The organism is Streptomyces sp. NPDC002669, assembly GCF_042889165.1.
GTDB lineage: Bacteria > Actinomycetota > Actinomycetes > Streptomycetales > Streptomycetaceae > Streptomyces.
The window spans coordinates 1-56,009 of the sequence record NZ_JBIAQQ010000001.1; the positions used below are offsets into that span (position 1 = coordinate 1).

General features: G+C 73.0%; 49 protein-coding genes. 29 read left to right on the top strand and 20 right to left on the bottom strand.

Annotated elements, in window-relative coordinates; translation table 11 throughout:
* The first annotated feature begins 346 nt into the window (after window positions 1-346).
* Complete coding sequence (locus tag ACFYW1_RS00005; protein ID WP_388984995.1) at window positions 347-1,342, top strand: hypothetical protein; 996 nt, start codon at window positions 347-349, stop codon at window positions 1,340-1,342.
* 30 nt (window positions 1,343-1,372) lie between these two features.
* On the opposite strand, the gene ACFYW1_RS00010 is transcribed toward ACFYW1_RS00005, so the two are convergent.
* Together ACFYW1_RS00010 and ACFYW1_RS00015 are read right to left on the bottom strand one after the other, a co-directional pair.
* Complete coding sequence (locus tag ACFYW1_RS00010; protein ID WP_388984997.1) at window positions 1,373-2,248, bottom strand: universal stress protein; 876 nt, start codon at window positions 2,246-2,248, stop codon at window positions 1,373-1,375.
* A gap of 260 nt (window positions 2,249-2,508) precedes the next feature.
* Window positions 2,509-3,042, bottom strand: a complete 534-nt coding sequence (locus tag ACFYW1_RS00015; RefSeq protein WP_388984999.1) for a hypothetical protein — start codon at window positions 3,040-3,042, stop codon at window positions 2,509-2,511.
* Window positions 3,043-3,510: 468 nt separating this feature from the next.
* Between ACFYW1_RS00015 and ACFYW1_RS00020 the strand changes: the two genes are divergently transcribed.
* Window positions 3,511-3,960, top strand: a complete 450-nt coding sequence (locus ACFYW1_RS00020; protein WP_388985001.1) for a peptidase inhibitor family I36 protein — start codon at window positions 3,511-3,513, stop codon at window positions 3,958-3,960.
* A gap of 404 nt (window positions 3,961-4,364) precedes the next feature.
* Entirely contained in the window at window positions 4,365-5,423 is a 1,059-nt protein-coding gene (locus tag ACFYW1_RS00025; protein WP_388985003.1) for a PucR family transcriptional regulator, read from the top strand.
* 26 nt (window positions 5,424-5,449) lie between these two features.
* Here ACFYW1_RS00025 and ACFYW1_RS00030 read toward each other — a convergent pair whose 3' ends face one another.
* From ACFYW1_RS00030 to lanL, 6 genes are all read right to left on the bottom strand, one after another.
* On the bottom strand, window positions 5,450-7,288 hold the full coding sequence (locus ACFYW1_RS00030) for an ATP-binding cassette domain-containing protein (protein WP_388985005.1): 1,839 nt from the start codon (window positions 7,286-7,288) through the stop codon (window positions 5,450-5,452).
* A complete protein-coding gene (locus tag ACFYW1_RS00035; protein WP_388985007.1) occupies window positions 7,285-9,063 on the bottom strand; it encodes an ABC transporter ATP-binding protein in 1,779 nt (592 codons plus the stop codon). The genes ACFYW1_RS00030 and ACFYW1_RS00035 overlap by 4 nt, the downstream gene beginning before the upstream one ends.
* A 96-nt stretch (window positions 9,064-9,159) precedes the next feature.
* Window positions 9,160-9,276, bottom strand: a complete 117-nt coding sequence (locus ACFYW1_RS00040) for an ALQxL family class IV lanthipeptide (protein ID WP_222872278.1) — start codon at window positions 9,274-9,276, stop codon at window positions 9,160-9,162.
* An 82-nt stretch (window positions 9,277-9,358) separates the two neighbouring features.
* Window positions 9,359-9,475 carry an ALQxL family class IV lanthipeptide gene (locus ACFYW1_RS00045; protein WP_388985009.1) on the bottom strand — a complete coding sequence of 39 codons (117 nt, stop codon included), beginning with the start codon at window positions 9,473-9,475 and terminating at the stop codon, window positions 9,359-9,361.
* A gap of 55 nt (window positions 9,476-9,530) precedes the next feature.
* Complete coding sequence (locus ACFYW1_RS00050) at window positions 9,531-11,321, bottom strand: alpha/beta hydrolase family protein (protein WP_388985011.1); 1,791 nt, start codon at window positions 11,319-11,321, stop codon at window positions 9,531-9,533.
* Window positions 11,318-14,131: a class IV lanthionine synthetase LanL gene (lanL, locus tag ACFYW1_RS00055; protein ID WP_388985013.1), complete on the bottom strand. Its 2,814-nt coding sequence runs from the start codon at window positions 14,129-14,131 to the stop codon at window positions 11,318-11,320. Before lanL ends, ACFYW1_RS00050 begins: the two co-directional genes overlap by 4 nt.
* A 385-nt stretch (window positions 14,132-14,516) precedes the next feature.
* Here lanL and ACFYW1_RS00060 point away from each other — a divergent pair, with 385 nt between their 5' ends.
* A complete protein-coding gene (locus ACFYW1_RS00060; protein ID WP_388985015.1) occupies window positions 14,517-15,638 on the top strand; it encodes a sensor histidine kinase in 1,122 nt (373 codons plus the stop codon).
* A complete protein-coding gene (locus tag ACFYW1_RS00065) occupies window positions 15,626-16,276 on the top strand; it encodes a response regulator (RefSeq protein WP_388985017.1) in 651 nt (216 codons plus the stop codon). Before ACFYW1_RS00060 ends, ACFYW1_RS00065 begins: the two co-directional genes overlap by 13 nt.
* Window positions 16,277-16,313: 37 nt before the next feature.
* Here the strand turns inward: ACFYW1_RS00065 and ACFYW1_RS00070 are convergent, their stop codons facing one another.
* From ACFYW1_RS00070 to ACFYW1_RS00095, 6 genes are all read right to left on the bottom strand, one after another.
* Window positions 16,314-16,886, bottom strand: coding sequence for a GNAT family N-acetyltransferase (locus ACFYW1_RS00070; protein ID WP_388985019.1), 573 nt, complete (start codon window positions 16,884-16,886; stop codon window positions 16,314-16,316).
* Between the two features lie 32 nt (window positions 16,887-16,918).
* Window positions 16,919-18,754, bottom strand: coding sequence for a CocE/NonD family hydrolase (locus ACFYW1_RS00075; RefSeq protein WP_388985021.1), 1,836 nt, complete (start codon window positions 18,752-18,754; stop codon window positions 16,919-16,921).
* Between the two features lie 178 nt (window positions 18,755-18,932).
* Window positions 18,933-19,877, bottom strand: a complete 945-nt coding sequence (locus tag ACFYW1_RS00080) for an LD-carboxypeptidase (RefSeq protein WP_388985023.1) — start codon at window positions 19,875-19,877, stop codon at window positions 18,933-18,935.
* Complete coding sequence (locus tag ACFYW1_RS00085; protein WP_388985025.1) at window positions 19,874-21,853, bottom strand: prolyl oligopeptidase family serine peptidase; 1,980 nt, start codon at window positions 21,851-21,853, stop codon at window positions 19,874-19,876. The genes ACFYW1_RS00080 and ACFYW1_RS00085 overlap by 4 nt, the downstream gene beginning before the upstream one ends.
* 21 nt (window positions 21,854-21,874) lie before the next feature.
* A complete protein-coding gene (locus ACFYW1_RS00090; RefSeq protein ID WP_388985027.1) occupies window positions 21,875-23,218 on the bottom strand; it encodes a M20/M25/M40 family metallo-hydrolase in 1,344 nt (447 codons plus the stop codon).
* Window positions 23,211-24,044, bottom strand: coding sequence for a M55 family metallopeptidase (locus tag ACFYW1_RS00095; protein ID WP_388985029.1), 834 nt, complete (start codon window positions 24,042-24,044; stop codon window positions 23,211-23,213). The genes ACFYW1_RS00090 and ACFYW1_RS00095 overlap by 8 nt, the downstream gene beginning before the upstream one ends.
* Before the next feature lie 215 nt (window positions 24,045-24,259).
* Between ACFYW1_RS00095 and ACFYW1_RS00100 the strand changes: the two genes are divergently transcribed.
* The 4 genes from ACFYW1_RS00100 (at window position 24,260) to ACFYW1_RS00115 (ending at window position 28,253) form a co-directional block, all read left to right on the top strand.
* Window positions 24,260-25,204: an ABC transporter ATP-binding protein gene (locus ACFYW1_RS00100; RefSeq protein ID WP_388985031.1), complete on the top strand. Its 945-nt coding sequence runs from the start codon at window positions 24,260-24,262 to the stop codon at window positions 25,202-25,204.
* Window positions 25,201-26,166 (top strand): ABC transporter permease, encoded by a 966-nt coding sequence (locus ACFYW1_RS00105; protein ID WP_388985033.1) that lies wholly within the window; start codon window positions 25,201-25,203, stop codon window positions 26,164-26,166. The genes ACFYW1_RS00100 and ACFYW1_RS00105 overlap by 4 nt, the downstream gene beginning before the upstream one ends.
* A 50-nt stretch (window positions 26,167-26,216) precedes the next feature.
* The gene (locus ACFYW1_RS00110; RefSeq protein WP_283854893.1) at window positions 26,217-26,612 is read left to right on the top strand and encodes a GntR family transcriptional regulator; all 396 of its coding nucleotides are present in this window, start codon (window positions 26,217-26,219) and stop codon (window positions 26,610-26,612) included.
* Between the two features lie 174 nt (window positions 26,613-26,786).
* Window positions 26,787-28,253, top strand: coding sequence for a hypothetical protein (locus tag ACFYW1_RS00115; RefSeq protein WP_388985035.1), 1,467 nt, complete (start codon window positions 26,787-26,789; stop codon window positions 28,251-28,253).
* 55 nt (window positions 28,254-28,308) lie between these two features.
* On the opposite strand, the gene ACFYW1_RS00120 is transcribed toward ACFYW1_RS00115, so the two are convergent.
* Together ACFYW1_RS00120 and ACFYW1_RS00125 are read right to left on the bottom strand one after the other, a co-directional pair.
* Window positions 28,309-30,813, bottom strand: coding sequence for an MFS transporter (locus tag ACFYW1_RS00120; RefSeq protein WP_388985037.1), 2,505 nt, complete (start codon window positions 30,811-30,813; stop codon window positions 28,309-28,311).
* Window positions 30,814-31,000: 187 nt separating this feature from the next.
* Window positions 31,001-31,447 (bottom strand): SRPBCC family protein, encoded by a 447-nt coding sequence (locus ACFYW1_RS00125; protein WP_388985039.1) that lies wholly within the window; start codon window positions 31,445-31,447, stop codon window positions 31,001-31,003.
* A gap of 149 nt (window positions 31,448-31,596) precedes the next feature.
* Here ACFYW1_RS00125 and ACFYW1_RS00130 point away from each other — a divergent pair, with 149 nt between their 5' ends.
* The 3 genes from ACFYW1_RS00130 (at window position 31,597) to ACFYW1_RS00140 (ending at window position 35,008) form a co-directional block, all read left to right on the top strand.
* On the top strand, window positions 31,597-32,631 hold the full coding sequence (locus ACFYW1_RS00130) for an Rv2578c family radical SAM protein (protein WP_388985041.1): 1,035 nt from the start codon (window positions 31,597-31,599) through the stop codon (window positions 32,629-32,631).
* 145 nt (window positions 32,632-32,776) lie between these two features.
* On the top strand, window positions 32,777-34,378 hold the full coding sequence (locus ACFYW1_RS00135) for an alpha/beta hydrolase (protein WP_388985043.1): 1,602 nt from the start codon (window positions 32,777-32,779) through the stop codon (window positions 34,376-34,378).
* 60 nt (window positions 34,379-34,438) lie between these two features.
* Window positions 34,439-35,008, top strand: a complete 570-nt coding sequence (locus ACFYW1_RS00140) for a GNAT family N-acetyltransferase (RefSeq protein WP_388985045.1) — start codon at window positions 34,439-34,441, stop codon at window positions 35,006-35,008.
* Between the two features lie 46 nt (window positions 35,009-35,054).
* Here the strand turns inward: ACFYW1_RS00140 and ACFYW1_RS00145 are convergent, their stop codons facing one another.
* On the bottom strand, window positions 35,055-35,636 hold the full coding sequence (locus tag ACFYW1_RS00145; protein WP_388985047.1) for a HEAT repeat domain-containing protein: 582 nt from the start codon (window positions 35,634-35,636) through the stop codon (window positions 35,055-35,057).
* A 360-nt stretch (window positions 35,637-35,996) separates the two neighbouring features.
* Between ACFYW1_RS00145 and ACFYW1_RS00150 the strand changes: the two genes are divergently transcribed.
* The 8 genes from ACFYW1_RS00150 to ACFYW1_RS00185 all read left to right on the top strand — a co-directional run bounded on the left by ACFYW1_RS00150 (window position 35,997) and on the right by ACFYW1_RS00185 (window position 46,037).
* Window positions 35,997-37,778 (top strand): 3-hydroxyacyl-CoA dehydrogenase family protein, encoded by a 1,782-nt coding sequence (locus ACFYW1_RS00150; RefSeq protein ID WP_388985049.1) that lies wholly within the window; start codon window positions 35,997-35,999, stop codon window positions 37,776-37,778.
* A gap of 91 nt (window positions 37,779-37,869) precedes the next feature.
* A complete protein-coding gene (locus tag ACFYW1_RS00155; RefSeq protein ID WP_388985051.1) occupies window positions 37,870-38,685 on the top strand; it encodes a TetR family transcriptional regulator in 816 nt (271 codons plus the stop codon).
* A 112-nt stretch (window positions 38,686-38,797) separates the two neighbouring features.
* Window positions 38,798-39,592 carry a GNAT family N-acetyltransferase gene (locus ACFYW1_RS00160; RefSeq protein WP_388985053.1) on the top strand — a complete coding sequence of 265 codons (795 nt, stop codon included), beginning with the start codon at window positions 38,798-38,800 and terminating at the stop codon, window positions 39,590-39,592.
* 369 nt (window positions 39,593-39,961) lie between these two features.
* Window positions 39,962-41,323: a crotonyl-CoA carboxylase/reductase gene (gene ccrA, locus ACFYW1_RS00165; RefSeq protein WP_388985055.1), complete on the top strand. Its 1,362-nt coding sequence runs from the start codon at window positions 39,962-39,964 to the stop codon at window positions 41,321-41,323.
* 1 nt (window position 41,324) lies between these two features.
* Window positions 41,325-43,337, top strand: coding sequence for a protein meaA (locus ACFYW1_RS00170; protein WP_388985057.1), 2,013 nt, complete (start codon window positions 41,325-41,327; stop codon window positions 43,335-43,337).
* Window positions 43,334-44,296, top strand: a complete 963-nt coding sequence (locus tag ACFYW1_RS00175) for an HpcH/HpaI aldolase/citrate lyase family protein (protein ID WP_384227788.1) — start codon at window positions 43,334-43,336, stop codon at window positions 44,294-44,296. The genes ACFYW1_RS00170 and ACFYW1_RS00175 overlap by 4 nt, the downstream gene beginning before the upstream one ends.
* Window positions 44,297-44,301: 5 nt before the next feature.
* The gene (locus tag ACFYW1_RS00180) at window positions 44,302-44,829 is read left to right on the top strand and encodes a MaoC family dehydratase (RefSeq protein ID WP_148840240.1); all 528 of its coding nucleotides are present in this window, start codon (window positions 44,302-44,304) and stop codon (window positions 44,827-44,829) included.
* Between the two features lie 2 nt (window positions 44,830-44,831).
* Complete coding sequence (locus tag ACFYW1_RS00185) at window positions 44,832-46,037, top strand: acyl-CoA dehydrogenase family protein (protein WP_388985059.1); 1,206 nt, start codon at window positions 44,832-44,834, stop codon at window positions 46,035-46,037.
* A gap of 35 nt (window positions 46,038-46,072) precedes the next feature.
* Here ACFYW1_RS00185 and ACFYW1_RS00190 read toward each other — a convergent pair whose 3' ends face one another.
* Window positions 46,073-46,216, bottom strand: a complete 144-nt coding sequence (locus tag ACFYW1_RS00190) for a hypothetical protein (RefSeq protein ID WP_388985061.1) — start codon at window positions 46,214-46,216, stop codon at window positions 46,073-46,075.
* Between the two features lie 2 nt (window positions 46,217-46,218).
* On the opposite strand from ACFYW1_RS00190, the gene ACFYW1_RS00195 reads away from it, so the two are divergent.
* From ACFYW1_RS00195 to ACFYW1_RS00220, 6 genes are all read left to right on the top strand, one after another.
* Window positions 46,219-46,866 (top strand): phosphatidylserine decarboxylase, encoded by a 648-nt coding sequence (locus ACFYW1_RS00195; protein ID WP_388985063.1) that lies wholly within the window; start codon window positions 46,219-46,221, stop codon window positions 46,864-46,866.
* Window positions 46,853-47,710: a CDP-diacylglycerol--serine O-phosphatidyltransferase gene (gene pssA / locus ACFYW1_RS00200; RefSeq protein WP_262375968.1), complete on the top strand. Its 858-nt coding sequence runs from the start codon at window positions 46,853-46,855 to the stop codon at window positions 47,708-47,710. Before ACFYW1_RS00195 ends, pssA begins: the two co-directional genes overlap by 14 nt.
* A gap of 365 nt (window positions 47,711-48,075) precedes the next feature.
* Window positions 48,076-48,474: a DUF6221 family protein gene (locus tag ACFYW1_RS00205; protein ID WP_388985066.1), complete on the top strand. Its 399-nt coding sequence runs from the start codon at window positions 48,076-48,078 to the stop codon at window positions 48,472-48,474.
* Window positions 48,475-48,633: 159 nt separating this feature from the next.
* Window positions 48,634-49,461, top strand: a complete 828-nt coding sequence (locus ACFYW1_RS00210; protein WP_388985068.1) for a PP2C family protein-serine/threonine phosphatase — start codon at window positions 48,634-48,636, stop codon at window positions 49,459-49,461.
* Window positions 49,462-49,623: 162 nt separating this feature from the next.
* Entirely contained in the window at window positions 49,624-50,553 is a 930-nt protein-coding gene (locus tag ACFYW1_RS00215) for an MASE1 domain-containing protein (RefSeq protein WP_388985070.1), read from the top strand.
* A gap of 128 nt (window positions 50,554-50,681) precedes the next feature.
* Window positions 50,682-51,245: an SRPBCC family protein gene (locus tag ACFYW1_RS00220; RefSeq protein ID WP_388985072.1), complete on the top strand. Its 564-nt coding sequence runs from the start codon at window positions 50,682-50,684 to the stop codon at window positions 51,243-51,245.
* Window positions 51,246-51,395: 150 nt separating this feature from the next.
* Here ACFYW1_RS00220 and ACFYW1_RS00225 read toward each other — a convergent pair whose 3' ends face one another.
* Window positions 51,396-52,520 carry a glycerate kinase gene (locus ACFYW1_RS00225; protein WP_388985074.1) on the bottom strand — a complete coding sequence of 375 codons (1,125 nt, stop codon included), beginning with the start codon at window positions 52,518-52,520 and terminating at the stop codon, window positions 51,396-51,398.
* A 160-nt stretch (window positions 52,521-52,680) separates the two neighbouring features.
* On the opposite strand from ACFYW1_RS00225, the gene ACFYW1_RS00230 reads away from it, so the two are divergent.
* From ACFYW1_RS00230 to ACFYW1_RS00240, 3 genes are all read left to right on the top strand, one after another.
* Window positions 52,681-53,175: an NUDIX domain-containing protein gene (locus ACFYW1_RS00230; RefSeq protein WP_388985076.1), complete on the top strand. Its 495-nt coding sequence runs from the start codon at window positions 52,681-52,683 to the stop codon at window positions 53,173-53,175.
* Between the two features lie 177 nt (window positions 53,176-53,352).
* A complete protein-coding gene (locus ACFYW1_RS00235; RefSeq protein ID WP_388985078.1) occupies window positions 53,353-54,564 on the top strand; it encodes a hypothetical protein in 1,212 nt (403 codons plus the stop codon).
* Window positions 54,565-54,651: 87 nt separating this feature from the next.
* Window positions 54,652-55,407, top strand: a complete 756-nt coding sequence (locus ACFYW1_RS00240; RefSeq protein WP_388985080.1) for an NAD-dependent deacetylase — start codon at window positions 54,652-54,654, stop codon at window positions 55,405-55,407.
* Window positions 55,408-55,419: 12 nt separating this feature from the next.
* Here the strand turns inward: ACFYW1_RS00240 and ACFYW1_RS00245 are convergent, their stop codons facing one another.
* A complete protein-coding gene (locus tag ACFYW1_RS00245) occupies window positions 55,420-55,821 on the bottom strand; it encodes a (2Fe-2S) ferredoxin domain-containing protein (protein WP_388985082.1) in 402 nt (133 codons plus the stop codon).
* Window positions 55,822-56,009: the final 188 nt, after the last annotated feature.

Below are 56,009 nucleotides of genomic sequence, written 5' to 3' on the forward strand. Positions count from 1 at the left end.
CTCACCCCCTTCATCGAACACCGCGCATCCGCCATCGCCCACGTCCTCCCCCCACCACCCCCCGGCACCCCCCTCGGCAACCAACTCCACTGACCCGCAGCGGAGTTCATCCGCCCGGTGGACGAAGGGCGGAGGGGAGCGCCGCGGCCCGGCGGGGCCGCGCCAGTTCGTCGGCGGGGCGCGTGCGCCGTATGGTGCGGCAGGAACGAACGACCTCGGTGTGCGGTGGGGCACGCCGGGGTGCCGGGGAGGGGAACATGATCGACGCACTGGTACCGGAGGGGCCCGCGGCGCGGCCGGTGTCCCGCCGCCCCCTGCCGGGGACGTCCGGCCGTACGGAGGACGCATGAGCACGGGCGGACCGTCGCTCCCCGGTCGGGCGGAAGCCGCCGACGCGGCGCTCACACCGCGACAGCGGCGGCTCGCCGGTCTCGGCCGCACGCTCATGCGCCGGATGGCGGGCGCGGACGTGCCGCTCGCCGTCACCGCGCTGCCGGAGGACGACGCGGTACTGGTCGCGCACACCGTGCGGGGCGGCGGCCGGGTGTACGTCGCCGCGGACGAGACCGTGCTGTTCGCCGGCTCGGCCGCCCCGCCGCACGAGGCGATCGAGGTCTTCCGTTCCGGGCGCCGCACACCGTTGGAGCACTTCCGGCCGGCCGGGGCCCGCACCGAACGGACGACCGCGAAGCCCGCGGCGGCACCCGGACCCGGTCCCCGGCCTCCGTACACCGTGCGGGACCGGCTGGCGGAGACCCTGGCCACGGAGCTGGCCGCGGCCCAGTCGTCGGACTGGGACCGCATCCGGTTCGCGGTGTCCGTGGTGGACGGCCGTACGCAGGCACGGTGCTCGGGCGAGCGCGGCGGAATGCCGGTGAGGGTGCGGGAGGCCGGGACACCGGCGTTCGCGGAGGCCCTCGCCGAACTGCGCGCCGTCATGCACACCCCCGGTTCGGGGACGTGGTTCGGCATGACGCTCGACTTCAGCGCCGGGGACCTCGCCGAGACCGCCTTCGACTACGACGGCGAGCCGCTCCTCCTGCCCCCTCCCGGCCCGGAGGAGTACGCGCGGGACCTGGCGCGGTTCCCCCGCGACGCCGACAGGCAGCCGGCGTGGCTGCGCGAACGGCTCTCCTGGGCCGGGCTGACGCCGCACCAACTGCGGCTGGCCGAAATCGGGCGGGCCTTCCTGGAGGGGACATCGATGCCGGGTGGTTCCCGCCCCCTGTTCCCCGTCACCGTGCTGCCCGAGGAGGACGCCGTCGTGGTCGCCTCGTCGTGGACCGGTGCCGAGGCGCACGTCGCGGCGGACGGAACGGTCCGGCTCCTCGGTCCCCGGTAGCGGCGCTCCGCACCCGTACGGCGTGTCGGGTCACTCGTGGGGGACGATCGCCACCGGGCAGCGGGCGTGGTGGATGGCGGCCTGGGCCACGGAGCCCAGGTGCGGGGCCAGGGGGCGGCGGCGCCTGCGGCGGCCGACGACCAGCAGGCCGGCGTCCTCGGCGGCCTGTACGACGGCCTTGGCGGGGCTGGTGAGCGCGAGGCTGTCGACCGCCTCCACCTGCGGGAACCTGTCGCGCCAGGGGCGGAGGGTCCGGTCGAGGAGTTCCTGTGCCTCCTTGGCGACCTCCTCCGCCACCTCGTGGTCCACGCCCCAGGGCACGTACGCGTCCACCGGCAGGCTCCGGCCGTGCACGGCCCGCAGGGGCACACCGCGCGCGGCGGCGGTCCGGAAGCCGAATTCGAGCAGGGCCTCGCAGGGGCCGTGCAGTTTGAGCGCCACCGCGACGCCGCCCGCACCGGTCCGCTCCGGCCGCGGACCGTCCCCGTCGGCCCCGGTCCGCACCAGGACCACCGGGTGCTCGGCGTGCGCCACGACGGGCATGCTGATGTCGCCGAGGAAGTAGCTCTCGACGGGCAGCAGCCCGCGCGAGCCCAGGACGACCATCTCGGACTCCGCGGCCGCCCGCATCAGGGCCTGCTCGGCGTCCTCGGCCACCAGGTCGTCGACCACGGACAGGCCCGGATGGCGCGCCCGGAGCTCCGCCCCGACCTTGTCCACGATCCGTCTCGCCCAGTAGTTCTGGTCCGCCTCGGCGGGCACCCCGGGCGGTTCGGCGGCCAGCAGGGGCCACGCGTGCAGGAGGCGCAGCGCGAACCCGCGCCGCTCCGCCTCGTCGGCGGCCCAGCGGGCGGCGGCGAGGCTCTCGGGGGACCCGTCGAGGCCGACGGTGACGACTGGCTCCATGGCGACTGCCTCCGTCTCACGAGAAGCCGGAACGACAAGACGCGCACGCGCCGTCCGCCACGCCGCTTCCGACGCTCGTGGTCGTCCCCGGCGCCCGTGTCGTTCCTCCGGCGCCCGCAGCCCGGCCCGGGGTACGGAGGGCGGCGCGCCGGGCACGGGCCCGTCTCCTTCGACAAGTACACCGGATCCCGCGGCGGCGCATGCGGAGCCGGGCCTCGTCCCCCGGGCCCGGGGCACCGGCGGTCGGGCCGCCGGGGTCGTTACCGCCGCCCCCGCCCCTGGGGAAACCGCCCCAGATGCACCGCTCCGTGGACGACCTGGGCCAGCTTCCTGGCGTCCTCGGTGAAGGTGTCGAACCCTATGCAGCGGCCGTCGTTCAACTTGATGGCGCAGCCGAAGCCCATGCCACGGGTCTCGGCCAGTATCTGTTCGCTGCCGCCGCGGGCGTCCACCTCGGCGATGTCCTCCCAGGGGATCAGCGTGACGGTACCCGCGACCCGGTGGGCCAGTCCCCGCTCGTGGATGTCGAAGCACTGCTCCCGGGTGCGGAACGCCTGGGTCAGCCGCCAGATCCCCAGGCCCCATCCCACCAGTCCCACTCCGAGCAGCAGCCCCGCCAGTTGCGGCGCGCCCTCGGTGGTGCCGATCGACGCGATCGTCACCGGAATCCCGAAGGCCAGGCCCACCGTGCCGACGACGATCACGACGGCCGCGTGCCACAGCCGCCTGCCGCCGTCGGTACGGTGTTCGCGGACGAATCCGCCCAGCTGTTTGGACACCTCGGTACGCCTCATCGGGCCCTCCCCCGTTCGACATCGTGAACATCCCGGGGACGTGCCCGGTCGGGGCGCCCGGTCCTCGCGCCGGGCCCGTCCGCAGGAACGCGACCGCCCCCGCCGCCTTCCTCGCGGCCCCGCAGGGTGTTCATCAACTTCCTTGGAGAACAAGGTAGTTGACCTTCACCTCGCATGCATCCGGCGCACTCCCCCCGGACGCCGTGCGCCGGTTTCGCACCATGACGCCACCCCCGCCGCCCGGCCGCCACCCGACCGGACGCAGCCCCCGAGACACACCCCGTTCACCTGCACACACCCTGCGTCACGAATCATCTCTCCGTGTAATCATCCGTGGTGACGGAGGCGCACTCCGCCGGAATCCCGGCGGTACCGGGGCAGCTCCACGCCGCCGATTCCGGGTTCCGTCACCCCCTCTCACGGCACCCGCCGCACAACCGGGTGCCCCGAAGCAATCAGGAGAGTTCCATGACCGCACGCCTCACGATGTCCGCGCGACTGGCCCGGGTGGCCGTCGTGGCCATGACCACGGTCGGATCGCTGCTGCCGCTGGGCGCCGGTGTGGCCCACGCCGCCCCCGAGCCCGGGATCGCGCTGCCTCCGGGCGTGGTCAAGCTCAACGACGGCGAGCCCTGCCCGCCCTTCACCCTGTGTCTGTACCGCGACTACAACAACCGGGGTCCCGCCTACGGCATCGGGGAGGGCTACAACGTGGACCTGCGGGACCTGCCCATGCCGGGCGGCGTCCACGGATCCACCGCGGCCAACGAGGTGTCCTCGTGGGTGAACAACACCCGCGGCCTCGCGACGCTCGTCGACCTCGAGGGCGAGCGGCTCCGTCCGCTGTTCCCCGGCCGGTCGCTCCAGGAGCCGGCGGAGACGAACGACACCGTCGACATCGTCCACTGGATGCACTGACCGTCCGTCCCGTGCGCAGGGGGCGCCGCCGGGACGGGCGCCGGGCGGGCGCTGACCTCCGTACCGCCTTCGCACCACCCCTCGTGGTCGGGTCCGGCACCGGGTCCGGCGACGAGGCGCGTCGCGCCCGGTCCGGCACCGGGAGGCGGCGGGGCGGGCCCTCCTCCTCGCCCGGCCGCGCGGGGCCGTGTCCGCCGGAACGGCTGCCCCTGTACGCGCGGACCGTGCGGGATAGAGTGTGCGGAACGCGCGGGAATTCGCGCTGGTGTGCCGGGAAGTCTGGTCGGCAGTCGGGGGACAAATGTCCCCGGATTCCGATCGACGTCCCGGAGGACCCCCGTGCAGGACGGCTCCCGCGAGCGTTCCGCCCTTCCCGATACCGGTTCGCGGTACGAGGCACACCGGTGAACGGCTCCGACGCGGTCGGCCACTGCTTCGACGGCTACCCGGAACTGCTCGCCGCGGCCGCTTCCGGCAACCGCCGCCTGACCCGTACCGAGCTCGACGCCCTGCGCGCGTTCGGCGAGCGGGCCGCGGGCAGCGGCGCGACGTTGCGCCAGGTCGTCGCGAAGCACCTCGAAGCGACCCGTTCGGCCTGGCCGGGCACGCTCGCGTCGAGCGACAGCGCCCTCGCCGTCATGGCCCAGGCCATCGACGCGCTGGCCGAGGGGTACGACCGGGCCCAGCACTTCGCGGTACGTCAGCAGGAGGCCGCCCGCCGCGAGTTCATCGACGACCTGCTCTACGGGCGCAGCGACCTGGGCCGTCTGGCCGAGCGTTCGGAACGCTTCGGCCTGCGGCTGTCCCGGGCCCATGCCGTGGCCGTGGCCCAGGGCCCCGATCCGTACGCCGAGGGCGACGACGTGCCCCGGCGGGTGGAACGCGCGGTGACCGGCCGGTTCGGCGAGCGGCAGATCCTCCTCACCACGAAGGAGGGGCGGCTGATCTGCATAGCCCCCGGCGACCGGCGCGACGTGCTCACCCACTTCGCCAAGCAGGTCCACGCCGCGACCGACGGCGGCCGGACCGCGATCGGCCGGACCCATCACGGGGCCGACGGCGTCGTCCATTCCTACGAGGAAGCCCTCAACACCCTCGACCTCGCCGTCCGTCTCGACCTGGACGCCCCCGTCCTCAACGCCGCCGATCTGCTGGTCTACCCCGTGCTGACCCGGGACCGCCAGGCGATGACGGACCTCGTCCGCACCACCCTCGGCCCCCTCCTGCGGGCCCGTGGCGGCCCCCGGACGGCCCTCGACACCCTCACCGTCTACTTCGACTCCGGCTGCAACGCGACCGAGGCGGCCCGTCAGCTCTCCCTCAGCGTCCGCGCCCTCACCTACCGCCTCGAACGCATCCACCAGCTCACCGGCACCAACCCCGCCGACCCGCACCATCGTTACGCCCTCCAGACGGCCGTCATCGGGGCGCGCCTGCTCAACTGGCCCGAACAGAGCCTCTGACGGGCGCCCCTCGGTTCCCGCCGCGGTCAGGTCACGGGCCGGGCGGGGGCGCCCGCCGGCGGTCCGGCGGACCGGCCGGACATCCAGTGGCCGACCAGGTCGCGGTAGAGCGGACTCGCGACGAGCAGTTCCTCGTGCGTGCCGACGGCCGTCCGCCGCCCGTCCAGCACCAGGACCCGCCCGCCGCGCAGCGCCGAACTGATGCGGTGCGCGACCACCACGAGCGTCGTGCCGCGGGCGGCGAACGCCTCCTCCGCCCGTGCCTCGGCCGCCGGATCGAGGTGGCAGCCGGCCTCGTCCAGCAGGACGACGGAGGCGGCCGACGCATGGGCGCGGGCCAGGGCGACGAGCTGTTTCTCACCGGCGGACAGCTCCGGCCCGTCCAGCCCCACGGACGCGTCCAGCCCGCCCAGCCGCTCGACCAGGCCGAGGGCGCCGACCGCCGCCAGTGATGCCGTCAGTTCGGCGTCGGCGGCCTCCGGCCGCAGATAGCGCAGGTTGTCCCGGACGGTGCCGGTGAACACGTACGCCTCCTGGGGAATCAGCGTCACCTCGCGGCGGAGCCAGGCCCGGTCGGCCTCCTCGACCGGCACTCCCCCGAGGGTCAGCCGGCCGCCGTCCGCGACCGCCAGCCCGGCCATCAGCGTGGTCAGGGTCGACTTGCCGGCCCCGCTCGGGCCGACCACCACCAGGTGGGAGCCGGCGGGGACGTCCAGGGAGAGGTCGTCGATCACCGGGGCGGCGCACGGCCCGTACGCATGGGTGACCCTCTCCAGGGAGAGGTCCGGGGAGAGCGGGACACGGCCCGGCGCGGGCACGGGGGCGGCGGGTGTCATGGTGCCGCCCAGCCGGCGCAGCACGGTGTCCAGCTGCACCCCCCAGGAGCCGAGGACGGCGACGAGTGCCCGCAGCGCGGGGGTCACCCCGCTCATCAAGTAGCTGGTGGCGCCGAGGAGTTCGCCCACCGTGAGGGTGCCCCCGCGCAGCAGGGCGGGGGCGGCGACGAGCAGGGCGAGCAGGGGCAGCTGACTGCCCGCCGCCACCAGCAGGGTGTTGCCGGACATCGTGCGCGCGGTGGCACGGCAGGCGTCCTCGTGGCCGGCTATCCGGGCGGTGATGCCGGACGCCACCCGGTCGCGGGCGCCGCACGCGACGACGTCCCGGATGCCGCCGAACGCCTCGCCCGCGGTCGTGGTCAGGCACTCCTCCGCCCGCAGCTGGGCGCGTTGCCGTCCGGCGAGTCGCCGCAGCCGCGGTACGCACGACGCCAGGGTGAGGAGAACCGGGGGCAGGGTCGCCGCCGCCACCGGCGCGGACAGCGCGGCGAGGCCGATGAGGGCCATCACCAGGGAGACTCCCAGCTGCCGGGCCGAGCGCAGCAGGGCGGAGACCAGGGAGCGCACGCTCTCGACCTGGACCGTCAGCCGCGCCACCCCCGCACCGGCGTCGCCCCGGGCCCCGCCGACGGCCCGGCGCACCGCGCCGGAGACCACCTCGGTCACCAGCTCGTCCCTCAGGGGCTCGACGAGCCGGCCCAGCCGCGGGGTGAGTTCGCGCGTCATGACGGCGCGCAGCACCATCGCGGCCCCCAGCAGTCCGAGCCAGAGCATGCCCGTGGCCGGGCGCCCCGCGAGGAAGCCCCGGTCCAGGGCGGCGGCCACCAGGAGGCCGGAGAAGAGCGCCGGGAGCGACTCCATGACGGACCATCCCGCCACCGCCGCGGTCGCGGCGCGGTGGCGGCGGACGAAGCCGCCGAGCATCCGCAGGCCCACCGGGGCGGCCCCGGCGTCGGGGGCGTGCGCCGCCGGGCCGGGGGGTGCGGGCGGGGGCGCCAGGACGGGCGCCGGAGATGACGGCTCGCTCATGCCTTCTCCCGCGTGTGAGGGGTCGCCGCCTCCTGCGTACGAGGGGGCGTCGCTTCCTGCGTGTGAGGGGGCGTCGCTTCCTGTGCGTGGGGGGCCGTCGCGGCGAACAGCTCCCGGTACTCGGGCAGTCGCCACAGCTCGTGGTGCGGTCGCACGGCGCGGATCCGCCCCTCGTCCAGCCAGGCCACCAGGTCGGACCGGGCCGCGGTGGAGACCCGGTGCGCGATCACGACCCGGGTGCGGCCGGACCAGGCAGCGGTGAGGGCGTCGTCGACCCGGGCCTCGGTGGCGGTGTCCAGGCTGGACGTGGCGTCGTCGAGGACGATCACGGCCGGGTCGTGCACCAGGGCCCGTGCCAGGCCCAGCCGTTGGACCTCGCCGCCCGAGAGCGGGGCGTCGGACAGGGGGGTGTCGTAGCCGTGCGGCAGCCGCCGTACGAAGTCGTCCGCGTGGGCCGCCGCGGCGGCGGCCTCCACCGTGTCGTCGGGGGTGTCGGGGCGGGCGAAGGCGATCATGCCGCGGACCGTTCCGCCGAGCATGGCGGGGCGCTCGAAGGCGTAGCCGACCAGGGCGCGGAGGGTGTGCGGGGCGAGTTCGCGCAGCGGGAGGCCGTCGATGCGCACCGTGCCCTCGTCCGGGTCCCGCAGCCGGCCGAGCAACGCGGCCAGGGTGCTCTTGCCCGAGCCGGACCGGCCCACCACCGCCAGCGACGTGCCGGCCGGGACGTCGAGGTCCACGGCGTCGAGGACGACCCGGTCGCCGGAGCGGACGCCGACCCCCGAGAACGTCACCGCGCCGGTCGCGGGCCCGGTGTCCGTCCGGGTGCCGGGGGCGGCCACCGGCTGGTCGATGGCCTCGGCGACCCGGCGCGCCCCGGCGAGCGAGACGCCGAGGGAGAAGAGCGCGTCCAGCTGGTCGAGCAGGGACATCGCGACCGCGGTGTAGCCCACCACGGCGGCGAGTTGTCCCGCGCTGATGTCCCCGTTCACCAGGGCGAAGCCGCCGATGCCGAGGACCAGTACCTCCACGGCGGGGACCAGCAGGCCGACCTGCCAGCCGGTGTCGCGCTGCAGGCGCCAGATGCGGTGCCCGGTCCCGGAGAGTTCCGGCAGCGGACGGAGGATCCGGGAGATCTCGGTGTCCGCCGTGCCGCTCGCGCCGATGGTCCGGGCGCCGCCCAGCGCTTCCAGCAGCAGCGCGGAGATCCTGCCCTGCGTCTCCTGGTAGGAGAGGAACAGGTGCGAGCTGCGGTTCATGAACACGCGGGCGATCAGCACCAGTGGGGGCACGCCCAGCAGGAAGGCGAGGCCCAGCCGCCAGTCCAGCAGCCACAGCGCGGCCACGCCGCCCAGCGACGTCAGCACCGAGGCCGCGGAGGTGACCACGGTGTATCCGGCCTGGCCCGCCTGTGCGCAGCCGGCCGAGAGGCGGCCGACGAGGTCGCCCGCCGGGAACCGCGCAGCGCCGGGAATCCCGGCGTCCAGGGCGCGCCCGGCCAGGTCCCGGCGCAGTGCGGCCACCGCCGCGGCGCCGTACGTCCCGCCGGCCAGGGTCTGCAGGGCACCGGCGGCCACCACGACCGCCAGGACCAGGGCGAACACGTACACGGGGGCGGCGGAGGGCCGTTCGCCGATGACCGAGTCGAGCGCGGTCGCCAGGGTCCAGGGCAGGGCGAGCGTGCCGGCGGAGCCGATGACGGCCGCCGCGCCCGCGAGGGCGAACCATCCCCGGGACCGGGCGGTGGCTTCCCTCAGGAGCCGCTGCGGGGACGTCATGGTTCCTCCTCCGGGTGGTGCGCCGGCCGGTGGGGCCGCGGGACGTACCGGGGTGCCGGGCGCGCCGCCGACGCGGACACGCCCGGCACCGGTCTGCTACTGCTGCTCGATGCTGGTGATCGTGCAGGTCCAGGTGCAGGTGCGGGTGCAGCCGGCCAGGGCGACCGCCTCCTCGCCCTCAAGGGTCTGCAGCTCGTCCACGTCGATGGTCATCGCGGTGTTTTCCTTTCGTCGGTGAGTGGTCGTCGTACGGGGCGGCGGCCGGGCGCGGTCACCGACCGGTGCCGCCGGTGCGTCACTGCTGCTCGATGCTGGTGATCGTGCAGGTCCAGGTGCAGGTGCGGGTGCAGCCGGCCAGGGCGACGGCTTCCTCGCCCTCCAGCGTCTGGAGCTCGTCCACGTCGACGGTCATGGTGTTTCACCTCCTGTCGCGGGGTGGTCGCGGTACACCGCCGGGGCCGGCGGTGTCACACGGTCGCGCGGGCGGCCGTGAGATCGGGGGCGGGCGGCGCGGCGGCCCCGGGCCCGGGGGTCAGGAACGTCACCAGCCGGTCGGTGAGTCCGGCTCCGCCGCGCTCCTGGAGGAGGTCGTGGCCCGCGCCCGCGCCTTCGAGGCAGACGAAGTGGGTGTGCTCCACGCGCCCCGCCTCGATGAGCCGCTTGCGCAGCCGGCGGGTCTCCTCCACCGGTACGAGGGAGTCGTCGGTGCCGTGGACGACGAGCAGCGGCACCCGGATGCGGTGGGCGAGCACCTCGACGTTGCGGGGCCCGAGTTCGTCGTCCGGCGGTGTGCCCAGGCCGTGCCGTTCGATCAGGGCGCGTACGGCCGGGGTCGCCCGCTCGTACAGTCCCCGGGCGGACAGGAAGGGTGCGGCCGCCGCGCACCGCGACCAGGCGTGGGGGTCGGCGCACACGGCCAGCAGGGCGAGGAAGCCGCCGTAGCTGACGCCCAGGAGGGCGGGGGGTTTCGCGCCGGGCGGCCGGTGCTCCGTCAGCGTCCTGACCAGTGCGCGGATGTCCGCGAGGTCGGGGACCCCCCAGGCGCCGTGGACGGCCGAGGTGTGTGCCCGGCCGTAGCCCGTGCTGCCGCGCTGGTTGGGTGCCACCACGGCCGTCCCGGCCTCGGTCAGGCGGTGCAGCAGGGGGTGGAAGCCCAGCGTCCAGGCGTCCTCGGGGCCGCCGTGCAGGGCGACGGTCACGGTGTCCGCGGTGCGCCAGTCGCCGAGGCAGACGGCCTCGAACCCGCCGTCGGACGTGTCGAACCGTTCGGTGCGGGCGTCGGGGGCGGGCGGCGGCAGTGTGCCCTGCCGCGCGGGGTCGTCCGGGAGGGTCACGAGGTCGGCGGGGCGGGCGGGGTTCGCGTACACGACGTGCAGGCCGTGCTCGTTCCATCCGGCGGCCGGGTGGACGGCCCCGGCGGGCAGTCCGGTGGGGTACGGCCGGTCGTCGGCGACGTCGTACAGGAACAGGCGCGCCGCGGCCCCCTTGGTGACCCTCAGGGCCACGCGTTCGCCCGCCGGGTCGGCGGCGAGCGGGAACACCGAGCCGTCGAGCGAGTTGAGCCGTTCGGGGAAGCTCAGGGCGGTGCGGCCGTCGACGGTGGTGCGGCCGATGCGCAGCCGCCCGTCCCCGGGGTCGCTCGCGGTCAGCAGCAGCCCCGAGCGCGGGGCCGACAGCAGGACCCGGTGGATGTGTCCGCCCTCGGGCAGCAGGAGTCCCCTTCCGATTCCTTCCCGGAGGTTCAGGACGACCGGGCGACAGCCGTCGGGGCGGCCGAGGTCGGTGGCGTACCGGATTCCCTCCTCGTCCAGCGGCAGGAGGCCGGTGACGCGACCGGGCAGCATCACCGGGTGGGCCAGGCGCAGGGGGTCGTTCCTGACCTGCCACACCCGGGTGCGGCCTCCCGCGTCGGTCTCCACCGCGAGGGCGAGCGTGCCCGGCGGGCCGCCCGGGACCAGCCGCAGTCCCCGGGCGGCGATCGTCGTGGCCGGGCCGGGCCCGCCGTCGGGGCCGGTCAGGGCGAGCCGGTGGCGTCCGCTGCCCACCGCGCTGCGCAGCAACAGCAGTTCGCCCTCGTCGGTCGGCAGGACCTGGGTCGCCGTGGACTCGGTGGAGGCGCCCTCCCGGTACTGCGGCGACGCGCTGCCGAGGTCCCAGCGGGCCGGGACGAACCCGCCCTCCGCGGTGCTCACCAGACAGGCCGCGTGGCGGGCCCTCGCCGAGAACCGGAAGCTGATCCGGTCGGGGCGGCGCGTCATGCCGCACCGGCCACGAGCGGGACGTCCCGTCCGGCGGGGGCGGCCGGTGCCGGGGAGTCCGGCATCCAGAGCCGGGGACCGCCGTCACGCAGCCGCAGGAGCATGCCGAGGGTTCCGGCGAGTCCCGTCTGGTAGCCGGCGACGACCGCCTCCAGCGTTTCGTCGGGGACGACCAGGAGGCCGTCCCTGAGCACGGTCCGGGTGCGGATGCACTGCGCCAGCTCCCGGGCCAGGTCCAGGTAGTGGGGGTCGTCGAGGACCGCGGCCAGGTCCAGGAGGAACTCCGCGTTGCCGGCCAGGCCGTGGCAGGCGGCGGGCGAGGAGAGCCACATGGCCCGTCGTACCCCCGCCGCGGCGAGCACGGCGGTGTCCCGGTGGCGCGCGTCGCCGGTGGTCCGCCACAGCCGGATCAGGAAGGTGCCGATGCCGGAGGACCCGCTGCACCAGTGGGTCTGTCCGGCCACGCCGTCGGCGGTGCGGTCCCCGGCCGCCCACCGGGCCTGCCCGTCGGCGACCCGGGCGAGCGTCACGAGGGTGTCGCCGGCCGTGCGGGCGGCCCGGACGAAGTCCTCCCGGCCGGTGGCGAGTCCGGCGGCCAGCAGGAAGGCGCCGATGCCCGCGATGCCGTGGGCGAACCCGTAGTGGCGGGCCCCGGCGAGGCTCGACGCGAACGTGGCGGGGACCGGCCAGATCACTCCGGCGGGGTGGTCCTCGGCGGCGGCGAGGAGCGTCTTCGCGCAGGCGGCCGCCCGGTCGAGGAACTCCGCGTCGCCGGTGGTCCGCCAGAAGTGCAGCTGGGCCATGCCCGCCCCGGCCGTCCCGTGGCAGATGTCCGGGCTGGGCCAGTCGACGGGGACGGTACGGGCCAGCGCGGACGCCTCCGCCTCCACCGCCCCGTCGCCGAGCAGGCGGGCCGCGTCCAGCAGCGCCCAGGCGGTGCCGGAGCGGCCGAAGTGCAGCCCCGGCAGGGTCGTCCCGTCGGCGGCCCGTCCGGCGGACGGATCGGCCAGCCGTCCGCGGATCCATTGCGTCAACTCCGCTACGCCGTCCCGCAGTTCGGGCTCCCCGCCGGTCGCTGCGGCCCGGGCGAGAACCGCCAGCACCCCGGCCGCGCCGTACTGCACGTTCAGCGGGTCGGTGGTGGCCCCGAAGCCGTTGACCGGCCAGAGGTGCCCGCCGTTGCCGGTGCCCCGGGTGCGGAGCAGGTACGCGAGGCCGTCGGAGATCAGCCGGTCGCGTTCTCCGTCGGCGATGCGCAGGTCGGGGGCGGTGGCGGGGCCGGGCCCGGGCTCCGTCACGGACTCCACGCGGTCCGTCCCGGTCTCCTCCGCCGGGGCGGCGAGCGCCTCCCGCACCCGGGCGAGGTCCCACCGCTCGGCGGGGTCGGCGGCGCAGAGCGCGAGCAGCAGGGGGAGCAGCGGGCGCGCCCAGGGACGGTCGGCCACCGCGAGGGCGATCAGCGCGTCCGTGCGCTCGCCGACCGGGCGCTCGTCGGGGACGAGGAGCATGTCCACGCCCGCCACCAGGTGCAGCAGCACGGCTCCGAGTCCGTAGAGGTCCCCCTCGTACTCGGGGGCGGTGGGTTCGTAGTCGACCAGGGAGCTGATCTCGGGGCCGGCGTAGCCCGGGGTGTACCCGCGGCGGACCGGGACGCCCTGCCGGGCCAGGTACTCGACGTCGATCAGGCGCACCTCGTCGTCGGGGGTGACCATGAGGTTGTTCGGGGAGAGGTCCCGCAGCACGTGGCCGGTGCCGTGGACCCCTTCGACGATGTCGACCACCTGCCGTGCCAGGCCCAGGAATTCCGCCATGTCCCGCACCGGCCGCTCCGGCATCCGCTCGCGCAGGGTCCGTCCCGGGACGCGTTCCTGGACGAGGAAGAGGTTCCCGCCCTGGGAGAAGAGGTCGATCCGGGCCGGGGTGAGGCCCAGCGGCGCCAGCAGGTCCAGCATCTCGGCCTCGTGGCGCAGGGTGTCCTGGAGGTCGGTGCCGTCCATGCGCACCCCCACGTACGGGCGGGCCTCCTTGACGACCACCTCCCGGCCGGTGGCGCGGTCGGTGGCGAGGTAGACGCCGCCCTTGTAGGCGTGCCGGATCGCCCTGCTGACGACGTAGCGGTCGTTGAGCAGCACCACCGGCTTCTTCCGGGAGGACTCGGCGGGGGCCGTCGGTTTCGCGGGGTCCGGGTCGTCGGGGAACGGCGGCGGGGCCCAGTGCGGTGTGGTCGGCCACGCCTGGCGCCGGTCCTTCTCCAGCCCCCCGTCGGGCCGGCGGAGCCGGACGTCCGCGTCGCCGTCGTTGGTCATGGTGCGCACGCCGCGGAACACCCCGTAGCGGTAGTGGACGAGACTGTCGGGGCGGTAGCGCCGGTCGGAGAGGATGCCGGGGCCCCTGAGGCCGAAGGTCGCCCCGTGCAGCCGCCGCGCGAGCCGGCGGAAGTGGTCCGGGCCGTCGGGGTACACGGTGATGAACTTGCCGCCGCCGCCCCGGTCCGCCCGGCCGCCCGTCAGTTCGGCGACGCGTTCCACGCTGCCCGCGAACTTGAACGAGGCCCGCTCCTCGATCAGCACCTCGGACGCCACCGCCAGCACCAGGGCCGCGGACAGCGGTGTGGCCGACAGGTGCAGCTTCCAGCCCTGCTCCGCGCCGCGGTGGTCCCGGGGACGGACCGAGCACCAGAAGTCGCCCCGGTCGACGGCCCATCCCGTGGCGCCGCGCCGGTGCAGTACGCCCTCGACGATTCCGGGCAGCAGGGCGGTACTCACCACGAAGTACCCATCGGCGCCGGGTGCCTGGCCATCAGCGGTCACGGGGTTTCCTTCCGGGTGCGGCGTCGGGGCGTGCGGGAGCGGCCGGGCTGCCACGACGAGGAGGCGGGAGGGGACCGGGAACCGGCCGGGGCCGCCCGGCGCGGGAAGTACGGGGCGTGGCGGTCCGATCCGGCGGGCGGCCGGGAGGCGCTGTTCCTGAGGGGTCGTCCACATCGCCCGATGAGGAGTCAACTACGGGAGTATCAGGACTGATCGGGCAAAATGATCAGCTTTCTGCATTTCTCGGGGGAGCGCCCGCACGGCCGCGCATAGGGTGGCCGTGAGGCGCCCCCCTGATCGCCATGGGTGACGTTATCGGTGCACCGAGGGACCGGTGTACCACCCGTTCTGGGGGGTTGCGGACAGCGAACGGGAAGGCATGTACATGGACGAAACCGGGCTCCACCGTGCACAGACCTCCATGGTTCTGGCCACGTCCCTCTACCGGGGCAGCCATCTCGTCGCCGGGATCGCCGGCGTCGTCCAGCATCAGTGGAATCGCCCGGTCCAGTGGCTGATCCTGGTCGCGGCCCTGTCCTCCAGCGCCGTGGTGCACACGACTGCCAGGCGGCAGGGGCGACTTGTCCCCCGGGCCGTCTGGATCGACGTGGCCGTGGTCGGCTGTCTGCTCCCGTTCTGCGCCTATTTATGGGGCGGGGCGCACACCCCCGCCTCGATCGCCTGGGTCATGCTGCTGGGCGGATCCGCGGCGGCCATGGCGGCCGCCGCCCTCCCCCTCCGGCTGGTCGTCGTCGCCACCGCGCTCCTGGTGGCGACGCACCTGGCCGGGTATCTGCTGGTCGGCGCCGACGCGGCCGTGACCGGGGGTCATCTGAACGCCCTGGTCTTCTCGGCCGTCGTCTCCGGGGTGCTCTGGTGGTACTTCCGCAGGCAGGGCGCCCTGCTCGACGCCGCCAACGAGCGGGCCCTGGCCGCGGAGGCGCACCGCGCCAGGTACGCGGAGCGGATCTCCCACCACCAGGCGCTGCACGACACGGTCCTCGCCACCCTGACCGCCATTTCCGGCGGCGGCGTCGATGCCAACACCCCCGAGATGCGGCGGAGATGCGCCCGCGAGGCGGCCTATCTGAGACGGCTGGTCGAGCAGACGGACGACCAGGGGGCCGATTCGGAGCTCCTCGCCGCGCTGGAGGAGTCGGTGCGGGCCGCGGAGGCGCTCGGACTGCGGGTGACCGCCCGGTACCACGAACCGCCCAGGGTGCCCGGCGACGTGGCCCTGCCCTTCGCCCGGGCCGTGACCGAGGCGCTGAACAACGTCCGCTGCCACGCGGGCACCGGCCACGCCTATCTGACGGTCACCGGGGACTCCGGCCGGCTGGTGGTCACCGTGGTCGACCGGGGACGGGGCTTCGAGCCCGGGAGCGGCGGCGGGGGCCTCGGCCTCACCCGTTCCGTGCACGAGCGGATGCGCGGCATAGGGGGCCACGCGACCGTGGACAGCGCTCCCGGCGAGGGCGTGAGCGTGGAGCTGAGATGGCCGAGGTGATCACCGTCGCCGTGGTCGACGACGACCGGATGCTGCTCGACGGAATCCGGTCCTGGCTGGCCGGGGTCCCGGGGCTGCGGCTCGTCGGCTGCGCCTGCACGGTGGACGAGCTGCTCGACGGGGAGCGGGAGCGGGCCGATGTCGTCCTGCTGGACCTCGTCCTGCGCGACGGACGTCCGTCCGCCGAGAACATCCGCCGACTGCGGGAGGCCGGCAGCCGGGTGCTGATGATCAGTGTGGTGCCGGACCGCGACCGGATCGTCGCCGCCGTCGCGGACGGCGCCGACGGCTACCTCACCAAGGACCACGACCTGTCCGTCCTCGTGGAGGCGATCGAGGAGGTCGCCGCCGGGGGCACCGCGCACTCCCCGGAACTGGCCTTCGCCTGGGCCTGCGACCAGGGCATCCGCCCGAAGCTCTCGCCGAAGGAACGCGAGGTGCTCGTGGGCTACGCCTCCGGGCTCACCCTCAAGGCCACCGCCCGCCGGGCCGGGATCACCGCCAACACCGCGAAGTACTACCTGGACCGGGTCAAGGCCAAGTACCAGGACGCCGGACGGCCGACCTACACCAAGATCGACCTGGCCCTGCGGGTCCGGGAGGACGGCTGGGTGCACCCCGGCATCCCCCCGGCGTGAGCCCTCTCCCCGGCCCGCCGGCCGTCCGCCCGTACGGCTACGGGTTCCCGGGGCCCTGCGGGGCGAGCATCTCGGCCGTGATCGCCCACCGTTCGTGGTCGCGCCAGGCCCCGTCGATGAGGAGGAAGTCGGGCGAGAACCCTTCGAGGCGGAATCCGGCCCGGCGGACGAGGGCGATCGACGCCTTGTTGTCGGGCTGGACGTTGGCTTCGAGGCGGTGCAGCCCGAGCGGTCCGAAGGCCTGCCGCAGGACCAGGTCCAGCCCTTCGCCCATCAGGCCGCGCCCCGCCGCGTGGGCGAAGGCCCCGTAGCCGAGCGCGCCGCAGCGGAACGCCCCGGTGACGATGTTGTTGATGTTGATGAAGCCCACGATCCCGCCGGCGGCCCCGGCGTCCTCTCGTTCGCAGACGAGGAAGCCCGCCCGGGTGGGGTCGTCGATCAGCCGGTCCGCGTAGGCGGCGTACGCCCGGGTGTCGACGGGCGGGAAGAGCCAGGGGTGGTGCAGCTCCCGGCTCTCCCTCGCCCGGCGGGTGAACTCTTCCGCGTCCTCCCGGGCGAAGGGGCGGATCAGCACGCGGCGCCCCGCGGCAGGGCGGTTGGTCTCGGACATCCGGCCAGCCTAGGGGCTGTCCGCGGGCCGTCTCACTCCGCCCGGTCGCCGACCACCGGCAGTTCCAGTACGCCGGTGTCCTCGGGGGAACTGACCACCGTGACCGGCTTGATGCCGCGGTTGCCCACGTACGCGGTGTCGCTCGCCGCGATCACGAATTCGAGCCGGTGGCCCGCCTCGTAGCGGTGGACGATGCCCGGCAGTTGCACGGTGAACGGGCGGGTGACGTCCGGGACCCGGACCGGGGCCACGAGCCGGTTGACCAGCGTCCTTCCGCCGTCCGGGGCCACGTCGTAGATCTTGGCGAACAGGACGAGCTTGTCGGCGGCGTCACCGCTGTTCTGCACCCGTTCCGCGCTCGGCGAGACGACCTTCAGGGTGGCCCTCGGTGCGCCGACCACGTCGACGGCGGAGGGCAGCGGGGCGCTGGTCCAGCCGAGGTGGGTGCCCTTGGTGTCGTACGGCCGGGAGTCGGGCAGGCCGAGGAGACCGGCGAGGGAGCTCTCCGAATGGCTGGTCGGGACCAGCCGGTTGGTGTACTTGCGGCTGCCCCGGGCGACCTCGGAACGCCCGTCGACGAGCCTGCCGTCGCCGGACAGATACAGCTTCCGGGAGAGGGCCGGTACGGAGGACGCCGTGCCGTAGCCGCTCCGCCAGTCGCGGTAGTAGGCGAGGTCGGGTCCGGTGTCGGCGTTCCGGTTGTGCCGGAGGTAGCGGTCGAACCAGGCGAGGACACGCCGTCCGACGTAGCTGGTCTCCAGGTTGCCCTGCTTCAGGTCGAGTTCGCCCGGTGCCTGGCCGCCGCTGTGTCCCCAGGCCTGCCAGATCATCTTGGCCGTGGTGCCCTGCTTCTTGAGGGCTTCGTAGGTGGCGGTGGCCTCGTTCAGGTTGAACAGGCTGTCGGCCTGGCCCTGGACGAGGAGGGTGGGCGCCTTGATCCGGCTCAGGTAGTCGACGGGGGAGACGCTGCGCGTGTAGGCGAGCATCCTCGCCGTCGGGCCCGCCGGGTAGCGGCCGGAGTTGAGCAGCCGGACGGTGTCGCACACCCGGGGCGCGAAGTGGAGGCAGGTGAGGTTGTTGAACCGGGACGGGTCGAGGCTCGCGTTCAGTACCGTCTGCCCCTCCCCCATCAGGTAGAAGCCGTTGGTCCACTGCCACTTGAAGACACCGGCGGTGTCGGAGGAGACGCCCTCGCGCGTATCGGCGTTGTTCGGGGCGAGCCCGTAGGCCAGGTCGTTCCAGGTGACCAGCGGTACGAGGGCGTCGACGCGGCGGTCGACGGAGGCGGTGGCCAGCTGGACGGCGCCGCCGTAGGAGCCGCCGATCATGCCGACCCTGGGGTCGCCGTCGCCGTCCTGGGCGACGAAGTCCGCCCGGGTGCCGTCGTCGGCGGCGCGGGTCCCGGCGAGGAAGTCGATCAGTGCGGTGGCCGCCCGGCCGTCGATGGCCGGGTCGTCGAGGGTGATCAGGCAGCCCGACGTGCCGAATCCGAGCCCGGAGTAGACCAGGCCGACGTAACCGCGGGAGGCGACCGCCCTGCCGAGGGCGTCGGTCGTGCCGTCCGACTTGCTGCCGCCGAACCCGTTGGTGGCGAGCACGGCGGGGGCCGGGTGCCGTGCGTCGGCCCCGGTGGGGCGGTACAGGTCGGCGTCGACGGTGCACGAGCGCCCGTCCACCCGCGCCGTGAACTTCAGCGGGGTGACGGTGTACGGGGCGGTCCCCTCGGCGCTCGCCGCCCCCGCCCCGGCGAGGAGGAGGGGCGCGACGAGCGCGGCCGAGGCCAGGTACCCGGCCGGCTTCCGGGACGGTGCCCGGTACCCGGACCGGGGGCGGGGGCGGGGAACAGCACGTGACACGAGGACCTCCACACCGAGGGCGCCTTACCGGCCGGTACGTGCCGGGCGGCGCTCATGCTGTGACATGCGTCATAGTGCTGTCAACGCACCGGGCGGCGTTTCCTGAATGTTGTTCAACTTCTTCGCCATTCGGCCCGGTTCGGCTCGGTTCCCTTCCGTTCGAGCCCGTTTCTCCGCCCTTCGGTGCTGCTCAGACCAGGGCCGGCAGCTGCGTGGTGAGCGTGGCGGGACCGCCGTCGGCCGGGGCGTCCAGCACGGCGGGCACCCCGAGCGGGATCGTGAGCGCCGTCGGTCCGTGCCCGAAACCCAGTTCCTCGACGACGGGGACGCCCAGCCGGCCGAGCCGGTCCAGGAGGACGGCCCGCACCTCCTCGTACGGGCCGCAGCCCGCCCAGGAGCCGCAGGCGACCCCGGCCACCCCGGCCAGCGCCCCGGAGCGCAGCAGCTGGGTGAGGATGCGGTCGATGGAGTACGGGTCCTCGGTGGTGTCCTCGATCACCAGCAGGCCGCCCCGGGCGGAGGTCCGGGCGTGCGGCGTCCCGAGGTCGGCGGCGAGCAGGCTCACGCAGCCGCCGTACGTGACGCCCTCCGCGCGGCCGGGCACCAGTGCCCCGGCGCCGGGCAGGCCGAGGGTCCGTACCGTCTCGGGCTCGAACAGGGTGGCCCGCAGGGACTCCTGGGTGTCCGGGTCCTTGAGGAAGGTCTCGGTGGCCGCCATCGGGCCGTGCAGCGTCACGATCCCCAGGTGCCGGGCGAACGCCTCGTGGAGCACGGTGATGTCGCTGTACCCGACGAACACCTTCGGCCCGGCGGCGCGCATCGCCGTCCAGTCGATCAGGTCGACCATCCGGTGCGCGCCGTATCCGCCGCGGGCGCAGATCACCGCGTCCACGGACGGGTCGCACCACGCCTCCTGGAGCCCCCGGGCGCGTGCCGCGTCCGCACCGCCCAGGTAGTCCAGCTCCGGGTGGACGTCGCGCACATGGGGGGCCTCGACGGGTTCGAGGCCCCAGCCGCGCAGGACGTCGAGCCCGGCCTCCAGCCGTTCGGGGGGCACCGGCCCGCTCGGGGCCACGACGGCGACCCGTGCCCCGGTGCGCAGCCGGGCCGGGCGGGTCAGGGGGGCGAGGTTCACTTCTTGAGCTCCACCGTCGGTACGTCGGGGTGTTCGATGCCGAAGGTCTGGGCGTAGAGGGAGAGTTCGGCCTCCAGGGCCCGGATCATGGTGTCGGCGCGCCGGAACCCGTGCCCCTCCCCCTCGAAGGCGAGGTAGGCGTGCGGGATGCCGCGCCCTTCGAGGGCGGCGAGGAAGCGTTCGCACTGGATGGGCGGGCAGATCGGGTCGTCGAGCCCCTGGAGCAGCACGAAGGGGGTGGCCAGCCGGTCGGTGCGGCTGATCGGCGACCGTTCGCGGTAGCGGTCGGGCACCTCGGCGAGCGGGCCCACCAGGGACTCCAGGTACTGCGACTCGAAGTCGTGGGTCTCGTCGGTCCCCCAGCCGGTCAGGTCGAGGATGGGGTAGATGATCGTCCCGCAGGCGTAGACGTCGGTGCCGGTCAGCGAGGCGGCGGTGGTCCAGCCGCCGGCGCTGCCGCCCCGGATGGCGAGCCGGTCGCGGTCGGCCGTGCCCTCGGCGGCCAGGGCCTCGGCGACGGCCGCGCAGTCCTCGACGTCGACGACGCCCCACTGTTCGCGCAGCCGGTTGCGGTAGGCCCTGCCGTAGCCGGTGGAGCCGCCGTAGTTCACCTCGGCGACGCCGATGCCGCGCGAGGTGAAGTAGGCGATCTCCAGGTCGAGCACGAGCGCGGCGTGTCCGGTGGGGCCGCCGTGCGCCCAGATCACGTAGGGCGGCAGTTCGCCCTCGGGGCCGGTCCGTTCGGGATTGCGCGGCGGGTAGAGGTGGGCGTGGATCTCGCGTCCGTCGGGGCCGGTGAAGGTGCGTTCCTCGGGGCGCGGACAGTACGCGGGGTCGACGGCGTCCTCGTGCGGTGCGCCGATGACCCGGGTGCGGCCGGTCCTGGTGTCCAGTTCCACGACCTCGTACGCGCTGTACGGGCTCGCCGCGATGCCGACGACCCGGCTGCCGTGCACGGCGAGCGTCTCGGCCCATTCGGTCCAGGGTCCGACGACGTCGACGAGTTCGCCGCTCTGCGGGTCGAGGATGCCGAGCGTGGTGGCGCCCTTGCCGTGGACGGTGGCGATCAGGCCGTTCTCCAGGGGCTGGAACCAGTCGAGGCCGATCTTCCAGAGGGGGCCGGAGAACTCCTCCTCCCGGGGGCAGAGCGCGACCGCGCCCCGGTCCGGGTCGGCGCGGTAGAGGTTCCACCAGCCGCTGCGGTCACTGGCGAACAGGAGCTGTCCTTCGGTGTCCCATTCGACCTGCGGCACCGATTCCTCCGGGCCGCCGCAGAAGCTGCGGGGGTCGGCGAAGGTGCCGTCGTCGGTGACGTCCGCGAGCATCACCTCGGTGCCGTCCCACGGCATCCGCGGGTGGTCCCAGGCGATCCAGGCCACCCGCCGCCCGTCGGGCGAGAGCTTCGGGCCGGTGACGAACCGGTGGCCGTCGTCGGTGAGTTCGCGCACCGCCGACCGGTCGTCGGCCGCCGATCCGTCGAGCGGGACGGCGGCGATCACCCGGCGCAGCTCGGTGGGGCCCTCGCCGGTGAACTCCTCCAGGACGCACCAGACCTCGCCCCGGTCGAGGTGGATGCGCGGGTCCACCCAGCGCAGCCCGCCGCCGACGGCCGAGACCGGGGTGAGCGGCCGGGGCGCGTCGGAGCCGTCGGGGGCGTGGGCGTACAGCCGCTGGTCGGCGAAGTCGACGAAGACGACCAGGGGGCCGCCCTCGGCGCGTTCGGTCCCGGCCCAGGGCCGGCCGCCGTACTCGATGACCCGGCTCCGTACGTTCCAGGGCGCGGGCAGCACGCAGTCGGTGCTTCCGTCGGCCCGGCGGCGGACCAGGGCGCGGCGGCCCGCCTCCGCGGGGCGCGGCTCCGTCCACCACACCTCCTCGCCGATGATGCCGACGTATTCCGGGCGTCCGTCGCGCGAGGCGGCGAGCGCGGCGTCGATCGGCGACGGCCAGGTTCCGTGGGCCCCTGTGGGCAGCATGATCGTTTCCCCCTGTTGCGGTCAGGCCGTGCGCAGATAGTGGTCGAGGACGCGGACGCCGAAGTGCAGGGCCTCCACGGGGACGCGTTCGTCGACGCCGTGGAAGAGCGCCTGGTAGTCGAAGCCGACGGGCAGTTTCAGCGGCGAGAAGCCGTAGCCGGTGATGCCGAGCCGGGAGAACTGCTTGGCGTCCGTGCCGCCCGACATGCAGTACGGCACGACGTGGCCGGCCGGGTCGAAGCGTTCGATCGCGGCGCGCAGCTTCGCGAAGGTCGGCGAGTCGACCGGGGCCTGCAGCGGCACCTCGCGGTGGTGGAACTCCCAGTCGACGTGGGGGCCGGTCAGCCGGTCCAGGGTGGTGTGGAACTCGTCCTCGCCGCCGGGGAGCATCCGGCCGTCGACGAAGGCGGTGGCGTGGCCCGGGATCACGTTGACCTTGTAACCGGCCTCCAGCATGGTCGGGTTGGAGCTGTTGCGGACGGTCGGCCGGACCAGGTCGGCGGCGGGGCCGAGCTTGTCGAGGAGTTCGTCGACGTCGAAGCCGGGGGCGTCCAGGTCGGGGCGGATGCCGTGCAGGGCGGCGATCTCGGTGAGCGCGGCCCGGACCGTCGGGGTGAGCCGGACCGGCCAGGTGTGCTCGCCGATCCGGGCGACGGCCGCGGCGAGCGCGCTGACGGCATTGTTCCTGTTGACCTTGGAGCCGTGGCCCGCCTTGCCGTGCGCGGTGAGCTTCAGCCAGGCGGTGCCGCGCTCGCCCGCGGCGATCGGGTAGAGCGGCATGTCCGGTCCGGCGTGGAAGGTGAAGGCGCCGGATTCGCTGATGCCCTCGGTGCAGCCCTCGAAGAGCGCGGCGTGCCGGTCGGCGAGGAAGCCCGAGCCGTCGTCGGCGCTGGCCTCCTCGTCGGCGGTGTACGCGATGACGATGTCGCGGCGGGGCCGGACGCCGGTCCGTGCCCAGGCGCGGACGACGGCCAGGACCATCGCGTCCATGTTCTTCATGTCGATGGCGCCGCGCCCCCAGACCACCCCGTCGCGGACCTCGCCGGAGAAGGGGTGCACGGTCCAGTCGGCCGCCTCGGCCGGGACCACGTCGAGGTGGCCGTGCACGAGCAGGGCGTCGGCGGACGGGTCGGTGCCGGGAATCCGGGCCACCACGTTGGTGCGTCCGGGGGTGCGTTCCAGCAGGGCGGGTTCCAGTCCGGCGTCGGCCAGCCGCTCCGCGACGTACTCGGCGGCCGGGCGTTCCCGGCATTCGCCGTCGCCGCGGTTGGTGGTGTCGATCCGGATCAGCTCGGAGGTGAACGTCACCGATTCGTCCAGCGCCCGCTGGTCGACGCTGTCCGGGAGGGCGGTCGTCTCAGCCATATTGTTCCTCCACGGCGGACGACACGATCGTCGTCACCGCCTTGAACGTGCGGATTGCTTCGTACATCGTCGCGCTGGTGTAGGCGACGCGCCGCTCGCCGCCGGCCACCACGCCCGGGACGACGGTGGCCGCGCCCGCCAGGTGCTCGGCGTCGAACTCCAGCTCCACGGTGTGGGGGCCGCCCTCCACCGGGGTGTGGCGCACGGCGAGCGCGGTGGCCTCCCTGGCCGCCGCGCGGATGTCGGCGGCGGTGCGGGCCGGGGTGCGGCAGACCGCGGCGTACCGCGACACGTAGTCCTTCACGGCGACCTTGCGGGCCCGCGGGGCGTAGCCCTCCGCGTCCACGCAGGTCAGGTTGTCGCCGGTGACGAGGACGACGGGGACGCCGTACTCGGCCACGACGTGTGCGTTGAGCAGTCCCTCGCTGGCCCTGGTGCCGTCGAGCCAGACGCCGGTGATGGAGTTCGCCAGATAGGTGTGGGCGAGGACCCCCTCGGCGCCGGCCCCGGTGTGGTAGCCGACAAAGGCGATGGCGTCGATGTCGCCGTGCTGGACGCCCTCGACCATGGACAGGGACTTGTGCCGGCCGGTGAGCATCTCGACCCGGTCGTCGAGCCGTTCCAGCAGCAGGTTGCGCATGGACCAGTGGGCCTCGTTGACGAGCACCTCGTCGGCGCCGCCGTCGTAGAACCCGAGGGCCGCCGCGTTCACGTCGGAGGTGAACATGGCGCGGCATCTCTCCCACTGGGGGCTGCCCGGCAGCACATCGGCGGGCCAGGTCACACCGGTGGCGCCTTCCATGTCCGCACTGATCAGGATCTTCATGCCGGGCCACGCTACGCGCCGGAGAACCGCCAGGCCAGAGCGTCGGACACGTTCAGAGGTCCAGTCCTCCGAAGGGAGCGAGACGCACACCCCGAACAGGTGCATCACGGACAACCGGGCCTGCCGGGGGGCCGAGGAGTCCGGTCCGCCTTGACAGATTTTCCCGCCCAAGACCATGATTCCATTAATTGACTAATGGAATTGAGGCGAAGTGCATGGCAGACGCATTCACTCCGGGCACCACCTCCGGCGCGTGGGCGCTGGAGGTCCGCGGCCTGGGTAAGCGCTACCGGCGCGGCTGGGCGCTGCGGGACTGCTCGTTCCGGCTGCCGGCCGGGCGGATCTGCGGTCTCGTCGGCCCCAACGGGGCGGGCAAGAGCACCCTGTTGAAGCTCGCGACCCGGCAGATCCAGCCGTCGGAGGGGCAGCTCCGGATCTGCGGCGTGCCCGTGGACGATCCCGCGGTGCTGCCGCGGTTCGCCTTCCTCGGGCAGGACAAGCCGTTGTTCAAGCGGTTCACCGTGGCGGAGACGCTGCGCATGGGCAGCGAGCTGAACCCCGGCTGGGACGCGGCCGCGGCGGAGCGGATCGTACGGTCGGGCCAGGTGCCGATGGAGGCCCGCGTCGGCTCCCTCTCCGGCGGCCAGCGCACCCGGGTCGCCTTCGCGCTGGCCTTCGGCAAGCGCCCCGACCTGCTGCTGCTCGACGAGCCGATGTCGGACCTGGACCCGCTGGCCCGCCACGACATGAGCACCCTGCTGATGTCGGAGGCCGTCGAGCGCGGCACCACCGTGCTGATGTCCTCCCACATGCTGTCCGAGCTGGAGGACATGTGCGACTACCTGCTCGTCCTCGCCGACGGCCGGATCCGGATGGCGGGTGACGCGGACGCCCTCGTCCCGGCCCACGCACTGGTGACGGGGCTCGCGACGGACGGGGACCCGGCCGGCCTGCTGGCCCCGCACACGGTGATCGAGTCCCGGGTCCAGGGCAGGCAGTTCCACGCGCTGGTGCGGCCGAACGGGCCGCTGCCGAGCGACTGGGTGGTCGCCGAACCCAGCCTGGAGGAAGTGCTGCTGGCACACCTCCGCTCGCCGGACGCGCCCCCGCTGTTCACCCCCGGCGCCCGCATCGAGGACGAAGGGATCCACTCCGCATGAGCACCACCCACACCGAAACCCCGCGCACCGAACGGGCGCCCCGGCCCCGTCTGCTGCACGGACTGAACTGGCTCGTCGTACGGCAGCACCGGGCCGCGCTGCTCAGCCTGCTCGGTGCGACGGTCCTCGGCTCGATCTGGCTCGTCTACGAGCGCGGCCGGATGAAGGACTTCATGGAGTCCGCGGGCGCAGGGGGGATGCTGGAGAACTTCGACTCCGAGGGCGTGAACCTGGTCATCAGCGCGCTGGGGGCCCTGCCGCTGCTGCTCGCCGTCTTCATCGGCGCGCCGCTGATCGCGGGGGACCAGGAACAGGGCACCGCGCAGCTGGTCACCACCCAGTCCGTGTCGCGCCTGCGCTGGGTGACGGCGAAGATCGCCTGGGTCTACGGCGCGGTGCTCGTGACCGGCGTGGTGCTGTCGGCGGTCTTCACCTGGTGGTGGAAGCCCGACCACTCGGTGTTCCCGTACGACTGGTCGAGCGGGTCGATCTTCGACAGCACCGGTCCGGTGCTCCCCGCGCTCTGCCTCTTCCTGACGGCCGCCGGCATCACCATCGGCGCGCTGGTGCGCCGGCTCCTGCCGGCCATGGCGACCACGCTGTTCTTCTCCTGGGCCGCCGGGGTGTTCTGGGACGAGATGATCGTCAACCTCGCCCCGTCCCGCACGCTCGTCTACCCGCTGAACGCGGGCCTGCCCGCACGGCTGGACAGTTCGCGCGAGGTGGACCGCTGGATCGGCTCCGCCGACGGGCAGCTCTACGGCTGGGGCCTGTGCGCCGAACCCACCGAGAAGGCGACCGATGCCTGCATCGAGAAGCACGGCATCGTCAACAATGTCTACGAGTACCTGGGCTTCGACCAGATGCCCGCCATGCAGTGGACCGGGGCGGGCATCCTGCTCGCGGGAACCGTCGTACTCACCGCGTTCGTCCTGTGGCGGGTGTCCCGTCGTCCGCTCTAGGGCGTCGCGGCCGCACCGGCACGGCACTCCAACGGGAGGTGAAGAAGACGATGGTCGTGTTCCGCATCGACAGACGCAGCGGGGTGGCGACGTACCTCCAGATCGTGCGCCAGGTCGAACAGGCGCTGCGCATGGGGGCGTTGGAGGAGGGTGACCGGTTGCCGACCGCCGCGCAGGTCGCGGCGGAGACCAAGGTCAATCCCAACACGACCCTCAAGGCGTACCGCGAGCTGGAGCGCGCGGGGCTGGCCGAGGTCCGGCAGGGCGCGGGCACCTTCATCACCCGCACCCTCGTCCCGGCCCAGGACGGCCCCACCGCCCCTCTGCGCGCGTCGCTCGTCGAGTGGCTGACCGAGGCACGGGCCCAGGGGCTCAGCGGCCAGGAGGTCGACGCCCTCTTCCGGTCGGCCTGCGCGACCGTGTACCCGGCGGAGACGGACCTCTGACGGAACGGGGACGGCGCCCGACGGGGCCCGTACCGGACGGGGACGGCGCCCGACGGGGCCCGTACCGGACGGGGACGGCGCCCGACGGGGCCCGTACCGGACGGGGACGGCGGTCGACGGGCCCCGTACCGGAACGGGACGGCGGCCGGCGGGGCCGCGTTAGGGTTCGGTCACATGACCGACCCCGTACTGGAACTCCTGCGCAGCCGTCCCGACCTGGCCGAACTGGCCGCGTTCCCCTTCAACTTCGACGTGGACCGGGCCTACCACGTCGAGGAGGTGCACCTGGCGTCCGGCGCGTCGCTGGAGCCGATCGCCGGTGACGACACCGGCGGCACCTACTTCCTGAGCGGGGGAACGGCCGTGCTCCACGCCTCCTCCGACGGGTACGCCTCGCTGTTCGCCGACAGTGTCGGCGACGCGCTCCAGATGCTCGTCCGGCTGCCCTGGTGGTGCGAGGACCTCTCCGAAGACATGGACGAGGAGGCCCTGCGCGCCGAGGTGCGCCGGGCGGACGAGGAGGCCCGGGAGGAGTTCGCCCCCGAACTCGACGAGCAGCGTGCGGCACTGCTCAGCGGTCTGGGGCTGCCGGACCGGCCGCTGGCCGAGCTCTTCGCGCTGTCGGAGTCGGTCACCCGGCGCACCGAGCCGGAGCACGTCCTGCTCAACTCCCACGAGCTCTGCGCCTACCGGCTGGAGGAGCCCTACCGGCAGCGCCTGCGCGACGTCGTCCTCGCCCCGGGGCGGGAGGCGCTGGAGCGGATGCGCCGCGGCGACCCCGTCGCCCTGTCGGAGGCGGTCGCCGACCCGGTGCTGCGGGCGGGGGTGCTGCGGGCGGCGCACCACGACCGCCGCGACGGGGACCTGCCACTGCTGCGGGCCCTGCTGGAGCAGGAGGACTCCGCCCGGACCGAGTGGTACGAGGAGCGGTGGCGGGCCGCGGCGCTGGTGGCGGCGCACGGGCGGGAGGAGGACCTCGCGCTGCTGCGTTCGGCCACGGACGGGCAGGTCACCGACAGCGCCGGGGCCGTCGCGTGGGCCCGCGCCGCGGAGGCGGGGCGGGGCGGTCCCGGCGCGGCCCCGGAGGACGAGTTCACCTGGATCGAGCTCGCCCGCCGCCAGGGCCGCGTCGAGCACGCCCGCACCGCGCTCATCCGCCTCCTGGACGACACCGGCCCGGATCCGGACCGGCTCCGGAAACTGAGCCGGGCGCTGGAGCGGATCGGCGACCACGCGCAGGCGGCCCGCGCCCAGTTCAACCTCCTCTCCCTCCAGGACACGGCGTGGGACCGGGCCTCGGAGGCGTATGTCCTCGCCCGTCTGGAGCGACTCAAGGGCGACCTCGCGGCGGCGGGGCGGGCGCTGGAGCGGGCGAGGACGGCGGTCGGCGCCGGCGACACCGCGCCCGACGGGACCGTCGAGCAGTGGCACCGCCGGGGGCTCGGCCGGCTGATCACGGAGCAGCACCTGGAGCTGACGCTCGCGGCCGTCGGGGCGGGCGACACGGAACTCGCGCGCACGACGGCGGCGCACGCCCGGCTCCTGCTGAACACGATCGGCAAGGAGTCGGCGAAGCAGCTCGGCGAACTGTCCACCCGGGCGAAACGTGCGGTGGCGGCCCTGCGCCCGCACGACGGCTGACGCCGCGGGGCCGGCCGGTGATTCCACCGGCCGGCCCCGCGGTCGTTCCGTGCCCTCAGTCCTCGTGACCGAGCTGGAGGTCCCGTTCGGTGCGTCCGCCGCCCGCCACCTGGAGGACGGTGGCCACCGGCGGATATCCGGCGGCGATCACGGTGTACTCGCCGGTGGACAGGTCCACGAACCGGAACGCGCCGTCGGGGCCGGTGGTGAGGGTGTCGACCACGTTGCCCGCCGCGTCCAGGAGCGTGACCCGGGCGTCCTCGACGGGTCGTCCGCCGCTCGCCCGCACGATGCCGCGGAGCACCGCGCCGCCGGCGAGCTCGATGTCCTGCCGGGTCTCCCGGGCCGCCTGCACGCTCACCGGCAGCGCGGCGGGCCGGAAGGCGGGGGCGCTGGCGGCGAGGGTGTACTCGCCGGCCACCAGCTCCGTGATGACGTAGCCGCCCTCGCGTCCGCTGCGGGTGGAGGCGACCACCTCGCCGCGCACGTCGGTGAGGGTGACGGCGGCGTCGCGCACCGGGATGCCGTCGGCGGTGAGGACTGCCCCGGCCAGGCGCCCCGCCCCGCCGAGCACCACGTCGAGTTCCACCGGGCGTTCGCCCGCGGTGACGCTGACGGCCTGCGGCTGGTGTCCGCCGGCCGCGGCGATGAGGACGTACGAACCGGCGCCGGGCACGCTCAGCGCGTACCGCCCGTCGTCGCCGCTCGCGCCCCGGCCGACCTGCTGTCCCTGGACGTCGATGAGGGTGAGGGCGGCGCGCGGGACCTTCGTGCCGTCGGGGTGCTGGACGCTGCCGCACACCGGCACGCCCGACAGGTACACGGGCGGCGGGGCGGTGGCCCGGGCGGCCGGGACGGTCACGGTCACGGACCCGATGGCGGCCCCGGGGCCGGTCTCGGCGGTGGTCTCGACGGCGCTTTCGGGGCTGTGGTGGGACACCAGCGGTTTCTCCTTGAGGAAGAAGGCGAGGAACAGGCCGAGTGCGAGCACCGGCACGAGGTAGAGGAAGATCCGCGGCATCGCGTCGGCGTACGCCTGGATGTAGCCGTCCCGCAGCGCGGGTTCCATCGAGTGGACCAGCTGCGGGGTGATCGACTCGGGGTCGGGCAGGTCGGCGCCGGCCGGCAGGCGCACGGCGAGCGCGTCCGCGAGCCGTCCCGCGAAGAGCGTCCCGAAGACGGCGGCGCCGACGCTTCCGCCGATCTGCCGGAAGTAGTTGTTGGCGCTGGTCGCGGTGCCGAGGTCGGCGGGTGCGACGGAGTTCTGCACGGCGAGCACGAGCACCGGCATGACCAGCCCGATCCCGATGCCGAGCACGGCCTGCGCGATGCTGTATTCGAGGCGCGGGGTGTCGGTCTCCAGCCGGGAGAGCAGCCACATCCCGACCGTGGAGACCGCGCCGCCGACGATCGGGTGGGCGCGGTAGCGGCCGGTGCGCGAGATCATCTGGCCGGAGACGACGGACGCGACGACGATGCCGCCCATCATCGGGAGCATCAGCAGTCCGGACTCGGTGGCCGTGGCCCCGTCGACCATCTGGAGGAAGGTCGGCAGATAGCTGGCGGCGCCGAACAGCGCGATCCCGACGACCGCGCCGACCAGCGCGGTGACGTTGAAGATCGAGTCGCGGAACAACCGCAGCGGGATGACCGGTTCGGCGGCCCGGTGCTCGACGGCCAGGAAGAGCAGGGTCGTGGTGACGGCCCCGGCGCCGAGTCCCAGGATGGTGCCCGATCCCCACGCGTACTCCGTGCCGCCCCAACTGGTCAGCAGCACCAGGCAGGTGGAGGCGGCGGCGAGCAGCAAAGCGCCGAGGACGTCGAGGCGGGGCCGGACGGCGGGCCGGGGAAGTCTCAGCACGACGGTGATGACGGCGAGGGTGACCAGGCCGAACGGCACGTTGATGTAGAAGCACCAGCGCCAGGAGGCGTGGTCGGTGAAGAAGCCGCCGAGCAGCGGGCCCGCCACGGAGGCCAGGCCGAACGCCGCGCCGATGAGGCCCATGAACCGGCCGCGTTCCCGGGGCGGGACGACATCCGCGATGATCGCCTGGACGCCGATCATCAGACCGCCGCCGCCGATGCCCTGGACGGCGCGGAAGGCGATCAGTTCGTCCATGGTGCGCGACCAGCCGGCCAGCGCGGAGCCGATGACGAAGACCACGATCGCGAACTGGAAGACGCCCTTGCGGCCGAAGAGGTCGCCGAGCTTGCCGTAGAGGGGCAGTCCGATGGTGGAGGCGAGCAGGTACGCGGTGACGGCCCAGGACATCTTCTCCAGGCCGTGCAGTTCACCGACGATCTTCGGCAGCGCGGTGGCGACGATCATCTGGTCGAGCGCCGCGAGCAGCAGCGTGAGCATCAGCCCGAGGAAGACGAGCCGGAGGCCGCGGGGGCTGATCTCCGGTGCGGCGGGCGGGGCGGGGGCGCTCCCCTTCCCGGTGCCGTTCCCCTCCGTCGCCGGGCGCGGTGGTGGCGGGGCGGAGGGTGGTGCGCTCGCCGGGCCGGCGGTCCCCGTACCGCCCGGCTCCTCCTCCAGCAGAGTGATCCCGCCCACCACGTGCCGCTCCCCTCGTCGCGTCTGCGCCGCCCTTTTCTCGCATCGCGCGAGAAGCGAGGGCAAACGCGACGAGGGGCGCCGACGGCGCACTCGGGGGGTTTAACCCCCGGTGGGAGCCACTACGGCGTACGACCGGCGCGGCGGGAAAACCACTCGATACGGTGAGGCCGGTCAACGCCGTACCGGGTTACTTCTTCTCCACCTCGGCGGCGAGGTTCTGGAGCAGTTCGTCATAGATCCGCCCGAGTCCCTTGGGGGCGAAGGTCCTCTCGAAGAATCCGCCGATGCCGCCGGCCCCGTTCCACACGGTGGAGACGACCGCCTTCGACTTCCCCTCGCCGGCCGGGGTGACCGTCCAGGTGGTGACCATCGAGGAGTTGCGGTCCTTCTCGACGAGTTGACCGTCCGTGGGCTCGGTGACCTCCAGCAGGCAGTCGCGCACCCGCTTGCTGGTGGCCTGGAGCTTCCAGTGGACGAGGGTGCCCTCGCCGTCGCCGCCCTCGCGCACCTCGTACTCGCTGAACTGTCCGGGCAGCACCTTGCCCCGGACCTGCTCGTAGTCGGCCAGGGCGTCGAACACCGTCTCCGCGTCCGCCGCGATGACTCGCTCCGTGGTGGCCTCGACCTGCGCCATGCCTGTTCCTCCAGCACTCGGTTGTTCGGGGGTGTGACGAGCCAACCACCTCCGGCACGCCGCTCAAAATCCGGCCCGGGACGAAGGGGAGAAAACGATCAAGGGAACAAGTGTTCTATTCTCTGCCCAGTACTACCGAGGAGGCGTCCATGCGCTGGGACAGTCCGGCCGAGCGGCCCGGGACGGCGGGGAACGGCGCGCTCTTCGCCGCGGACGCGGTGCGCACGCGCACCTTCGACGCCCCCGGCTTCCGGGGCATCACCTTCCACGAGGTCCGGGCCCGTTCGATCGTGAACCGGGTGCCGGGCGCGTCGCGGATGCCGTTCGAATGGACCGTCAATCCGTACCGGGGCTGCTCGCACGCCTGTGTCTACTGTTTCGCGCGCAAGGCCCACAGCCGTCTCGGCCTCGACACCGGCCCCGGCTTCGACTCGCAGATCGTCGTCAAGGTCAACGCCCCGGAGCTGCTGCGCGACCACCTCTCGTCCGGCCGCTGGCACGGGGCCCACCTCGCGATGGGCACGAACGTCGACTGCTACCAGCGCGCGGAGGGCCGGTACCGGTTGATGCCCGGCATCCTCGCGGCCCTGCGCGACCACGCGAACCCGTTCTCCATCCTGACCAAGGGAACGCTGATCCTGCGCGACCTGGAGCTGCTGCGGCAGGCGTCCGAGGTCACCGACGTCGGCGTCTGCGTCTCGGTCGGCTTCGTCGACGAGGGGCTGTGGCGCACCCTGGAGCCCGGCACGCCGTCCCCGCCGCACCGCCTGGACGCCGTCCGCGCCCTGAGCGGGGCCGGCATCGGCTGCGACGTCCTGATGGCGCCGGTCGTCCCGTTCCTCGGCGACCACCCGGACCAACTGCGGGCCACGGTCCGGGCGATCGCCGCCGCCGGGGCGACCTCGGTGACCCCGCTCGTCCTCCATCTGCGGCCCGGCGCGCGGGAGTGGTACATGCGCCGGCTCGCCACCCACCACCCGCACCTGGTGCGGCGCTACGAGCGGCTGTACGCCGAGGGCCCCTACGCGCCCAGGTGGTACCAGCGGCGCGTCACCCGTCATGTCCACGAACTGGCGGCCGAGTTCGGCATCGGCCCCTCGTACCGCGGCACGGACCGGGGGCTGCCCGTGCGGAAGGACCGGCGCCCGCCGCTCGACGTTCCCGCCCGGCCCGCCCCGTTCTGACCCCCCCCGGTCCGCCGGGACCACTGGCCGAGCGGGCAAACGGGTCAACTCTCGGCCCGAACGGTCCTTCCGGGCACGAATGCGGGGAGCATGCGGCGGGGGCTGCGCCCCGCGCAGTCGTGTTATCCCCGTCACGGGAGGCCATATGACGAAACGTCCAGGAATTCTGCTCGCCGTCGGTGCGACCGTCGCCGGTCTGGTGACCGCGGCGCCGGCCCCGGCGAACGCCGACGCCGGTGCGCGGGCCACGGCCCGGCTCAAGTGGACCGACTGCGGTACCGAGTCGTATCCGCGTCTGCAGTGCTCATCGGTCAGCACGCCGCTCGACCACGACGACCCGTCGGGCCGGCGGATCACCCTCGCCCTGTCCCGGATCCCGCACACCGCGAAGACCTTCCAGGGCCCGCTGCTTGTCAATCCGGGCGGCCCCGGGGGCAGCGGTCTGTCGATGGCCGGGTTCGTGGCGTCCTCGCTGCCGAAGTCGCTGGCCGCGCAGTACGACGTGATCGGGTTCGACCCGCGCGGCGTCGGCAGGAGCAGGCCGGCGCTGGACTGCGTACCGAAGTACTTCGACCCGGTGCGGCCGGTCTCGACGCCGGACGCGCCCGGGATCGAGCGGGCCAACCGGAACCGGGCCCGCGCCTTCGCCGAGGCGTGCGGGCGCAAGTATCCCGATCTGCTGCCGTACATGGACACCGTCAGCGCCGCCAAGGACCTGGACGTCATCCGGCGGGCCCTCGGCTCCCGGCAGCTCAACTACTTCGGCTACTCGTACGGCACCTACCTCGGCGCGGTGTACGGCAAGCTGTACCCGGAGCGGGTGCGGCGCATGGTGCTCGACTCGAACGTCGACCCGGACGGCGTCTGGTACGACGACAACATCGGCCAGGACCACGCCTTCGACGCCCGCCACAAGGCGTTCGCCGCCTGGGTCGCGAAGCACGACGCCACGTACCGGCTGGGCACGGACCCGGCGGGGGTGGAGCGCGCCTGGTACGCCATGCGCGACGCCGTCCGGGCACGGCCCGCCGGCGGGAAGGTCGGCGCGAGCGAGCTGGAGGACACCTTCCTGCCGGGTGGCTACTACAACGGCTACTGGCCCCGGCTGGCCGACGCGTTCGCCCGGTACGTGCACGACCACGACCAGGACGCGCTCGTGAAGGCGTACGAGCGGTTCGGCGCGCTCGACGCGGAGGGCGACAACGGGTACTCGGTCTACTCGGCCGTGCAGTGCCGCGACGCCCGGTGGCCCCGCCCGTGGAACACCTGGCGCAACGACAGCCGGCGGGTGCACGCCAAGGCCCCCTTCTTCACCTGGAACAACACCTGGTACAACGCCCCCTGCGCCGACTGGCCGGTGGAGCCGCTCAACCCGGTACGGGTCTCCAACCGCGCCCTGCCTCCGGTGCTGCTCTTCCAGGCCACCGAGGACGCGGCGACGCCGTACGAGGGCGGGATCACCCTGCACCGCAGGCTGCACGGTTCCGGCCTGGTCGTCGAACAGGGCGGCGGGAACCACGGCATCACGCTGAGCGGCAACGACTGCCTCGACGAGCACCTGGTGGCCTACCTCGCCAAGGGCACCGTGCCGCACGGCGGGGGCAGCCGGGCCGACGCGGACGCGGTCTGCGCCGCGTCCCCCGAGCCGCGTCCGCTGACCGGCGAGGCGGCGGCGAAGTCGGCGCGGCGGACGGGGTCCGGCAGCAGGGGCGCCACCCTGCACGGGCTGCTCGGCCTCCGCGGCTGACCGGTCCGCGCCCCCGTCCCGCGTACGGGCCGTCCCGGCGCCTGCGCCAGGATGGCCCGTATGACGACACCGGCCACGCCCGCCCCGAAGCCCGCGACGCGCGTGCGGGACATGACCGTCGAGGACTGCGAGGCGGTCTCGCGCCTCCGGGTGCGCGGCTGGCGGGCCGCGTACGCGGGGCTGGTGCCGCAGTCGTACCTGGACGACATGGACCTCGCCGTCGCCGAGGACGTGGAGCGCCGCCGCTCGTCGTTCACCGGGGGGCTCACCCTCGTGAACGTGGTGGCCGAACGGCCGGGACACGGCGTGATCGGCTGGGCCTGCTGGGGCCCGTACCGCGAGAACGGCAGGCCGCTCGCGCGGGGCGAGCTGTACGCGCTCTACGTGACGCCCGAGTTGATCGGGACCGGGGCGGGCCGCGCGCTGATGGCGGAGGTGCTCGCCCGCGCCGCCGCCGAGGGCTTCCCCGACCTGGCGCTGTGGGTGCTGAGGGAGAACGCCCCGGCCCGCCGCTTCTACGAGCGCGCGGGCTTTCGGCCCGACGGCGCCGAGGAGTCCTTCGAGGCGGACGGCGTGCTCGTGCCCGAGGTGCGGTACGTGCGCGCCCTCGGCGGTCCCGCCGCACCCTGAGGCCGACGGGGCCCGCCGGGCCTCCCGGCAAAATCCCGGCGTCCCCTCAGACCGTGTCCAGCAGGCCGAGCGCGTCCCGGGCGGCGGCGCCCAGCCTCGGGTGCGTCAGCGCCGCCCCCAGGAGCGGGCGGGCCCGCTCGTCCCCCAGCCGTCCGAGCCCCTCCACGCAGGCGAGCGCGACCCGCCAGTGCGGCTCGCCGGGGTCCAGCAGCCGTTCCAGGGTGCTCATCAGCGCGGGCACCGACTCCGGGGCCCGCAGGGCGGTGAGCAGCCGCACCGGGTGCAGGGCGTACGCGGTGCGCAGACTGTTGGTCGCGAGGGCGGCGGCGGCCCGGGGGGTGCGGGGGTCGCCGAGGAGCACCAGGGCGTGGGCGGCGGACACGCAGCGTTCCGGATCGCGGTGGTTGAGCAGCAGGACCAGCGCCTCGAAGGCCCGCCGGTCGCCGCCGCAGCCGAGCCGGAACGCGGCGATCTCGCGGGCCCAGAGCGGGCGTTCGCGCTCCACCAGGACGCGGGCCAGCTCCTCCTCGTCATCGGTGGCGAGGAGGGCGCGGCAGGCCGCCGACTCCCCCGTCGCGCCCGCCTCGTCCGCAAGCCGGTCCGCCAGGGACCGGAACTCCTCGTCCATGACTCTCAGCGTATCGGCGGGAACCGTGCGTATCGAGATCCGGGACGGATATGACGTGGCCCACAGCGGAAGGGGGCTGGCGCGCTCGTTACCCGGGAGTTAATCTCATGTGAGCGGGACACACTCCCCGCCTGCTCCGGTGGCCTGGTGACGCAGCCACTCGGAGTGCTTGTCGGTTCGGCAGCTCTGCGAGACGTGACTCCGGGACAGAGTCCGTCGCCCCTTCCGGGTCCGGGTACGCCCACGGCGCCCCGGCCCGAGTACCACGACACGCAATTCCCGCACGTGGCGCGCCCGTTCTCCTCACGCCGACGCGCCGTGCCCTCCTCACAGTCGTCACTCATCCTCTGGAGTCCCGTGATGGACACCCCGCTCAGCACCATTGCCGTCGTCGGTCTCGGCACCATGGGCACCGGCATCGCCGAGGTCCTGGCCCGCGCCGGCCACGAGGTCATCGGCATCGACATCAGCGACGAGGCCGCCGTCCGCGCCGTCGCCGCCCTGGAGTCATCGACCGCCCGTGCCGTGGGGCGCGGACGGATCACCGAGGAGGAACGGGGCGACGTGCTCGCCCGGTTCCGCACCTTCGACGACCTCCGGGCCGCCGCGGAGGCGGAGCTGGTCATCGAGGTCGTGCCCGAGTCGTACGAGATCAAGCAGCAGGTCTTCCGGGAGCTCGACGAGGTCGTCTCCCCCACCGCGATCCTGGCGACCGGCACCAACGCCCTGTCGGTCACCCGGCTGGCCGCCGAGTCGCTGCGCCCCGAGCGCGTGCTCGGCCTGCACTTCTTCAACCCGGCACCCGCGATGAAGCTGGTCGAGGTGGTCTCCTCGGTGCTGACGGCGCCGCCGGCCGTCGAGGCGGTCACCGCGCTCGCCCGCAGCCTGGGCAAGGAGCCGGTGGCGGTCGGCGACCGGCCGGGCTTCGTCGCCGACGGGCTGCTGTTCGGCTACCTCAACCAGGCCGCCGCGATGTACGAGGCCAACTACGCCTCCCGTGAGGACATCGACGCGGCGATGAAGCTCGGCTGCGGCCTGCCGATGGGGCCGCTCGCCCTGCTCGACCTGATCGGGATCGACACCGCCCGCACCGTCCTGGAGGCGATGTACGCCGAGTCGCGCGACCGGCTGCACGCCCCGGCGCCGGTGCTCAGGCAGCTGAGCGACGCGGGGCTGACCGGCCGCAAGGCGGGCCGCGGCTTCTACACGTACGACTCGGCCGGCGGCCAGAACGTGGTGCCGGACCCGCTGACCCCGCGGGAGGACACCGCCGCGGCGGCCGGGCGCGCGGTGCGCTCGGTGGGGGTCGCCGGCTCCGGGACGATGGCCTCGGGGATCGCCGAGGTGTTCGCGAAGGCCGGTTACGACGTGGTCCTGGCCGCGCGCGGCCAGGAGAAGGCGGACGCCGCGAAGGCCCGGATCGCCAAGTCGCTGGAGCGTTCCGTCGCCAAGGGGCGGCTGACGGAGGGGGCCCGGGACGAGGCGCTTGGCCGGATCACCGCGGCCGGTTCGCTGGACGCCTTCGCCGACGTCGACCTCGCGGTGGAGGCCGTCGCCGAGGACCTGGCGGTCAAGCAGCAGTTGTTCCGGACCATGGACAAGGTGTGCCGGCCGGGGGCGGTCCTGGCCACCACCACCTCGTCGCTGCCGGTCGTGGCCATCGCCCGTGCCACCTCGCGGCCGCAGGACGTGATCGGGATGCACTTCTTCAACCCGGCGCCCGCGATGAAGCTGGTCGAGGTGGTCCGTACGGTGCTCACCGCCGACGACGTCCACGCCACCGTCCGCGAGGTCTGCGTCAAGATCCGCAAGCACCCGGTGGACTGCGGCGACCGGGCCGGTTTCATCGTCAACGCGCTGCTGTTCCCGTACCTCAACAACGCGATCAAGATGGTCGAGGAGCACTACGCGAGCCTCGACGACATCGACGCCGCGATGAAGCTGGGCGGCGGCTACCCGATGGGCCCGTTCGAACTGCTGGACGTGGTCGGCCTCGATGTCTCGCTGGCCATCGAGAAGGTGCTGCACAACGAGTTCCGCGACCCGGGCCTGGCCCCGGCGCCGCTGCTCGAACACCTGGTGGCCGCGGGCTGCCTCGGCCGCAAGACGGGGCGCGGCTTCCGCGAACATGCCCGGCGCTGAGCGGGGATCCGGGTGGGGAGGGCTGCTCGATCCCTCGGGCGGTCCTCCCCCACGGGCGCACTCCCCCGGCCCGATGCAGTACGTTCACACCATGTCCCAGCCCGCCCGGTCCCCCCGTGCCTCCGCCGCGTCCGACGCCCAGGAAAGTGCCGCAGGCACTCGCGCCGCCGCCCAACGGCTCAAAATGCGGCGTGAATTGGCCGCTGCGGCCATGGAACTCTTCGCCACGAAGGGCTACGAGGCGACGACGGTCGACGAGATCGCGGGCGCCGCGGGAGTCGCCCGGCGCACCTTCTTCCGGCACTTCCGCTCCAAGGAAGAGGCGATCTTCCCGGACCACGACGACACCCTCGTCAGGGCCGAGGCCGTCCTCAACGCCGCCCCGGCGCACGAGCACCCCCTCGACACCGTCTGCCGCGGCATCAAGGAAGTCATGAAGATGTACGCGGCGAAGCCCGCGGTCTCCGTGGCCCGCTACAAGCTGACCCGCGAGGTCCCCACCCTGCGTGAGGCCGAGATCGCCTCGGTGGCCCGTTACGAGCGGCTCTTCACGCGTTATCTGCTGGGCCATTTCGACGAGCGCGACCACCAGGTCGGCAACGACGACCCGCTGCTGGCGGAGGTCGCGGCGTCCGCCGTCGTCACCGCGCACAACCACGTGCTGCGCCGCTGGCTGCGGGCGGGCGGCGAGGGCGACGTGGAGGCCCAGCTCGACCACGCCTTCGCGATCGTCCGCGACACCTTCGGCACCGGCATCGGCGCGGGCCGGATCGCCGGCACCGAACCGGCCAAGCAGCCGGCCGCCTCGGTGACCTCCCACGACGAGGTGCTGGTCGCGGTGGCCCGCACCGACGCCCCGCTGGACGAAGTGATGCGCACCATCCAGCAGGCGCTCCGGGACCGCTGAGGGCCACCGAACGGCCTGTGGACGGGGGCGTGCCGACCGGGCACGCCCCCGTCCGTCGTCACCGCGGCGAAACCCCGTTGCCGCGCCCCCGAGCCGGTGCTGTGGTGGGCGGATGACTCATGATCGCGAAATACTGCTGGCCCTGTTCGACCGGGAGATGCGCGAGCACGCCCGCCCCGACGGCCCCGGCGTCGAGGTGGAGCGCACCGGCGACGTCGTGCGCCGGACCGGTGGCGCCGAGGACTGGAACGGGATCGTCTGGTCGTCCCCGGAACTGGACCCCGCCCGGACGGACGAGGTGATCGCGGCCCAGGTGGCGCGCTACGCGGCGCTCGGGCGCGACGAGTTCGAATGGAAGCTGTACGCGCACGACCGGCCGGCCGATCTGGCGCGGCGCCTCCTGGCGGCCGGATTCGAGGCGGAGGAGCCGGAGACCCTGCTGGTCGCCCCGGTGGCGGCCCTGTCGACGGCGGTGGAGCCGCCCGAGGGCGTCCGGTTGCGCGTGGTGCGTACCGCGGACGACGCGGAACTGCTGGTCCGCACCCATGAGCGGGCCTTCGGGAAGGAGCTGCCGCACCTGCGCCACCAGGTGCTGAGCCGGCTCGAACAGGATCCGGAGCACTTCGTCGGGGTGCTCGCCATGGCGGGGGACGAGGCGGTGAGCTCGGCCCGGATGGAGCTGTACCCGGGCACGGGCTTCGCGGGGCTCTGGGGCGGCGGCACGGTCGGGAAATGGCGCGGGCGGGGCGTCTACCGGGCCCTGGTCGCCCTGCGGGCCCGGGTCGCGGCGGAGCGGGGCTACGAGCACCTCCAGGTCGACGCCTCCGACATGAGCGCCCCGATTCTCCGGCGGCTCGGGTTCGTGGCCCTGAGCACCACGACGCCCTACGTGTACCGGTCGCGCTGATCGATCATCCGCGTTCCTTTACGGGGCATACCTCGGCGAAACACCCCTCGCAACGCTCATCGGTGCCCGGTGGGTGACAAGTGAGAGAAATTGTTGGCACGCAGTGCCTTGCCAGGTGTCACGGAGTGCCATACGTTGAAGGTGTCCGGGCGGCCGGCGTGCTGGGATCTCACGCACGTCGGCTGTCCCCGCAAGCGATGTGCCTGCGCGCCCGGACGCCTGCGTCACAGGCGAAACCTTCCGCTCCACAGAGCAAGCCGAAGCTTTGACAGCCGAACCGACGGCAACACCTCCACACCACACTGCTCGCCATTGCTCGCAGGGACTGCTCACGCGTTCCCGAGCGCCCCCATCCGCCGGAGGCACACCGTGAAGGAAATCCTGGACGCGATCCAATCGCAGACGGAATCGGGAAGCGGCTCCGCCGCGGTCACCACCGCGGATTTCGCGGCCCTGCCCCTCCCCGAGTCGTACCGCGCGGTGACCGTGCACAAGGACGAGACCGAGATGTTCCACGGCCTCGCCACCCGCGACAAGGACCCCCGCGCGTCCTTGCACCTCGACGAGGTCCCGGTGCCCGAACTCGGGCCCGGCGAGGCCCTGGTCGCCGTCATGGCGAGCTCGGTGAACTACAACTCCGTCTGGACCTCGATCTTCGAGCCGCTCTCCACCTTCGGGTTCCTGGAGCGCTACGGAAGGCTCAGCGAGCTCACCAAGCGCCACGACCTGCCGTACCACGTCATCGGTTCCGACCTGGCGGGCGTCGTCCTGCGCACCGGTCCCGGCGTCAACGCCTGGAACCCCGGTGACGAGGTCGTCGCGCACTGCCTGTCGGTGGAGCTGGAGTCCTCCGACGGCCACAACGACACGATGCTCGACCCGGAGCAGCGCATCTGGGGCTTCGAGACCAACTTCGGCGGCCTCGCCGAGATCGCGCTCGTCAAGTCCAACCAGCTGATGCCCAAGCCGAAGCACCTCAGCTGGGAGGAGGCCGCGGCCCCGGGCCTGGTGAACTCCACCGCGTACCGCCAGCTCGTCTCGCGCAACGGCGCCGGCATGAAGCAGGGCGACAACGTGCTGATCTGGGGCGCCAGCGGCGGACTCGGCTCGTACGCGACCCAGTTCGCCCTGGCCGGCGGCGCCAACCCGATCTGTGTCGTCTCCTCGCCGCAGAAAGCGGAGATCTGCCGGAGCATGGGCGCCGAGGCGATCATCGACCGCAACGCCGAGGACTACAAGTTCTGGAAGGACGAGCACACCCAGGACCCGCGCGAGTGGAAGCGCTTCGGCAAGCGCATCCGCGAACTGACCGACGGCGAGGACGTGGACATCGTCTTCGAGCACCCCGGCCGCGAGACCTTCGGCGCCTCCGTCTACGTCACCCGCAAGGGCGGCACCATCGTCACCTGCGCCTCCACCTCCGGCTACAACCACGAGTACGACAACCGCTACCTGTGGATGTCGCTGAAGAAGATCGTGGGCTCGCACTTCGCCAACTACCGCGAGGCGTGGGAGGCCAACCGCCTGGTCGCCAAGGGGAAGATCCACCCCACCCTGTCGAAGGTCTACTCCCTGGAGGAGACCGGCCAGGCCGCCTACGACGTCCACCGCAACCTCCACCAGGGCAAGGTCGGCGTGCTGGCCCTGGCCCCGCGCGAGGGGCTCGGCGTCCGGGACCCGGAGATGCGCGAGAAGCACATCGACGCCATCAACCGATTCAGGAACGTCTGACATGAGCGGCCGTCAGAAGGACCGCCCGTGGCTCATGCGGACGTACGCCGGGCACTCGACCGCCGAGGCGTCCAACGAGCTCTACCGGCGCAACCTCGCCAAGGGCCAGACCGGCCTGTCGGTCGCCTTCGACCTGCCCACGCAGACCGGCTACGACCCCGACCACGTCCTCGCCCGCGGCGAGGTCGGCCGGGTCGGCGTGCCGGTGTCGCACCTCGGTGACATGCGCCGGCTGTTCCAGGACATCCCGCTGGAACAGATGAACACCTCGATGACGATCAACGCCACCGCGATGTGGCTGCTGGCGCTCTACCAGGTGGTCGCGGAGGAGCAGGGCGCCGACATCACCCGGCTCCAGGGGACGACGCAGAACGACATCGTCAAGGAGTACCTCTCGCGCGGGACGCACGTCTTCCCGCCGGGCCCCTCCCTGCGGCTGACCACCGACATGATCACGTACACGGTCCGGCACATCCCGAAGTGGAACCCGATCAACATCTGCAGCTACCACCTGCAGGAGGCGGGCGCCACCCCGGTCCAGGAGATCGCGTACGCCATGTCGACGGCCATCGCGGTCCTGGACGCCGTGCGCGACTCCGGCCAGGTGCCCGAGGAGAAGTTCGGCGACGTGGTCGCGCGGATCTCCTTCTTCGTGAACGCGGGCGTCCGGTTCATCGAGGAGATGTGCAAGATGCGGGCCTTCGGCCGCATCTGGGACCGGATCACCAGTGACCGGTACGGCATCGCCGACCCCAGGCAGCGCCGCTTCCGCTACGGCGTCCAGGTCAACTCGCTCGGCCTGACCGAGGCGCAGCCGGAGAACAACGTCCAGCGCATCGTCCTGGAGATGCTGGCCGTCACGCTCTCCAAGGACGCCCGCGCCCGCGCCGTGCAGCTGCCGGCCTGGAACGAGGCGCTGGGGCTCCCCCGGCCCTGGGACCAGCAGTGGTCGCTGCGCATCCAGCAGGTCCTCGCGCACGAGAGCGACCTGCTGGAGTACGAGGACATCTTCGCCGGGTCGCACGTCATCGAGGCCAAGGTCGACGAGCTGGTCGAGGAGGCGCTCGCCGAGATCGACCGGATCCAGGAGATGGGCGGCGCCATGGCGGCCGTCGAGTCCGGCTACCTGAAGTCCGAGCTGGTCTCCTCGCACGCCGCCCGCCGGGCCCGGATCGAGGGCGGCGAGGAGAAGATCGTCGGCGTCAACATCCACGACACGACGGAGCCGAACCCGCTCACCGCCGACCTCGACGGGGCGATCATGACGGTCGACCCCGCCAACGAGGCCGGGGTCGTGGCGGCCCTGCACCGGTGGCGCGACGACCGGGACGAGGCCCGCGCCGGCGACTCCCTGGCCGCCCTGAAGAAGGCCGCCGCGGGCACCGGGAACCTGATGGAGGCGACCCTGGAGTGCGCCCGCGCGGGCGTCACCACCGGCGAGTGGTCCTGGGCGCTGCGCGACGTCTTCGGCGAGTTCCGGGCCCCGACGGGCGTCTCGTCCGCCCCCGTCGCGGTGACCGCCGAGGCCGGCACGCCGCTCGCCCTGGTCCGCGAGAAGGTCGCCAGGACCGCGGCCGACCTGGGCGCCGGACGGCTGCGGCTGCTGGTCGGCAAGCCGGGCCTGGACGGGCACTCCAACGGTGCCGAGCAGATCGCCGTACGGGCCCGTGACGCCGGCTTCGAAGTCGTCTACCAGGGGATCCGGCTGACTCCCGAACAGATCGTCTCGGCCGCGCTCGCCGAGGACGTGCACTGCGTCGGTCTGTCGATCCTGTCCGGCTCGCACGCCGAGCTCGTGCCGGACGTGCTCACCAGGCTGCGCGAGGCGGGCGCCGCCGACATCCCGGTGATCGCGGGCGGGATCATTCCGCCCGCCGATGCCGCGGCCCTCGTCGGGGCCGGTGTCGCCGCCGTATTCACCCCGAAGGATTTCGGTATCACGGAGATCATCGGCCGTATCGTCGACGAGATCCGGAAAGCGAACAAGCTCGACCCTCTGGAGGTCCCCGCATGACTGCCGTCAACCGACTGCGTCCGCGCCGCTCGTGCCTGGCCGTGCCCGGCTCGAACCCGCGGTTCCTGGAGAAGGCCCAGGGCCTCCCCGCCGACCAGGTCTTCCTCGACCTGGAGGACGCCTGCGCGCCGCTCGCCAAGCCCGAGGCGCGGCACACCATCGTGAAATTCCTCAACGAGGGCGACTGGACCGGCAAGACCAGGGTCGTACGGGTCAACGACTGGACGACCGAGTGGACGTACCGCGACGTCATCACGGTCGTCGAGGGCGCCGGCCAGAACCTCGACTGCATCATGCTGCCGAAGGTGCAGAGCGCCGAGCAGGTCGTCGCGCTCGACCTGCTGCTCACCCAGATCGAGAAGACGATGGGCTTCGAGGTCGGCAAGATCGGCATCGAGGCGCAGATCGAGAACGCGCGCGGCCTCAACAACGTCAACGCCATCGCCGAGGCGTCCCCGCGCCTGGAGACGATTATCTTCGGCCCGGCCGACTTCATGGCGTCGATCAACATGAAGTCGCTGGTCGTCGGCGAGCAGCCGCCCGGCTACGGCGCGGACGCGTACCACTACATCCTGATGAAGATCCTGATGGCGGCCCGTGCCAACGACCTCCAGGCGATCGACGGCCCCTACCTCCAGATCCGCAACGTGGACGGCTACCGCGAGGTGGCTCGGCGCGCCGCCGCGCTGGGCTTCGACGGCAAGTGGGTGCTGCACCCGGGCCAGGTCGAGGCGTCCAACGAGATCTTCTCGCCGTCGCAGGAGGACTTCGACCACGCCGAGCTGATCCTGGACGCGTACGACTACTACACGTCCGAGGCGGGCGGCAAGAAGGGCTCCGCGATGCTCGGCGACGAGATGATCGACGAGGCCAGCCGCAAGATGGCGCTGGTCATCTCCGGCAAGGGCCGCGCGGCCGGCATGACCCGTACCTCCACGTTCGAGATCCCGGAGGCCTGAGCGACATGCAGTTCGGACGCACCTACGAGGAGTTCGAAGTCGGCGCCGTGTACAAGCACTGGCCCGGAAAGACGGTCACGGAGTACGACGACCACCTCTTCTGTCTGCTGACCATGAATCATCACCCGCTGCACATGGACAGCAACTACGCGGAACGAACGACCGACTTCGGGAAGAACGTTGTCGTCGGCAACTACATCTACTCGCTGCTGCTCGGCATGTCCGTCCCCGACGTCTCCGGAAAGGCCATCGCCAATCTGGAGATCGAGTCGCTGAAGCACGTCGCGCCGACCTTCCACGGCGACACGATCTACGGCGAGACGACCGTTCTCGACAAGACGCCGTCGAGGTCGAAGAGCGACCGCGGAATCGTTTACGTGGAAACCAAGGGGTACAAGCAGGACGGCACGCTCGTCTGCGTGTTCCGCCGCAAGGTGATGGTCCCCACCGAGACGTACATCAAGGAGCGCGGCGGGGAGCAGCCCGGCCGTCCCGAGTTGAACCAGCCTTCGCAGAAGAACGTGGAGAAGTAGCCATGACGCGACTCGCCCAGACCGCCGGCCTCAACGACGTCCAGCGGGAAATCCTCTCCACGGTCCGGGATTTCGTCGACAAGGAGATCATTCCGGTCGCGACCCAGCTGGAACACCGTGACGAGTACCCCACCGAGATCGTGGAGGGACTCAAGGAACTCGGCCTGTTCGGGCTGATGATCCCCGAGGAGTACGGCGGCCTGGGTGAGTCGCTTCTCACATACGCGCTGTGCGTGGAGGAGATCGCCCGCGGCTGGATGAGCGTCTCGGGAATCATCAACACGCACTTCATCGTGGCGTACATGCTCAAGCAGCACGGCACCCAGGAGCAGAAGGACACCTTCCTGCCGCGGATGGCGCTGGGCGAGGTCCGGGGCGCGTTCTCGATGTCCGAGCCGGCGCTGGGCTCGGACGTCTCGGCGATCACCTCCAAGGGCGTCCGGGACGGCGACGAGTACGTCCTGAACGGCCAGAAGATGTGGCTGACGAACGGCGGCACGTCCTCGCTCGTCGCCGTTCTGTGCCGGAGTGACGAAGGACACCCCGAGGGAACGGCCCCGCACAAGTCGATGACGACGTTCCTGGTGGAGAAGGAACCCGGATTCGGCGAGGTCCGTCCCGGCCTCACCATTCCCGGCAAGATCGACAAAATGGGATACAAGGGTGTCGACACGACCGAACTCATCATGGATGGGCTGCGCATTCCGGCCAATCGGGTGCTGGGCGGCACCACCGGTCGAGGGTTTTACCAAATGATGGACGGCGTAGAGGTCGGTCGGGTGAATGTGGCGGCGCGTGGCTGCGGTGTCGCGCAGCGTGCGTTCGAACTCGGCGTTTCCTACGCACAACAGCGCCAGACCTTCGGAAAGCCGATCGCCCAGCACCAGGCGATCCAGTTCAAGCTGGCCGAAATGGCCACCAAGGTCGAGGCCGCCCATGCAATGATGGTGAACGCGGCCCGCAAAAAGGACTCCGGGGAACGAAACGACCTGGAGGCAGGGATGGCGAAGTACCTCGCCTCCGAATACTGCAAGGAAGTCGTCGAGGACGCCTTCCGCATCCACGGCGGCTACGGCTTCTCAAAGGAGTACGAGATCGAGCGCCTCTACCGGGAGGCCCCGATGCTGCTCATCGGTGAAGGTACCGCCGAGATCCAGAAAATGATCATTGGGCGCCGACTCCTCGAGGAGTACCGGTTCCAGGGGTGATTGTCCCTTTCAAGGTGATTTAGCCGCGAAGAAGATCACATCCTGTCATCCTCGGTCAGTGCCTTCAAGCCGTCCGACTCGGCTGCTGGCTTGCCCAGTTGCGGCTCGCAACCGATAACATCGCCGGAAAAGCCGCCGTCCCCCGTTGCCAGCGCGGCATCATCCGCTACGAAGGTCATCCATGCCCGACAGCCAAACCTCTGCACCACGCGGCGGGGTCCGCCTTGCACGCGGAGCTTCGCCGTGGCTCCTCCCGACCGTCGCCACCGCGGCACTCAGCCTCGTCCGGGCCCGCAAGTCCGGACGCTGGGCCGCGGTGGCCGTGCCCACCACCGCGCTCGCGGCGGGCATGCTGTGGTTCTTCCGCGACCCCGAGCGCGAGATCACCCGCGGCCGAGTGATCTCGCCGGCCGACGGAGTGGTGCAGAGCATCATGCCGTGGAAGGACGGGCGCACCCGCGTCGCGATCTTCATGAGCCCGCTGAACGTCCACGTCAACCGCGCGCCGCTGGCCGGCACGGTGACCTCGGTCGAGCACGTCCCCGGCGGGTTCGTTCCGGCGTTCAACAAGGAGAGCGAGAACAACGAGCGCGTTGTCTGGCACTTCGACACCGAGCTCGGTGACATCGAGATGGTGCAGATCGCCGGTGCGGTCGCCCGGCGCATCGTCCCGTACGTCCCGCAGGGTACGAAGGTGGAACAGGGCGAACGCATCGGCCTGATCCGCTTCGGCTCGCGGGTCGACATCTACCTTCCGGAAGGTGTCGATGTCGCGGTCGAGGTCGGCCAGGCCACCACCGCGGGGGTGACTCGAATTGACCGTGATTGATCCCGACACACAGGCCGGCTGGGTGCCGGAGGCGGAGTCCGAGGAGGACGCCGGCGAGGACATGCCGCTCTCTCTGCGGCTGTCGATAGCGGACACCCTCACGCTCGGCAACGCCACCTGCGGATTCATGGCGGTGTACTTCACCACCACCGGAATCCTCATTCCGCACCTCACGGGCAGCGACGAGAGCGGCATGGCGCGGCACTCCGCGGCCACCGCCGTCATCCTGATGCTCCTCGCGGCGGTCTTCGACCTCTTCGACGGGCTCGTGGCCCGCAAGCTGCGCTCCTCGCCGATGGGGGCCGAGCTGGACAACCTCTCGGACCTGATCAGCTTCGGGCTCGCCCCGGCGTACTTCGTCCTCGTCTACGGCATGGTCGCGGACGACGCGCACCAGCGGGTGTCCGCGCTGGCGGCGGTCGTGGTGCTGCTGGCGGTGGTGCTCAGACTCGCCAGATTCTCCTGCGTGACCATGAAGGACGGCATGTTCCAGGGCATGCCGAGCCCCTTCGGAGCGCTCACGGTCGTCTCGATCGTGCTCCTGGAGCTGCCCTTCGTGCCGACGCTCCTCGCGATCGTCGGGGTGGCGTGGCTGATGGTCAGCCGGGTCGAGTACCCGAAGCCGCGGGGCATCCTCGCGGTGGCGATGCTCAGCTGGATCGTGGCCGCGATGGGGCTGCTCGCCGCCTGGGCGTTCGACGCCCCCGGCGGTCAGCTGCTGCTCCAGACCGGCTGCGCGCTCCAGGTGGTCCTGGGCGCGGTCATCCCGCTCTTCGCGACCGCCCGACGGGTGAACACCTTCCGAGGCAACCGGCGCGAGGCGCGGGCGGCGCAGCTGCCGTAGCGCACACGACGGAACGGAAAGGGCCCGGGTGCTCCCCAGCACCCGGGCCCTTTCGCATGCTCGGGGGCGGGACCGACCGGTGCGGTGTGCCGGATTCGTCTGCCCGCGCGGCGATTCGCCGGGACCGGCCGGGGGCGCGGGCACAGTATGTTGGGCCCATGGAAACGGGGGGCTTCTTCCACGGCTGTCCGCGCCGGCTCGTCCTCGGGACGTGCCGGCGCCGTCGTGTGTCCTCCCGCCGAGCCCGGCCCGTCCGCCCCGCCGGCGTCTGACCGGCCGAAGTGGTGGGCAGCCGGCCGAACGACGGCGCGGGCCGTGTGCGCCGCCTCCGGAGCAGGCCATGACGATGAAGGATTCGGAACCCGATGACAGACAACGCCGAGATGATCGCTTTCGTCCGGGCGCGGCTCGCCGAGGAAGAACGGATCGCGCAGGGGGCGGGCGGCGACAGCTGGCGCTGCCCGGCCGATGTGCCCGGCGAGGTGCACGACCGGTCCGGGGGCATCGCGTTCAGCGTGCGGAATCTCGGCTTCGACCAGCACATCGCCTTCCAGGACCCGGCGCGCACGCTGCGCCGCATCGAGACGAGCCGGGTGCTCCTGAACGAGTACGCCGAGGTGGCCGGCCTGGACACCGACCGCCCCGAGCACGACTTCCGGTCCGGCCGGGCGGTGGGGCTGGGGTTCGCCGTCCGCCAGCTGGCCGCGGAGCACGCCGGTCACCCCGAGTACCGGGCCAGGTGGCTCCCCCGGTTCATCCAGTAGCACCGGCCCCGGCCGACGGAACGTCCCGGGCGGTGCCCGTTCCCGTACGGGCACCGGGGCGGCCGCCCGCTCCGTGCCCCTGCCACGGATCCTCCTGCGCCTGAGGGCGGAGGGCTAAGGTTTCACAGAAGGGGGCGGATCGGACAGCCCGGGGATGCCATGCACCGACACCGCAGCGCGCCGGACGACCCCCAGGACCTCCTGCTCACCCTCGGAGGTCTGGTCGACCAAGCCCTGGAGAACATCGAGCTCCACCGGGTCAGGGCGGAACTGGGCATGGCTCTGCAACGACACCTGCTCCCGTCCCGGCTGCCCGAATTCCCGGGGCTGCGGATCGGTGTCCGCTACGCGCCCTCGCAGGACGGGCTGGCCATCGGCGGCGACTTCTACGACGCGTTCCCGATGCGGGACGGAACGACGGGGATCGTCATCGGCGACGTGCAGGGGCACGGGGTGGAGGCCGCCGCCTTCATGGGCGAGGCGCGGGCCGGTCTCAGGGCGCTGGCCGGTATGACGACCGACCCGGGCGAGGTGCTGTCCCTCGCCAACGAGCTGCTGATCTCGCTGGACTGCGAACTGTTCACGACCTGCTGTCTGCTGCGTGTCGTCCCGGAACGGGGCGAGTTCTTCGTGGCCAGGGCCGGGCACGTACCGCTCGTGTGGGGCACCGACCCGGGCGACCGCGGTGTCTGCCTGGACACCGGCGGGATGCCGCTGGGGATACTGCGCGACCAGCCCTACCCGGTGACCCGTCGGGGGCTGGCGGAGGCCGGGTATCTGGTCCTGCTGACCGACGGGGTCGTGGAGGGGCCGTCCTGCCCGATCGACGAGGGGCTCGCCGCGGTGGCGGAGCTGGTCGGCGCGGCGGGCGGGGCCGACCCCGACGAGCTGGCCGCACGGGTGATCCGGGTGGCGGACCTGACCGGCCACGAGGACGACGCCGCCGTGCTCGTCGTCCGCCACGACGGCGCGGCGGGCACCGGCTGACGGAGCGGGCGCGGGGCGGCTGCCGCCGCGGACGGCGTGGTGCGGCGGGCGGGCACGGCGGGCCGGGGCGTACGCCGGAGGCGTTCCCTTCGTCCGCGGCATCGGCGGAACATCGGCGTGCCCGGCCCTGCGGGATGCCCCGGTGTGGTGTCTGATGCTGCTGTGGTGGACAGAGCGCGGCTCCGGCGGCAGGCGGTCACGGTCCTGGGGGTGGCCGCCTGCTACTGCGCGACGGCCCGTCTGGGGCTGCTCCAACAGCTGGTGCACGGCCAGGTCACCCCGCTGTGGCCGCCGACCGGGATCGCGATGGCGGCGCTGCTCGTGTTCGGTGTGCGGATCTGGCCCGCGATCGCGCTCGGGGCGCTCGTCGTCAACGGCACCATCGACCCCTCGCCGCTGTCGGTGCTGTTCATCACCGCCGGGAACACCCTCGCCCCGCTCTGCTCGTTCCTGCTGCTGATGCGTGTGGGCTTCCACCGGGATCTCGACCGGCTGCGGGACGCGCTGGCGCTGGTCTTCCTCGGCGCCCTGGCCGGCACGCTGATCAGCGCGTCCGCGGGCGCCGGAGCCCTCGTCCTGTCCGGGGCGCTCCCGGCCGCCCAGTTCTGGCCGACCTGGCTGGTGTGGTGGACGGGCGACGCCATGGGCGTCATGGTCGTGACACCGTTCCTGCTGGCCGCCCGCAGGGCCCGGTGGCCGCGCGACGTCGGCCCGGCGCGGTGGATCGAGGCGGCCGTGCTGGTGGCCGCCACCCTGGCCGCCACCCTCCTGGCGACCGACACGATCCCCTCGCTGCTGTTCCTCGTGTTCCCCTTCCTCATCTGGGCCGCCTTCCGTTTCGAGCGGGCCGGCGCCGCGTGCTGCGCGCTGGGCGTGTCCACGTTCGCGATCCTGGCCGCCGGACGGATGACCGGGCCCTTCGCCGAGCACGGCCTGGTCACCGACATGATCGTCCTCCAGGCGTTCAACGGAGTCGTCGCGCTCACCGCGCTGCTGCTCGGCGCGGCCGTCACCGAACGCAACCGCACCCACCGCGAGATCCGGCGGCTCTGCGCGCGGCTCTCCGAGAAGCTGGCCCGGCAGGACCCGTGAGTCACTCCATCGGTCGTGCGACGGGTGCGCGAACCGGTGAACCGGAGCAGGCTGAGGGTCGACGGCACCGCGACAAGGGCAACCGGACGCCGATACCCGGGCGGACGGGCGCCGTAAGAGGTGGAGCCATGCCCCATGTGTCTGCGAATGTCCATGTGTCCCGCCCCGCCGACGAGGTCTTCTCGTTCCTCCGGGATCCGCGGAATCTGGCCGAGTGGTCGTCGAGCATCGACCGGGTGATCGACGGTCCCCTCGCCGCCGAACTCGGCGACGAGTACACCTGCAAGTTCCCGGGCAGACGGCGGGCGCACCGCCTCCGGTGCACCGCGAGCGCCCCCGTCGAGTACCTGGTCTTCCGGGGTGCGGGCATGTGGACCCCGCTGGGCCGGCATTCCCCGGAGCTGGAGTTCCGGCTCAGTCCGGGCCGCCGGGGCACGACGGTCACCGTTTCGGTCCGGCCCCATCTGGACGGCGGCATGATCATTCTCGCGCCGTTCGTGACGATGGCCTGGCGCCGTGACCTGCCGTCGGAGCTCCAGTGCCTGGCCGACCTGCTGTCCGGTGGGAACGGCTCCGTCCCGGGCCCCGGCGAGGGCGTGGAGCCGGGCCTCCCCGGAGCGGGGGCCGAGGGGGACGGCACCGGGGAGGCCGTCGGCGGAAGCGGCCTGGGAACCGCGCCGTCCGTCGGATGACGTGCGGGCGGCGTCCCGGCCGGGGCGCGGGGCGGGCGGCCGGCGCGGATGCCGTCCCGCCCGTCCCGGACCGCCGTGAGCCGGACGGCCCCGGTGGACCGGTCCCGTCCGGCGGGACGGGCACCGGGCCGTCCGGCCGGCCGGGGCCGGCTACCGGGGCCGTGTCAGGAAGTCGTGCGCGATCGCCTCGGCGGCGCGTTCCAGCAGGGGCCCCGCCTGGGCCATCGAGACCGCCGGGTCCGGTTCCAGGTCCGCCAGGGCGTACGCGCGGCTGATGCCCGCCGCGCTCAGGGCCTCCTGGGGCAGCGCCAGCCGGCCGCAGACCGCGACGGCCTCGATGCCCGCGGCACGGGCCGCGGCGGCCACTCCCGCCGGCGCCTTGCCGTGGAGGGTCTGCTCGTCGAGCGAACCCTCCCCGGTGATCACCAGGTCGGCGCGGGCCAGCGCGGGGGCGAAGCCCAGGACGTCGAGCATGACCTCGATGCCGGGACGGAACCGGGCGCCGAGGGCGACCAGCGCCCCGTAGCCGATGCCGCCCGCCGCCCCCGCTCCGGGCAGCCGGGCGTGGTCCGGGCCGAGGACGGACGCGTAGTGGGCGAGCGCGGCGTCCAGGACCGCGATGTCGTCCTCGGTCGCGCCCTTCTGCCTGCCGTAGACCTCGGGGGCGCCCTTCGGCCCCGTCAGCGGGTTGTCGACGTCGCTGGCGAGGATCAGGTCCACCCCGGCCAGCCGTGGGTCGAGGCCGGACAGGTCCGCCTCGGCCAGTGCGGCGAGGCCGCCGCCACCGGGGCCGACGGGTTTGCCGTCCGCGTCCAGGAAACGGGCGCCGAGCGCGGCCAGCATGCCCGCGCCGCCGTCCGTGGTCGCACTGCCGCCGACCCCGAACACGATGGTCCGGGCCCCCGCGTCGAGCGCGGCGGCCAGCAGTTCGCCGGAACCGTACGTCGTGGCCGTGAGCGGGGCGAAGACCCCCGCGGGCAGGTGCTGGAGCCCCGATGCCTCGGCCATCTCCACCACCGCCGTGGTGCCGCGCAGCGCGTACGCCGCGGTCACCGGGTCGCCGAGGGGGCCGGTCACCCGGGCCTCGCGGCGCTCGAATCCGGCGGCCACCGCCGCCGCCACCGTGCCGTCGCCGCCGTCGGCCACGGGCAGGGTCTCGACCCGTACGCCGGGGGCGACCCGTCGCAGCCCGGCCGTCACCCGCTCCGCGACCTGCGCGGCCGTGAGCGAGCCCTTGAACTTGTCCGCCGCGACGAGCACGCGTGCGGTCTCCATCACTGCTCCGTCCGCCACCTTGCATCCCTTGCTCTCGAACAGGCAGTCGCGCCGCCCCGACCCTATCCGCAGCGGATACCCGCTGCCCAGGGCCACCGTCGCCCCGCTCGGACGGTCCTCGCCGGACCGTTCCGCGCGCGGCCCCCGCTACGCTGCCCGCGTGACCACCACCGACTACACCACCTACATCGCGGGCCTCCCCCGGGTGCTGGCCGCCGCGGCCACGCTGTTGCGGGACGACCGGGGGCGCGTGCTGCTCGTCGAGCCGAACTACCGGGAGGGCTGGACCCTGCCCGGTGGGACGATCGAGTCCGACGAGGGCGAGAGCCCGCGCCAGGCCGCGCGGCGCGAGACGGCCGAGGAGATCGGGCTCGACATCGAGCCGGGGCGGCTGCTCGCCGTCGACTGGTCACGCAGTCCGCGACGGCCGCCGATCACCGCGTACCTGTACGACGGCGGAGTGCTCGGCGAGGCCGATCTGAGGGCGATCCGGCTCCAGGAGGAGGAACTCCTGTCCTGGAAGCTGGTGGAGCGCGACGCGCTGGAACGCCATTTCCTCGGCACCCTCGGGCCGCGCCTGCGGGCGGCGCTGGACGTCCTGGACTCCGGCGGCGGCACGGTGGAGCTGGTGGACGGCCGCCCGGTGACCGACTGAGCCGCGAACCGCCCCGCCCCTGACCCGTTCACCCCGTATTTCCCCCGTGTCCCGTTGTCCTGACGGCCCATCACCGGTATTCCGGACAACGGCGGCCGGACGCGCGAGTTCAGATGCCATTCGTCCGCAGTCCACGCTCGACCGGCATCATCCGGACTCCACGGATGCGGAGGGTTCATGCGTACGCACACAGGGCACCTCGGCGGACCGCTGGCCGCGATCGTCGCGGCCGTGTTCGCCTGCACGGCAGTTGTCACCACGGCCTCGACGGCGCTCGCGGAGCCGGCGCCGTCCCCGGCCCGGCCCGCGCACGGCGGGCTGCCGTCGTCGGTCGACGGGGGCGCCTGGCGGTCCGGTCACGTCCAGGGGATGGCCATCGACCGCCGCAAGGGTTTCATGTACTTCTCGATGACCAACCTGCTGGTGAAGACCGACCTCAGGGGCAACCCGGTCGGTTCGGTCACCGGTTTCACCGGCCACCTCGGCGATCTGGACTTCGACGAGCGGGACGGCCGGGTCTACGGCTCGCTGGAGTACAAGGAGGCGAAGTCCTTCTACATCGCGATCCTCGACGTCGACCGGATCACCCGGATGGACATGGACGCCCAGACCACCGGGATCGTCTCGACCGTCTACCTCAAGGAGGTGGTGAAGGACTTCACCGCCGACATGAACGGCGACGGCGTCTTCGACGGCGACACGGGCAAAACGCCCGACCACCGCTACGGCTGCAGCGGCATCGACGGCGTCGCGTTCGGCCCGGCGTTCGGCGACCGGCGCGGCAAGCACGCCCGGAAGAGGCTGACGGTCGCCTACGGCGTGTACGCCAACGCCGACCGCACGGACAACGACCACCAGGTGCTGCTCCAGTACGACGTCGCCCGGTGGAAGAAGTACGAGCGCCCGCTGACCGAGTCGGCCCCGCACACCAGCGGCCCCGCCCGGGTCGACGGCAAGTTCTTCGCGTACACCGGGAACACCACGTACGGCGTGCAGAACCTGGAGTACGACGGGCACAGCGGCAACTGGCTGATGGCCGCCTACAAGGGCACCAAGCCGGGCTTCCCCAACTACTCGGTCTTCGCGCTGGACGGGGCGCGCAAGCCGGTGCGCGGTCCGGTCCGCGGCCAGCAGGACCCGGAGCGCGGCCTGCTGCTCCCCCTGCTGCGGGCGGGCGCGCACGACGCGGCGAGCGGCACGTACGGGTGGCCGGCGCCGGGGCAGTACGGACAGTACGGGCTGGTCTCGCTGGACGACGGGCGGTTCTACGTGGCGCGCAGCGGCACGCTCCAGGACGGCGGGGTCACCAAGCAGACCGCCCGTGCCGAGCTGAACGTCTGGACGGGGCTGACCCCGTCGCCGTTCGGTCCCGTGACCCCCACGTCCTGACCGCGGCGCCGGACCGTCGCCCGTGACGCCCGGCACCGGGCGAAATCGTCTCGCGGGCGGCGTCCGGTGCTGCGTACGCTCGGGGCCATGACTCTCGTCGCGATCCTCAGCGGCGCCGGTATCTCCACGGACTCCGGCATTCCCGACTACCGGGGCCCCAACGGCCTCTGGCGCAAGGACCCGGAGGCCGAGAAGCTCGTCACCTACGACTTCTACATGGCCGATCCGGAGATCCGCCGCCGCTCCTGGCAGATGCGCCGCACCAGTGCGGCCTGGAACGCCGAGCCGAACGCGGCCCACCGCGCGGTGGCGGAGCTGGAGCGGTCCGGCACGCCGGTGCGGGTGATCACCCAGAACGTGGACGGCCTGCACCAGCTCGCCGGGCTCCCCGCCCGCAAGGTCCTGGAGCTGCACGGGACCGCGCGCGAGGTGGTCTGCACCCGCTGCCACGCCCGTTCCTCCATGGCCGACGCGCTGGCCCGGGTCGAGGCGGGCGAGGCCGACCCGCCGTGCGAGGTCTGCGGCGGCATCCTGAAGTCGGCGACGGTGATGTTCGGCGAGCGGCTCGACCCGATGGTGCTGGGGCAGGCCATGGCGATCGCCAAGGGGTGCGAGGTGTTCATCGCGGTCGGCACGACGCTCCAGGTGCAGCCCGCCGCGTCGCTGGCCGGGGTGGCGGTGGACCACGGCGCCCGGCTGATCGTGGTGAACGCGGAGCCGACGCCGTACGACGAACTGGCCGAGGAGACCGTGCGCGAGCCCATCGGCACGGCACTGCCCGCGCTGCTGAGGCGGCTGGCGGCGGAGAACGGGACGGCGCCCGGCACGGCTCAGGGGAATTGAGGCGGGGAGCCGTCAGTCCTCCAGTTCCCGTCGCACCCGGCGCGAGGGGCGGAACGCGTACAGGTCGAGGATCGCGGGCGGGTCCGCCAGCCCCGGTCCGCCCGCCCCGACCCAGGCGGCTATGTCCGTCACGGCGTCCGGGTCGTTGACGAGCCCGAGCCAGACCGGCCGGCCGCCCGCCCTGCGGCCCTCCGCCGACGGCTGCACGACGATCACATTGGCCTGCTCGCAGGCGTCGAGGCAGTCCACCGCGCGCACCGTGGCGGAATCGCCGAGCGAGCTCCGCAGCCCGGCGAGCTGGCCGGCGTGGTCCACGTCCGGGATCTTCGGCGTCCCGCAGCAGCAGCCGCGGCAGACGCTGACGGTGGGCCGGGGCGTTCCCCCGGCGGGTGCGGTTCTGCGTGTACGGCTCATGCGGGGGCGCTTCCGGTACCGGCTCGGATGATCACCACGGGACTGTACCGGCCCCACCACCGGGTCGAACATCCGTGCAGCCCCGTGGGCGGGTGGGGTAGAGTTGACGGCTGCGAAGGGGAGTAGCCCTGCAAACCGGTCGTCGACACACTGGAGCCCTCGGGTTCCCGGTGGCCGGGTCCGTGGAT

Bases quoted from the DNA above. Each gene is read 5' to 3' on its own strand.
- ACFYW1_RS00005 (WP_388984995.1), top strand. From the start codon at position 347: ATGAGCACGGGCGGACCGTCGCTCCCCGGTCGGGCGGAAGCCGCCGAC.
- ACFYW1_RS00010 (WP_388984997.1), bottom strand. From the start codon at position 2,248: ATGGAGCCAGTCGTCACCGTCGGCCTCGACGGGTCCCCCGAGAGCCTC.
- ACFYW1_RS00015 (WP_388984999.1), bottom strand. From the start codon at position 3,042: ATGAGGCGTACCGAGGTGTCCAAACAGCTGGGCGGATTCGTCCGCGAA.
- ACFYW1_RS00020 (WP_388985001.1), top strand. From the start codon at position 3,511: ATGACCGCACGCCTCACGATGTCCGCGCGACTGGCCCGGGTGGCCGTC.
- ACFYW1_RS00030 (WP_388985005.1), bottom strand. From the start codon at position 7,288: ATGAGCGAGCCGTCATCTCCGGCGCCCGTCCTGGCGCCCCCGCCCGCA.
- ACFYW1_RS00035 (WP_388985007.1), bottom strand. From the start codon at position 9,063: ATGACGTCCCCGCAGCGGCTCCTGAGGGAAGCCACCGCCCGGTCCCGG.
- ACFYW1_RS00040 (WP_222872278.1), bottom strand. From the start codon at position 9,276: ATGACCATCGACGTGGACGAGCTGCAGACCCTTGAGGGCGAGGAGGCG.
- ACFYW1_RS00045 (WP_388985009.1), bottom strand. From the start codon at position 9,475: ATGACCGTCGACGTGGACGAGCTCCAGACGCTGGAGGGCGAGGAAGCC.
- ACFYW1_RS00050 (WP_388985011.1), bottom strand. From the start codon at position 11,321: ATGACGCGCCGCCCCGACCGGATCAGCTTCCGGTTCTCGGCGAGGGCC.
- ACFYW1_RS00060 (WP_388985015.1), top strand. From the start codon at position 14,517: ATGGACGAAACCGGGCTCCACCGTGCACAGACCTCCATGGTTCTGGCC.
- ACFYW1_RS00065 (WP_388985017.1), top strand. From the start codon at position 15,626: ATGGCCGAGGTGATCACCGTCGCCGTGGTCGACGACGACCGGATGCTG.
- ACFYW1_RS00070 (WP_388985019.1), bottom strand. From the start codon at position 16,886: ATGTCCGAGACCAACCGCCCTGCCGCGGGGCGCCGCGTGCTGATCCGC.
- ACFYW1_RS00085 (WP_388985025.1), bottom strand. From the start codon at position 21,853: ATGCTGCCCACAGGGGCCCACGGAACCTGGCCGTCGCCGATCGACGCC.
- ACFYW1_RS00090 (WP_388985027.1), bottom strand. From the start codon at position 23,218: ATGGCTGAGACGACCGCCCTCCCGGACAGCGTCGACCAGCGGGCGCTG.
- ACFYW1_RS00095 (WP_388985029.1), bottom strand. From the start codon at position 24,044: ATGAAGATCCTGATCAGTGCGGACATGGAAGGCGCCACCGGTGTGACC.
- ACFYW1_RS00100 (WP_388985031.1), top strand. From the start codon at position 24,260: ATGGCAGACGCATTCACTCCGGGCACCACCTCCGGCGCGTGGGCGCTG.
- ACFYW1_RS00105 (WP_388985033.1), top strand. From the start codon at position 25,201: ATGAGCACCACCCACACCGAAACCCCGCGCACCGAACGGGCGCCCCGG.
- ACFYW1_RS00110 (WP_283854893.1), top strand. From the start codon at position 26,217: ATGGTCGTGTTCCGCATCGACAGACGCAGCGGGGTGGCGACGTACCTC.
- ACFYW1_RS00115 (WP_388985035.1), top strand. From the start codon at position 26,787: ATGACCGACCCCGTACTGGAACTCCTGCGCAGCCGTCCCGACCTGGCC.
- ACFYW1_RS00125 (WP_388985039.1), bottom strand. From the start codon at position 31,447: ATGGCGCAGGTCGAGGCCACCACGGAGCGAGTCATCGCGGCGGACGCG.
- ACFYW1_RS00130 (WP_388985041.1), top strand. From the start codon at position 31,597: ATGCGCTGGGACAGTCCGGCCGAGCGGCCCGGGACGGCGGGGAACGGC.
- ACFYW1_RS00135 (WP_388985043.1), top strand. From the start codon at position 32,777: ATGACGAAACGTCCAGGAATTCTGCTCGCCGTCGGTGCGACCGTCGCC.
- ACFYW1_RS00140 (WP_388985045.1), top strand. From the start codon at position 34,439: ATGACGACACCGGCCACGCCCGCCCCGAAGCCCGCGACGCGCGTGCGG.
- ACFYW1_RS00145 (WP_388985047.1), bottom strand. From the start codon at position 35,636: ATGGACGAGGAGTTCCGGTCCCTGGCGGACCGGCTTGCGGACGAGGCG.
- ACFYW1_RS00150 (WP_388985049.1), top strand. From the start codon at position 35,997: ATGGACACCCCGCTCAGCACCATTGCCGTCGTCGGTCTCGGCACCATG.
- ACFYW1_RS00155 (WP_388985051.1), top strand. From the start codon at position 37,870: ATGTCCCAGCCCGCCCGGTCCCCCCGTGCCTCCGCCGCGTCCGACGCC.
- ACFYW1_RS00160 (WP_388985053.1), top strand. From the start codon at position 38,798: ATGACTCATGATCGCGAAATACTGCTGGCCCTGTTCGACCGGGAGATG.
- ACFYW1_RS00170 (WP_388985057.1), top strand. From the start codon at position 41,325: ATGAGCGGCCGTCAGAAGGACCGCCCGTGGCTCATGCGGACGTACGCC.
- ACFYW1_RS00175 (WP_384227788.1), top strand. From the start codon at position 43,334: ATGACTGCCGTCAACCGACTGCGTCCGCGCCGCTCGTGCCTGGCCGTG.
- ACFYW1_RS00180 (WP_148840240.1), top strand. From the start codon at position 44,302: ATGCAGTTCGGACGCACCTACGAGGAGTTCGAAGTCGGCGCCGTGTAC.
- ACFYW1_RS00185 (WP_388985059.1), top strand. From the start codon at position 44,832: ATGACGCGACTCGCCCAGACCGCCGGCCTCAACGACGTCCAGCGGGAA.
- ACFYW1_RS00190 (WP_388985061.1), bottom strand. From the start codon at position 46,216: ATGACCTTCGTAGCGGATGATGCCGCGCTGGCAACGGGGGACGGCGGC.
- ACFYW1_RS00195 (WP_388985063.1), top strand. From the start codon at position 46,219: ATGCCCGACAGCCAAACCTCTGCACCACGCGGCGGGGTCCGCCTTGCA.
- ACFYW1_RS00205 (WP_388985066.1), top strand. From the start codon at position 48,076: ATGACAGACAACGCCGAGATGATCGCTTTCGTCCGGGCGCGGCTCGCC.
- ACFYW1_RS00210 (WP_388985068.1), top strand. From the start codon at position 48,634: ATGCACCGACACCGCAGCGCGCCGGACGACCCCCAGGACCTCCTGCTC.
- ACFYW1_RS00220 (WP_388985072.1), top strand. From the start codon at position 50,682: ATGCCCCATGTGTCTGCGAATGTCCATGTGTCCCGCCCCGCCGACGAG.
- ACFYW1_RS00225 (WP_388985074.1), bottom strand. From the start codon at position 52,520: ATGGAGACCGCACGCGTGCTCGTCGCGGCGGACAAGTTCAAGGGCTCG.
- ACFYW1_RS00235 (WP_388985078.1), top strand. From the start codon at position 53,353: ATGCGTACGCACACAGGGCACCTCGGCGGACCGCTGGCCGCGATCGTC.
- ACFYW1_RS00240 (WP_388985080.1), top strand. From the start codon at position 54,652: ATGACTCTCGTCGCGATCCTCAGCGGCGCCGGTATCTCCACGGACTCC.
- ACFYW1_RS00245 (WP_388985082.1), bottom strand. From the start codon at position 55,821: ATGAGCCGTACACGCAGAACCGCACCCGCCGGGGGAACGCCCCGGCCC.